Source organism: Streptomyces sp. NPDC090119, assembly GCF_044747085.1.
In the GTDB taxonomy this organism is placed as follows: Bacteria; Actinomycetota; Actinomycetes; order Streptomycetales; family Streptomycetaceae; genus Streptomyces.
Map to the genome: position 1 here is coordinate 227648 of NZ_JBIVDK010000003.1, position 55544 is coordinate 283191.

Annotated in this window: 54 protein-coding genes (2 of these 54 running past the window's edge); 23 read left to right on the forward strand and 31 right to left on the reverse strand. The window is 71.6% G+C overall.

All coding sequences use genetic code 11. From position 1 onward, the window contains the following. Window positions 1–266: the start of an MFS transporter gene (locus ACIPPM_RS13675; protein WP_401446942.1), read on the reverse strand. The gene continues 1480 nt to the left of window position 1, outside the view; 266 of the gene's 1746 nt are visible here — the first part of the coding sequence; its start codon is at window positions 264–266; the stop codon falls past the left edge of the window. 140 nt (window positions 267–406) lie between these two features. On the opposite strand from ACIPPM_RS13675, the gene ACIPPM_RS13680 reads away from it, so the two are divergent. Then, a complete protein-coding gene (locus tag ACIPPM_RS13680) occupies window positions 407–1024 on the forward strand; it encodes a TetR/AcrR family transcriptional regulator (protein WP_401446944.1) in 618 nt (205 codons plus the stop codon). 119 nt (window positions 1025–1143) lie between these two features. Here ACIPPM_RS13680 and ACIPPM_RS13685 read toward each other — a convergent pair whose 3' ends face one another. Continuing rightward, the gene (locus ACIPPM_RS13685; protein ID WP_401448455.1) at window positions 1144–2556 is read right to left on the reverse strand and encodes a cation:dicarboxylate symporter family transporter; all 1413 of its coding nucleotides are present in this window, start codon (window positions 2554–2556) and stop codon (window positions 1144–1146) included. A 123-nt stretch (window positions 2557–2679) separates the two neighbouring features. Here ACIPPM_RS13685 and ACIPPM_RS13690 point away from each other — a divergent pair, with 123 nt between their 5' ends. Both ACIPPM_RS13690 and ACIPPM_RS13695 read left to right on the forward strand, forming a co-directional pair. Beyond that, on the forward strand, window positions 2680–4317 hold the full coding sequence (locus ACIPPM_RS13690; RefSeq protein ID WP_401446947.1) for an ATP-binding protein: 1638 nt from the start codon (window positions 2680–2682) through the stop codon (window positions 4315–4317). Then, window positions 4314–5003: a response regulator gene (locus tag ACIPPM_RS13695; protein ID WP_401446949.1), complete on the forward strand. Its 690-nt coding sequence runs from the start codon at window positions 4314–4316 to the stop codon at window positions 5001–5003. The genes ACIPPM_RS13690 and ACIPPM_RS13695 overlap by 4 nt, the downstream gene beginning before the upstream one ends. Before the next feature lie 26 nt (window positions 5004–5029). On the opposite strand, the gene ACIPPM_RS13700 is transcribed toward ACIPPM_RS13695, so the two are convergent. After that, a complete protein-coding gene (locus tag ACIPPM_RS13700) occupies window positions 5030–6055 on the reverse strand; it encodes an ATP-dependent 6-phosphofructokinase (protein WP_388995275.1) in 1026 nt (341 codons plus the stop codon). Window positions 6056–6298: 243 nt separating this feature from the next. On the opposite strand from ACIPPM_RS13700, the gene pta reads away from it, so the two are divergent. From pta to pyk, 3 genes are all read left to right on the forward strand, one after another. Continuing rightward, entirely contained in the window at window positions 6299–8389 is a 2091-nt protein-coding gene (pta, locus tag ACIPPM_RS13705) for a phosphate acetyltransferase (protein ID WP_401446951.1), read from the forward strand. Continuing rightward, window positions 8386–9594 (forward strand): acetate kinase, encoded by a 1209-nt coding sequence (locus ACIPPM_RS13710; protein ID WP_401446953.1) that lies wholly within the window; start codon window positions 8386–8388, stop codon window positions 9592–9594. Before pta ends, ACIPPM_RS13710 begins: the two co-directional genes overlap by 4 nt. A 98-nt stretch (window positions 9595–9692) precedes the next feature. Further along, window positions 9693–11123 (forward strand): pyruvate kinase, encoded by a 1431-nt coding sequence (gene pyk, locus ACIPPM_RS13715; protein WP_401446956.1) that lies wholly within the window; start codon window positions 9693–9695, stop codon window positions 11121–11123. Window positions 11124–11217: 94 nt separating this feature from the next. Here pyk and ACIPPM_RS13720 read toward each other — a convergent pair whose 3' ends face one another. The 4 genes from ACIPPM_RS13720 to ACIPPM_RS13735 form a co-directional block, all read right to left on the reverse strand. Beyond that, window positions 11218–12576 (reverse strand): hypothetical protein, encoded by a 1359-nt coding sequence (locus tag ACIPPM_RS13720; protein ID WP_401446958.1) that lies wholly within the window; start codon window positions 12574–12576, stop codon window positions 11218–11220. Continuing rightward, entirely contained in the window at window positions 12566–13117 is a 552-nt protein-coding gene (locus tag ACIPPM_RS13725; protein WP_401446960.1) for a DUF6114 domain-containing protein, read from the reverse strand. The genes ACIPPM_RS13720 and ACIPPM_RS13725 overlap by 11 nt, the downstream gene beginning before the upstream one ends. A gap of 205 nt (window positions 13118–13322) precedes the next feature. Then, complete coding sequence (locus ACIPPM_RS13730) at window positions 13323–13964, reverse strand: DUF6230 family protein (protein ID WP_401446962.1); 642 nt, start codon at window positions 13962–13964, stop codon at window positions 13323–13325. A gap of 623 nt (window positions 13965–14587) precedes the next feature. Beyond that, window positions 14588–15559, reverse strand: a complete 972-nt coding sequence (locus tag ACIPPM_RS13735) for a tetratricopeptide repeat protein (RefSeq protein WP_401446965.1) — start codon at window positions 15557–15559, stop codon at window positions 14588–14590. A 226-nt stretch (window positions 15560–15785) separates the two neighbouring features. Between ACIPPM_RS13735 and ACIPPM_RS13740 the strand changes: the two genes are divergently transcribed. Continuing rightward, window positions 15786–16427 carry a TetR/AcrR family transcriptional regulator gene (locus tag ACIPPM_RS13740; RefSeq protein WP_401446968.1) on the forward strand — a complete coding sequence of 214 codons (642 nt, stop codon included), beginning with the start codon at window positions 15786–15788 and terminating at the stop codon, window positions 16425–16427. Between the two features lie 31 nt (window positions 16428–16458). Here ACIPPM_RS13740 and ACIPPM_RS13745 read toward each other — a convergent pair whose 3' ends face one another. From ACIPPM_RS13745 to ACIPPM_RS13760, 4 genes are all read right to left on the reverse strand, one after another. After that, the gene (locus tag ACIPPM_RS13745) at window positions 16459–18159 is read right to left on the reverse strand and encodes a methylmalonyl-CoA mutase (RefSeq protein ID WP_401446970.1); all 1701 of its coding nucleotides are present in this window, start codon (window positions 18157–18159) and stop codon (window positions 16459–16461) included. A gap of 74 nt (window positions 18160–18233) precedes the next feature. Then, the gene (locus ACIPPM_RS13750) at window positions 18234–18572 is read right to left on the reverse strand and encodes a DUF3817 domain-containing protein (protein WP_401446973.1); all 339 of its coding nucleotides are present in this window, start codon (window positions 18570–18572) and stop codon (window positions 18234–18236) included. 67 nt (window positions 18573–18639) lie between these two features. Beyond that, the gene (locus ACIPPM_RS13755) at window positions 18640–19149 is read right to left on the reverse strand and encodes a MarR family winged helix-turn-helix transcriptional regulator (protein ID WP_401446975.1); all 510 of its coding nucleotides are present in this window, start codon (window positions 19147–19149) and stop codon (window positions 18640–18642) included. Between the two features lie 11 nt (window positions 19150–19160). Further along, window positions 19161–20405 carry an MFS transporter gene (locus ACIPPM_RS13760; RefSeq protein ID WP_401446977.1) on the reverse strand — a complete coding sequence of 415 codons (1245 nt, stop codon included), beginning with the start codon at window positions 20403–20405 and terminating at the stop codon, window positions 19161–19163. Window positions 20406–20480: 75 nt separating this feature from the next. On the opposite strand from ACIPPM_RS13760, the gene ACIPPM_RS13765 reads away from it, so the two are divergent. Further along, window positions 20481–21458 (forward strand): DUF5937 family protein, encoded by a 978-nt coding sequence (locus ACIPPM_RS13765; RefSeq protein ID WP_401446979.1) that lies wholly within the window; start codon window positions 20481–20483, stop codon window positions 21456–21458. A 22-nt stretch (window positions 21459–21480) separates the two neighbouring features. On the opposite strand, the gene ACIPPM_RS13770 is transcribed toward ACIPPM_RS13765, so the two are convergent. The 3 genes from ACIPPM_RS13770 to ACIPPM_RS13780 all read right to left on the reverse strand — a co-directional run bounded on the left by ACIPPM_RS13770 (window position 21481) and on the right by ACIPPM_RS13780 (window position 22661). Next, on the reverse strand, window positions 21481–21951 hold the full coding sequence (locus ACIPPM_RS13770) for a pyridoxamine 5'-phosphate oxidase family protein (protein ID WP_401446982.1): 471 nt from the start codon (window positions 21949–21951) through the stop codon (window positions 21481–21483). Window positions 21952–22026: 75 nt separating this feature from the next. Then, on the reverse strand, window positions 22027–22320 hold the full coding sequence (locus ACIPPM_RS13775; protein ID WP_130332404.1) for an MTH1187 family thiamine-binding protein: 294 nt from the start codon (window positions 22318–22320) through the stop codon (window positions 22027–22029). Further along, on the reverse strand, window positions 22317–22661 hold the full coding sequence (locus ACIPPM_RS13780; RefSeq protein ID WP_401446985.1) for a DUF3817 domain-containing protein: 345 nt from the start codon (window positions 22659–22661) through the stop codon (window positions 22317–22319). Before ACIPPM_RS13780 ends, ACIPPM_RS13775 begins: the two co-directional genes overlap by 4 nt. A gap of 205 nt (window positions 22662–22866) precedes the next feature. Here ACIPPM_RS13780 and ACIPPM_RS13785 point away from each other — a divergent pair, with 205 nt between their 5' ends. From ACIPPM_RS13785 to ACIPPM_RS13800, 4 genes are all read left to right on the forward strand, one after another. Next, window positions 22867–23499, forward strand: a complete 633-nt coding sequence (locus tag ACIPPM_RS13785; RefSeq protein ID WP_388995323.1) for an AIM24 family protein — start codon at window positions 22867–22869, stop codon at window positions 23497–23499. A gap of 1 nt (window position 23500) precedes the next feature. Beyond that, entirely contained in the window at window positions 23501–24151 is a 651-nt protein-coding gene (locus ACIPPM_RS13790) for an AIM24 family protein (protein WP_401446988.1), read from the forward strand. After that, window positions 24148–24966 carry an AIM24 family protein gene (locus ACIPPM_RS13795; protein WP_401446990.1) on the forward strand — a complete coding sequence of 273 codons (819 nt, stop codon included), beginning with the start codon at window positions 24148–24150 and terminating at the stop codon, window positions 24964–24966. Before ACIPPM_RS13790 ends, ACIPPM_RS13795 begins: the two co-directional genes overlap by 4 nt. 92 nt (window positions 24967–25058) lie before the next feature. Next, window positions 25059–25535 carry a MarR family winged helix-turn-helix transcriptional regulator gene (locus tag ACIPPM_RS13800; RefSeq protein ID WP_031181246.1) on the forward strand — a complete coding sequence of 159 codons (477 nt, stop codon included), beginning with the start codon at window positions 25059–25061 and terminating at the stop codon, window positions 25533–25535. 153 nt (window positions 25536–25688) lie between these two features. Here ACIPPM_RS13800 and meaB read toward each other — a convergent pair whose 3' ends face one another. Further along, entirely contained in the window at window positions 25689–26645 is a 957-nt protein-coding gene (gene meaB / locus ACIPPM_RS13805) for a methylmalonyl Co-A mutase-associated GTPase MeaB (RefSeq protein ID WP_393606269.1), read from the reverse strand. Between the two features lie 45 nt (window positions 26646–26690). Further along, on the reverse strand, window positions 26691–27890 hold the full coding sequence (locus ACIPPM_RS13810; RefSeq protein ID WP_401446994.1) for an acetyl-CoA C-acetyltransferase: 1200 nt from the start codon (window positions 27888–27890) through the stop codon (window positions 26691–26693). A gap of 149 nt (window positions 27891–28039) precedes the next feature. Here ACIPPM_RS13810 and mce point away from each other — a divergent pair, with 149 nt between their 5' ends. The 5 genes from mce (at window position 28040) to ACIPPM_RS13835 (ending at window position 35817) form a co-directional block, all read left to right on the forward strand. Beyond that, on the forward strand, window positions 28040–28480 hold the full coding sequence (mce, locus tag ACIPPM_RS13815) for a methylmalonyl-CoA epimerase (protein ID WP_388995341.1): 441 nt from the start codon (window positions 28040–28042) through the stop codon (window positions 28478–28480). Window positions 28481–28688: 208 nt separating this feature from the next. After that, complete coding sequence (gene scy, locus ACIPPM_RS13820) at window positions 28689–32534, forward strand: polarized growth protein Scy (protein ID WP_401446996.1); 3846 nt, start codon at window positions 28689–28691, stop codon at window positions 32532–32534. Window positions 32535–32679: 145 nt separating this feature from the next. Continuing rightward, window positions 32680–33615 carry a cellulose-binding protein gene (locus ACIPPM_RS13825; RefSeq protein ID WP_401446998.1) on the forward strand — a complete coding sequence of 312 codons (936 nt, stop codon included), beginning with the start codon at window positions 32680–32682 and terminating at the stop codon, window positions 33613–33615. Window positions 33616–33835: 220 nt separating this feature from the next. Continuing rightward, entirely contained in the window at window positions 33836–34963 is a 1128-nt protein-coding gene (locus ACIPPM_RS13830; protein ID WP_401447001.1) for an ABC transporter ATP-binding protein, read from the forward strand. Next, the gene (locus ACIPPM_RS13835) at window positions 34960–35817 is read left to right on the forward strand and encodes an ABC transporter permease (protein WP_401447004.1); all 858 of its coding nucleotides are present in this window, start codon (window positions 34960–34962) and stop codon (window positions 35815–35817) included. Before ACIPPM_RS13830 ends, ACIPPM_RS13835 begins: the two co-directional genes overlap by 4 nt. Window positions 35818–35830: 13 nt before the next feature. On the opposite strand, the gene ACIPPM_RS13840 is transcribed toward ACIPPM_RS13835, so the two are convergent. Then, window positions 35831–36163: an ATP/GTP-binding protein gene (locus ACIPPM_RS13840; RefSeq protein ID WP_401447006.1), complete on the reverse strand. Its 333-nt coding sequence runs from the start codon at window positions 36161–36163 to the stop codon at window positions 35831–35833. Window positions 36164–36406: 243 nt separating this feature from the next. Between ACIPPM_RS13840 and ACIPPM_RS13845 the strand changes: the two genes are divergently transcribed. Beyond that, entirely contained in the window at window positions 36407–37435 is a 1029-nt protein-coding gene (locus ACIPPM_RS13845; RefSeq protein ID WP_401447008.1) for an LLM class flavin-dependent oxidoreductase, read from the forward strand. 68 nt (window positions 37436–37503) lie between these two features. Here the strand turns inward: ACIPPM_RS13845 and ACIPPM_RS13850 are convergent, their stop codons facing one another. Then, the gene (locus ACIPPM_RS13850; RefSeq protein ID WP_393596129.1) at window positions 37504–37896 is read right to left on the reverse strand and encodes an SCO5389 family protein; all 393 of its coding nucleotides are present in this window, start codon (window positions 37894–37896) and stop codon (window positions 37504–37506) included. A 299-nt stretch (window positions 37897–38195) separates the two neighbouring features. Between ACIPPM_RS13850 and nucS the strand changes: the two genes are divergently transcribed. Next, window positions 38196–38867, forward strand: a complete 672-nt coding sequence (gene nucS / locus ACIPPM_RS13855) for an endonuclease NucS (protein WP_031181234.1) — start codon at window positions 38196–38198, stop codon at window positions 38865–38867. A gap of 19 nt (window positions 38868–38886) precedes the next feature. Here nucS and ACIPPM_RS13860 read toward each other — a convergent pair whose 3' ends face one another. The 3 genes from ACIPPM_RS13860 to ACIPPM_RS13870 form a co-directional block, all read right to left on the reverse strand. Beyond that, window positions 38887–41361 (reverse strand): ATP-binding protein, encoded by a 2475-nt coding sequence (locus ACIPPM_RS13860; RefSeq protein ID WP_401447012.1) that lies wholly within the window; start codon window positions 41359–41361, stop codon window positions 38887–38889. Between the two features lie 256 nt (window positions 41362–41617). Continuing rightward, window positions 41618–41941 (reverse strand): STAS domain-containing protein, encoded by a 324-nt coding sequence (locus tag ACIPPM_RS13865; RefSeq protein ID WP_401447014.1) that lies wholly within the window; start codon window positions 41939–41941, stop codon window positions 41618–41620. Window positions 41942–42121: 180 nt separating this feature from the next. After that, window positions 42122–42970, reverse strand: coding sequence for a 3-hydroxyacyl-CoA dehydrogenase family protein (locus ACIPPM_RS13870; protein ID WP_393596132.1), 849 nt, complete (start codon window positions 42968–42970; stop codon window positions 42122–42124). Window positions 42971–43159: 189 nt separating this feature from the next. Here ACIPPM_RS13870 and ACIPPM_RS13875 point away from each other — a divergent pair, with 189 nt between their 5' ends. After that, the gene (locus tag ACIPPM_RS13875; RefSeq protein WP_401447016.1) at window positions 43160–43732 is read left to right on the forward strand and encodes a cob(I)yrinic acid a,c-diamide adenosyltransferase; all 573 of its coding nucleotides are present in this window, start codon (window positions 43160–43162) and stop codon (window positions 43730–43732) included. On the opposite strand, the gene ACIPPM_RS13880 is transcribed toward ACIPPM_RS13875, so the two are convergent. Further along, entirely contained in the window at window positions 43729–44280 is a 552-nt protein-coding gene (locus ACIPPM_RS13880) for a hypothetical protein (RefSeq protein WP_401447019.1), read from the reverse strand. The genes ACIPPM_RS13875 and ACIPPM_RS13880 overlap by 4 nt on opposite strands. Window positions 44281–44442: 162 nt before the next feature. Between ACIPPM_RS13880 and ACIPPM_RS13885 the strand changes: the two genes are divergently transcribed. Then, a complete protein-coding gene (locus ACIPPM_RS13885; protein ID WP_401447021.1) occupies window positions 44443–45615 on the forward strand; it encodes a sensor histidine kinase in 1173 nt (390 codons plus the stop codon). After that, window positions 45612–46247: a response regulator gene (locus ACIPPM_RS13890; RefSeq protein ID WP_401447023.1), complete on the forward strand. Its 636-nt coding sequence runs from the start codon at window positions 45612–45614 to the stop codon at window positions 46245–46247. The genes ACIPPM_RS13885 and ACIPPM_RS13890 overlap by 4 nt, the downstream gene beginning before the upstream one ends. A gap of 32 nt (window positions 46248–46279) precedes the next feature. Here ACIPPM_RS13890 and ACIPPM_RS13895 read toward each other — a convergent pair whose 3' ends face one another. From ACIPPM_RS13895 to ACIPPM_RS13910, 4 genes are read right to left on the reverse strand one after another with little or no spacing between them, the layout of a single operon-like run. After that, window positions 46280–46480: a hypothetical protein gene (locus ACIPPM_RS13895; protein WP_393596134.1), complete on the reverse strand. Its 201-nt coding sequence runs from the start codon at window positions 46478–46480 to the stop codon at window positions 46280–46282. Then, window positions 46477–46908 (reverse strand): hypothetical protein, encoded by a 432-nt coding sequence (locus tag ACIPPM_RS13900; protein WP_401447026.1) that lies wholly within the window; start codon window positions 46906–46908, stop codon window positions 46477–46479. Before ACIPPM_RS13900 ends, ACIPPM_RS13895 begins: the two co-directional genes overlap by 4 nt. Window positions 46909–46964: 56 nt before the next feature. Next, complete coding sequence (locus ACIPPM_RS13905) at window positions 46965–48434, reverse strand: sensor histidine kinase (protein ID WP_401447028.1); 1470 nt, start codon at window positions 48432–48434, stop codon at window positions 46965–46967. After that, window positions 48431–49126, reverse strand: coding sequence for a response regulator transcription factor (locus ACIPPM_RS13910; RefSeq protein WP_401447030.1), 696 nt, complete (start codon window positions 49124–49126; stop codon window positions 48431–48433). The genes ACIPPM_RS13905 and ACIPPM_RS13910 overlap by 4 nt, the downstream gene beginning before the upstream one ends. Before the next feature lie 239 nt (window positions 49127–49365). Between ACIPPM_RS13910 and ACIPPM_RS13915 the strand changes: the two genes are divergently transcribed. Next, complete coding sequence (locus ACIPPM_RS13915; protein WP_401447032.1) at window positions 49366–51192, forward strand: glycosyl hydrolase family 18 protein; 1827 nt, start codon at window positions 49366–49368, stop codon at window positions 51190–51192. A gap of 22 nt (window positions 51193–51214) precedes the next feature. On the opposite strand, the gene ACIPPM_RS13920 is transcribed toward ACIPPM_RS13915, so the two are convergent. The 5 genes from ACIPPM_RS13920 to atpA form a co-directional block, all read right to left on the reverse strand. Next, window positions 51215–51661, reverse strand: coding sequence for a DUF2550 domain-containing protein (locus ACIPPM_RS13920; protein WP_401447035.1), 447 nt, complete (start codon window positions 51659–51661; stop codon window positions 51215–51217). 171 nt (window positions 51662–51832) lie between these two features. Further along, the gene (locus ACIPPM_RS13925; RefSeq protein ID WP_401447037.1) at window positions 51833–52210 is read right to left on the reverse strand and encodes a F0F1 ATP synthase subunit epsilon; all 378 of its coding nucleotides are present in this window, start codon (window positions 52208–52210) and stop codon (window positions 51833–51835) included. Between the two features lie 114 nt (window positions 52211–52324). Further along, window positions 52325–53761 (reverse strand): F0F1 ATP synthase subunit beta, encoded by a 1437-nt coding sequence (gene atpD / locus ACIPPM_RS13930; protein WP_401447039.1) that lies wholly within the window; start codon window positions 53759–53761, stop codon window positions 52325–52327. Continuing rightward, window positions 53762–54679 (reverse strand): F0F1 ATP synthase subunit gamma, encoded by a 918-nt coding sequence (locus ACIPPM_RS13935; protein WP_401447042.1) that lies wholly within the window; start codon window positions 54677–54679, stop codon window positions 53762–53764. A 21-nt stretch (window positions 54680–54700) separates the two neighbouring features. Further along, on the reverse strand, window positions 54701–55544 hold the 3' portion of the coding sequence (gene atpA / locus ACIPPM_RS13940) for a F0F1 ATP synthase subunit alpha (protein ID WP_401447044.1). It continues 749 nt past the right edge of the window; only the last 844 of its 1593 coding nucleotides appear in the window; its start codon lies off the right edge, out of view — the gene reads right to left on this strand; the stop codon is at window positions 54701–54703.

Consider the following 55544-nt stretch of genomic DNA (forward strand, 5'->3'; position numbering starts at 1 on the left):
AGCGCCCCGCGGCGGCTGTACTTGTCGCCGATCGCGCCGAGCAGCAGCATCAGCGCCGCGTACGGGACGGTGTAGCCGTCGATGACCCACTGGAGGTCGGCGCTGGACAGCCCGAGGTCGCGGGTCATGTCGGGCGCGGCGACCGTGAGGGCGGTGTTGGCCATCACGATGATCAGCAGGCTGAGGCAGAGCACGAGCAGCGCCCACCAGCGCCGGGCGTAGGGGCGCTCAATCCTCTCGACCGGTTCGTTCATGACGAGTCGCATGACAGCGGCTGACCTTCCTCGACTACGAAGACTGCGGGCAGTACATAAACTTGCACAGTGGCGTGCAATTGCACAACCATGTGCAATGTACGACCTTGCACAGTGCCGTGCAAGTCGAGAAGGTGTGCACAATGACTGCCATGACCACGGGTAACACCAGCCGCGCCGACACCAACCGCCGCCGCATCCTCGACGTCGCCCTCGCCGAGCTGCTGCGCGACCCGGACGCCTCGATGGACCAGATCGCGCGCGCCGCCGGTGTCGTACGGCGCACGGTGTACGGGCATTTCCCGAGCCGGGAGGCGCTGATCGGCACGCTCGTCGACGAGGCGGTGCAGGTGCTGACCGACGCCGACCTGTGTGCCCTCGACGGCGAGGCCGGACCGGCCGAGTCGGTGGCCCGCTCGGTGCTCGCGGTCTGGGAGATCGCCGACCGCTACCGCCTGCTGATCGCCCTGGCCCAGCGCACGGTCACGGTCCAGGGCATCCGCGACCGCCTCGCCCCCCTGCGCGAGGAGAAGACGCGGATTCTCCAACGCGGCCTGGACGAAGGCGTGTTCAGTACGCCGTTGTCCGCCGCCGCGCTGGCCTTCGTGCACGAGCAACTGCTGTTCGCCGTCATGGAGTCGGTGAACGAGGGCCTGCTCCCGCCCGAGGACGCGGGCCACGCGGCGGCGGTCACGGCACTCACGGCGGCGGGCGTACCGGTCGGCAGGGCGACGGAGCTGGTGGCGCGGGCGGGCCGCGAGAAGACGTGAAAGAGCCGCGAGAAGCGTGAAAGACCGGCCGCCCGGCCCCGGTTCAGGCGGGGTCGGGCGGTCGGCGGCAATGGGCCCCGGTGGCGGGCCGGTCCCTCAGGCGGGCGTCGGGGAATCCCTCACGCCTTGGCGAGTTCCTTCCCGCCCTCCTCCTCGGGCTCCGGGCGCCTGTCGGCACCGCCCTCGTCCAGCAGCGTCGTCTCGTCGAACGGCAGCTCACCGGCGAGGACCCGCCTGACCCGGTCCCGGTCGATCTCCTTGGTCCAGGTGCCGATCAGCACGGTGGCGACGGAGTTGCCCGCGAAGTTGGTCAGGGCGCGCGCCTCGCTCATGAAGCGGTCGATGCCGACGATCAGGCCGATGCCGTCCACCAGCGCGGGCTTGTGCGACTGGAGACCGCCCGCGAGGGTGGCGAGCCCGGCGCCGCTGACGCCCGCCGCGCCCTTGGAGGCCAGCAGCAGGAAGAGCAGCAGCGGGATCTGCTCGCCGATCGACATGGGGGTGCCGAGCGCGTCCGCGATGTAGAGGGACGCCATGGTCATGTAGATCATGGTGCCGTCGAGGTTGAAGGAGTACCCGGTCGGCACGGTGATGCCCACGACCGCCTTGCTGACGCCGAGATGCTCCAGCTTGGCGATGAGCCTCGGCAGCGCGGACTCCGAGGACGAGGTCGACAGGATCAGCAGGAACTCGCGGGCGAGGTACTTCAGCAGCAGGAAGATGTTCAGCCCGGAGACGATCCGCAGCAGCGCGCCGAGCACCACGAAGACGAACAGCACGCAGGTGACGTAGAAGCCGAACATCAGCACGGCGAGGCTCTTGAGCGCGTCCAGACCCGCCGAGCCGACCACGGCCGCGATGGCACCGAAGGCGCCGATCGGCGCGGCCCACATGACCATGGCGAGGATGCGGAAGACCAGGCGCTGGATGTGCTCGATGCCGCGCAGCACCGGCTGCCCGGCCGCGCCCATCGCCTGCAGCGCGAACCCGGCGAGCAGCGCGATCAGCAGGGTCTGCAGGACCTGGCCCTCGGTGAAGGCGGACACGAAGGTGACCGGGATGATCGACAGCACGAAGTCGACCGGGGGCAGCGCGTCGTCGGCGACCTGCGCGTGCCCGGTCTGGCGGAGCGCGTCGGTCAGGTGCAGGCCCTCGCCCGGGTGCAGGACGTTGCCGACGACGAGACCGATGGCGAGCGCCACCAGCGACATCACGGTGAAGTAGCCGAGCGCGATACCGCCGACCGCGCCCACCTTCGCGGCCTTCCGTACGGAGCCGATCCCGAGCACGATCGTGCAGAAGATGATCGGCGAGATCATCATCTTGATCAGGTTCACGAACCCGGTGCCGAGCGGCTTCAGCTCCACCGCGACGTCGGGCCAGATGAGGCCGACGGCGATGCCGAGCGCGACCGCCACGATGACGGCGATGTACAGGTAATGGGTCCGGTCCCGCTTCACGGCGGGTGCGGCTGGTGCCGTACCGGGGGTGCTGGCGGCCACGACTGCTCTCCTTGACGTCTTCGTCGGCATGACCGGCGTGCGGCTCACGTCCGGGCGTTGCAGGGGATCGCGGTGACTATCTCCCGCCGTGTGAGGGCGGTCACCCTTCCGTTCATTTAGTTCACGCCCGAACGGGCAGGCACACTGCTAGGCATGCGCGCCCCCGCCCTCCCCCGACCCCGCAGCCTGGCGGGCCAGCTCTTCGCCATGCAGGCGGTGCTGGTCGCGGTGGTGGTGGCCGGGTACGCGCTCTTCACCTACGTCAGTGACCAGCGCCAGGCGCGCGACGCGGCGGAACGCCAGGTCACGGCGGTGGCCCGGTCCATCGCGGACGCGCCCTCCGTGCGGGCGGCGATCGGTACGCCGGACCCCTCCGCCGAACTGGAGCCGTACGCCCTGCAGGTGATGCGGGACGCCGACGTCGACTTCGTCACGATCATGGACCCGCGGGGCATCCGCTGGACCCATCCGACGCGGGACGAGATAGGCCGCCGCTTCCTCGGCCGGACCGGGCCCGCCCTGCGGGGGCACACCTTCACCGAGACGTACACCGGCACGCTGGGCCCGTCCGTGCGCGCGGTGACCCCGGTGCTGGACGGGGGCCGGGTGGTGGGGCTGGTCAGTGCCGGGATCAAGGTGGAGGCGATCAGCGCGCGGGTCCAGGACCAGGTGACGGCGCTGCTCGGGGTGGCGGGGGCGGCGCTGCTGCTGGGCGCGGTGGGTACGTACGTGATCAACGCGCGGCTGCGGCGGCACACCCACGGGATGAACGCGGCCGAGCTGAGCCGGATGCACGACTACCACCAGGCGGCGCTGCACGCGGTGCGCGAGGGGCTGCTGATGCTGGACGGACGGTACCGGGTGGCGCTGATCAACGACGGCGGGCGCGAGCTGCTCGGGGTCGGCGGCGAGGTCGTCGGCCGCTCGGTCGCGGAGCTGGGACTGCCGGGGCCGCTCACCGGGGCCCTGCTGTCGTCGGAGCCCCGGGTGGACGAGGTGCATCTCACCGCGTCCCGCGTGCTGGTGGTGAACACCTCGCCGGTGTCCGGCGGGGAGCACCGGGGCACGGTCGCCACGCTCCGGGACGTGACCGAACTCCAGTCACTGACGGGAGAGTTGGACTCCGAGCGCGGGTTCAGTCAGGCGCTGCGGTCGCAGGCGCACGAGGCGGCGAACCGGCTGCACACCGTGGTCTCGCTGATCGAGCTGGGGCGGGCGGAGGAGGCGGTGGAGTTCGCCACGGCCGAGCTGGAGCTGGCCCAGACGCTCACCGACCAGGTGGTGGCGGCGGTCGGCGAACCGGTGCTGGCCGCGCTGCTGCTGGGCAAGACCGCGCAGGCGCACGAGCGGGGCGTGGAGCTGGTCGTCTCGCCCGAGAGCCGGATCGACGACGGCGTCCTCCCGCCGGACCTCGCGGTGCGCGACCTGGTCACCATCCTGGGCAACCTGATCGACAACGCGGTGGACGCGGCGCAGGGCAGCGCGGGGGCGCGGGTCACGGTGACGGCGTACGCGGCCGGGGAGGCGCTGCTGCTGCGGGTGGCGGACACCGGTCCGGGCGTCGACCCGGCCCACGCGGACCTGGTGTTCCGGCGCGGCTTCACCACCAAGCCCGCGGGTCCCGGCGGCCGGGGTCTCGGGCTGGCCCTGGCCCGGCAGACGGTCACCCGCCTCACCGGCACCCTGACGGTGGCCGAGGCGGCGGGCGGCGGCGCGGTGTTCGAGGCCCGGCTGCCGTTGGGACAGTCGTCCGAGGAGACCGCGCGCGTGGCACCGGGAGGCGTCGCATGACCCCCGAGCAGCCACCCCTCCGCGTGCTGGTCGTCGAGGACGACCCGGTGGCCGCGGACGCGCATGTCCTCTACGTCGGCCGGGTGCCGGGCTTCGTCGCCGTGGGCCAGGCGGGGACCGGGGCCGCCGCCCGCCGCGTCCTGGAGCGCACCCCGGTCGACCTCCTCCTGCTCGACCTGCACCTCCCCGACGTGCACGGCCTCCAGTTCGCCCGCTCCCTGCGCGCGGCGGGCCACCAGGCGGACGTCATCGCGGTCACCTCGGCCCGCGACCTGGCGGTGGTCCGGGAGGGCGTCTCCCTGGGCGTCGTGCAGTACGTCCTGAAGCCCTTCACCTTCGCCACCCTCCGCGACCGCCTGCTGCGCTACGCCGAGTACCACGCGGCGGCGGGCGAGGCGAGCGGCCAGGACGAGGTGGACCGCGCGCTGGCCGCCCTGCGCGCCCCGGCTCCGGCCGCCCTGCCGAAGGGCCTGAGCGCGCCCACGCTGGAACGGGTCACGGGCGTCCTGCGCGAGACCCCCGAGGGCCGCACGGCGGCGGAGGTGGCGGAGGAGGTCGGCATCTCCCGCATCACGGCCCGCCGCTACCTGGAGTACCTGGTGGACGCGGCCCGAGCGGCGAGGCGCCCGCAGTACGGGCAGGTGGGCCGTCCGGAGCTGCGGTACCACTGGCTGCGGGAGCGGTGAGCGCCCCCGCGCGCGGCGGCTGGAGGCTAGAAGACCGACTCCGCCTCGTCCATCCGGGACACCGGGACCGTCTTCAGCTCGGTGACCGCCTCCGCCAGCGGGACCATCGCGATGTCCGTGCCGCGCAGGGCGGTCATGCCGCCGAACTCGCCGCGGTGGGCGGCTTCCACGGCGTGCCAGCCGAAGCGGGTGGCGAGGACGCGGTCGTACGCGGTGGGGGTGCCGCCGCGCTGGATGTGGCCGAGGATGACCGGGCGGGCCTCCTTGCCGAGGCGGCGCTCCATGTCGTAGGCGAGGGCGGTGCCGATGCCCTGGAAGCGCTCGTGACCGAACTGGTCGATGTCGCCCTTGCCGTAGTCCATGGTGCCGTCGAGCGGGTGGGCGCCCTCGGCGACGCAGATCACGGCGAACTTCTTGCCGCGCGCGAACCGCTCCTCGACCATCTTGACCAGGTCGGCCGGGTCGAAGGGCCGCTCGGGCAGGCAGATGCCGTGGGCACCGGCGGCCATGCCGGACTCCAGCGCGATCCAGCCCGCGTGGCGGCCCATGACCTCGACGACCATGACCCGCTGGTGGGACTCGGCGGTGGTCTTGAGGCGGTCCATCGCCTCGGTGGCCACGCCCACGGCGGTGTCGAAGCCGAAGGTGCGGTCGGTGCCGGAGATGTCGTTGTCGATGGTCTTCGGCACACCGACGACCGGCAGACCCGCGTCGGACAGCATGCGGGCGGCCGTCAGGGTGCCCTCGCCGCCGATCGGGATCAGCGCGTCGATGCCGAACTCCTCGGCCATGTCGGTGGCCCGCTCGCACGCCTCGCGCAGCCGGTCGCGCTCCAGGCGGGAGGAGCCGAGGATGGTGCCGCCGAGCGCCAGGATGCCGCTGACGGCGTCCAGGTCCAGGGAGCGGTAGTGGCTGTCGAGCAGACCCCGGTAGCCGTCCTCGAAGCCGATGACCTCGTCGCCGTAGTGCGCCACGGCGCGGTGCACGACCGACCGGATCACGGCGTTCAGGCCGGGGCAGTCGCCGCCTGCGGTGAGAACTCCGATGCGCATCGTGCTGTGTCTCCTGCTCGCTGTGTGGGTACCGGTGAGCCGCTCCGATTCTTTCACGGCCGCCGAACAGGCGACGACCACCGCCCCCACCAGCGCGTACCGGCCCCCACCGAGCTGACGGGCGCCTTATCCAGGCCCGGAGGTATTGTCAAGAGGGTTCCGCTCACCTCGGGTGGGCGATTTTTGTGACAGGCGACGCCCAGGACCGGCGGACGGCGTACGAGCAAGGATCGGAGAGCACGCGTGACACGCAGCGTGTACGTGACCGGGATCGACCGGGGGGACGGCCGTCAGGTCGTCGACCTGGGGGTCATGGAGCTGCTGACGCGGCAGGTCGACCGGGTCGGGGTGTTCCGCCCCCTGGTGCACGACGGCCCCGACCGCCTCTTCGAGCTGCTGCGCTCCCGGTACCGGCTGAGCCAGGACCCCGCCACCGGCTACGGCATGGGCTACCAGGAGGCGTCCACGCTCCAGGCCGAGCGCGGCACCGACGAACTCGTCTCCGCCCTGGTCGACCGCTTCCACCTGGTCGCCCGCGACTACGACGTGGTCCTCGTCCTCGGCACCGACTTCGCCGCCACCCAGCTCCCCGACGAGCTGGCGCTCAACGCCCGGCTGGCCAACGAGTTCGGCGCGTCCGTGATCCCGGTGGTCGGCGCCCGCGAGCAGTCCGCGGAGTCGGTGCTCGCCGAGACCCGCAACGCCTACCGCGCCTACGCCGGCCTCGGCTGCGACGTGCTCGCCATGGTCGCCAACCGGGCCGCCCGCGAGGACCGCGACGAGATCGCCGACCGGCTCACCGACCGCATGCCGGTGCCCTGCTACGTGCTGCCCGACGAGCCCGCCCTGTCGGCGCCGACCGTCTCGCAGATCGCGCACGCGCTGGGCGCCAAGGTGCTGCTCGGCGACGACTCCGGCCTCTCCCGCGACGCGCTGGACTTCGTCTTCGGCGGCGCCATGCTGCCCAACTTCCTCGCCGCCCTGACCCCGGGCTGCCTGGTCGTGACGCCGGGCGACCGCGCGGACCTGGTCGTCGGCGCGCTGGCCGCGCACAGCGCGGGCACCCCGCCCATCGCCGGGGTGCTGCTCACCCTGAACGAGGTGCCCAGCGAGGAGATCCTCACCCTGGCCGCCCGGCTCGCCCCCGGCACCCCGGTGCTCTCGGTGGCGGGCACCAGCTTCCCCACCGCCGGGCAGCTCTTCTCGCTGGAGGGCCGGATGACGGCCGCCACCCCGCGCAAGGCGGAGACCGCGCTCGGCCTGTTCGAGCGGTACGTCGACACCGCCGACCTCGCCCGCCGGGTCTCCGCGCCCAGCGGCGGCCGGGTCACCCCGATGATGTTCGAGCACAAGCTGCTGGAGCAGGCCCGCTCCGACAAGCGCCGGGTCGTCATGCCCGAGGGCACCGAGGAGCGCGTCCTGCACGCGGCGGAGGTGCTGCTGCGCCGCGGCGTGTGCGACCTGACCCTGCTCGGCCCGGTGGACCAGATCCGCAAGAAGGCCGCCGACCTGGGCATCGACCTGGGCGACTGCCAGTTGATCGACCCGGCCACCTCCGAGCTGCGCGACTCCTTCGCCGAGAAGTACGCGGCCCTGCGCGCCCACAAGGGCGTCACGGTGGAGCTGGCCTACGACGTGGTCTCCGACGTGAACTACTTCGGCACCCTGATGGTGCAGGAGGGCCTGGCCGACGGCATGGTGTCGGGCTCGGTGCACTCCACGGCGGCCACCATCCGCCCGGCCTTCGAGATCATCAAGACCAAGCCGGACTCCGCGATCGTCTCCTCGGTCTTCTTCATGTGCCTGGCCGACAAGGTGCTGGTGTACGGCGACTGCGCGGTCAACCCGGACCCGAACGCCGAGCAGCTCGCGGACATCGCGGTGGAGTCGGCGGCGACGGCGGCGCAGTTCGGCGTGGAGCCGAGGATCGCCATGCTGTCGTACTCCACCGGCACCTCCGGCTCCGGCGCCGACGTGGACAAGGTGCGCGAGGCCACCGAGCTGGCCCGCGAGCACCGGCCCGACCTGAAGATCGAGGGCCCGATCCAGTACGACGCGGCCGTGGACGCCGCCGTGGCCGCGACCAAGCTGCCCGGCTCGGAGGTGGCCGGCCAGGCCAGCGTGCTGATCTTCCCGGACCTCAACACGGGCAACAACACCTACAAGGCCGTGCAGCGCTCGGCCGGGGCGATCGCGGTCGGCCCGGTGCTCCAGGGGCTGCGCAAGCCGGTCAACGACCTCTCGCGCGGCGCTCTCGTACCGGACATCGTCACCACCGTCGCGATCACCGCGATCCAGGCGCAGGCGCCCACCGGAAAGGCTTCCCAGCAGTGACCCCCACCCGTGTACTCGTCCTCAACTCCGGCTCCTCGTCGCTGAAGTACCAGCTCCTGGACATGCGGGACAGCAGCCGTCTCGCGGTGGGCCTGGTGGAGCGCATCGGCGAGCAGACCTCCCGGTTGCGCCACACCCCGCTCGCCACCGGCGAGAGCCGTGAGCAGAGCGGGCCGATCGCCGACCACGAGACCGCGCTGAAGGCGGTCGCCGAGGAACTGGCCCGCGACGGCCTGGGCCTGGACTCGCCGGAACTGGCCGCGATCGGGCACCGGGTGGTGCACGGCGGCATGTTCTTCACCGAGCCCACCGTCATCGACGACTCGGTCCTCACCGAGATCGAGCGGCTGATCCCGGTCGCCCCGCTGCACAACCCGGCCAACCTGACGGGCATCCGCACCGCCATGGCACTGCGCCCGGACCTCCCCCAGGTCGCCGTCTTCGACACCGCGTTCCACACCTCGATGCCGGAGTCCTCCGCGCGCTACGCGATCGACCCGAAGCTCGCCGACCGCTACCGCATCCGCCGCTACGGCTTCCACGGCACCTCGCACGCCTATGTGTCGCGGGAGACCGCGCGGCTGCTGGGCAAGGCGCCGGAGGAGGTGAACGTGATCGTGCTGCACCTGGGCAATGGCGCGTCCGCCTCGGCGGTGGAGCGCGGCCGGTGCGTGGACACCTCGATGGGGCTGACCCCGCTGGAGGGGCTGGTCATGGGTACCCGGTCCGGTGATCTGGACCCGGCCGTCATCTTCCATTTGGCCCGTGTCGGGGATATGTCCATGGACGAGATCGACACTCTTCTGAACAAGAGGAGCGGTCTGTTCGGTCTGTGCGGGGACAATGACATGCGGGAGATCCGGCGCCGTGTCGACGAGGGCGACGAAGCGGCCGCCCTCGCCTTCGACATTTACATTCATCGCATCAAGAAGTACATCGGCGCCTATTACGCCGTACTCGGCGAGGTGGACGCGGTCGCGTTCACGGCCGGGGTCGGGGAGAACGCGGCGGCGGTGCGTTCGGCGGCGGTCGCGGGCCTGACCGGCCTGGGCCTGGCCGTGGACGAGGAGCTGAACGCCGTACGCAGCGGCGAGCCGCGGATCGTCTCGCCCGCGGACGCCCGCGTGGCGGTCGCCGTGGTGCCGACCGACGAGGAACTGGAGATCGCGACGCAGACCTATGCGCTGGTCGGAAAGAAGAGCTGAACATTACACGGCAGTAACACGCCTGAGCGCCTGTCCGCCCATTTGTAACTCCGCCGGCCGGAATATTCCGCAGTGAAACAAACCGATAGGATCGCCTCATGCGCCGTTCGAAAATCGTCTGTACTCTCGGCCCCGCGGTCGACTCCCACGACAAGCTCGTCGCCATGATCGAGGCGGGCATGAATGTGGCCCGCTTCAACTTCAGTCACGGCACCCAGGACGAGCACCAGGCGCGGTACGACCGCGTCCGGGCCGCCGCCAAGGAGACCGGGCGCGCCATCGGCGTGCTGGCCGACCTCCAGGGCCCGAAGATCCGGCTGGAGACCTTCGCCGAGGGTCCGGTGGAGCTGGAGCGCGGCGACGAGTTCGTCATCACCACCGAGGACGTGCCGGGCGACAAGCAGATCTGCGGCACCACGTACAAGGGCCTGCCGGGCGACGTCTCGCGCGGCGACCAGATCCTGATCAACGACGGCAACGTCGAGCTGAAGGTCGTGGACGTCGAGGGTCCGCGGGTGAAGACGATCGTCATCGAGGGCGGTGTCGTCTCCGACCACAAGGGCATCAACCTGCCCGGCGCGGCCGTCAACGTGCCCGCGCTGTCCGAGAAGGACATCGAGGACCTGCGGTTCGCCCTGCGCATGGGCTGCGACATGGTCGCGCTCTCCTTCGTCCGCGACGCGGGGGACGTGCAGGACGTCCACAAGGTGATGGACGAGGAGGGCCGCCGGGTCCCGGTCATCGCCAAGGTGGAGAAGCCGCAGGCGGTCGAGAACATGGAGGACGTCGTGATGGCGTTCGACGGCGTGATGGTCGCCCGTGGTGACCTCGCCGTCGAGTACCCGCTCGAGAAGGTCCCGATGGTGCAGAAGCGCCTCATCGAGCTGTGCCGCCGCAACGCCAAGCCGGTGATCGTGGCGACCCAGATGATGGAGTCGATGATCACCAACTCCCGGCCGACCCGCGCCGAGGCGTCCGACGTGGCCAACGCGATCCTGGACGGCGCGGACGCGGTCATGCTGTCGGCCGAGTCCAGCGTGGGCGCGTACCCGGTGGAGACCGTCAAGACGATGTCGAAGATCGTCAAGGCGGCCGAGGAGGAGCTGCTCTCCAAGGGCCTCCAGCCGCTGGTGCCGGGCAAGAAGCCGCGTACGCAGGGTGGTTCGGTGGCCCGCGCGGCCGCCGAGATCGCCGACTTCCTGGGCGGCAAGGGCCTGATCGCGTTCACCAAGTCCGGTGACACCGCGCGTCGGCTGTCCCGCTACCGCGCGGCCCAGCCGATCCTGGCCTTCACCACGGACGAGGGCACCCGCAACCAGCTCACGCTGAGCTGGGGCGTGGAGTCGCACGTGGTGCCGTTCGTGAACACGACGGACGAGATGGTCGACATGGTCGACCAGGAGCTGGCCAAGCTGGGCCGCTTCAACGACGGCGACACGGTCGTCATCACCGCGGGTTCGCCCCCCGGTGTCCCCGGCACCACCAACATGGTCCGGGTGCACCACGTGGGCGGCGGCGAACGTAACTGACGCCCCTGGACGTGACCGTGGCCCGGTCCCCCTCGATCGGAGGGGGACCGGGCCACGGCTCTGTGCGGCTCCCGGAAGGGTTCCTGGTACCGGCTCAGTCGATGTACTGGTGCAGGTGCGGGACGGTCAGCGTGCCGCCGAACTGGCCTGCCTGACGTACCGTCACATCGGTGAAGTAGATCTGGGGAAGGTTCAGCGGCGGCGGGCTGTCCGGGCTGAAGGTCAGCGGGATCAGACCGAGCAGCTTGCCCGAGATGCTCTCGGTGTACATCACGGTCTGGCCACCGGTGATCGTGGACGTCGTGCCCTTGCCCGCCTGCACGTGGTACGTCTTGCCGCTGGCCTTGTCCTTGACCGTCTGGTGCAGGTCGCCGATCTCGGTGCCGCCGGAGATGACGTACTTCAGCACCTTCTTGGTCTTGCCGCTGGAGGTCCGCACCTCCACGATCCCCTTGTAGTCGGCGCCCTTGAGCCACAGGGAGCTGGCGTTGAGGAACCAGGGGTCGTCCGGGAGCAGCACCTTGTTGTCCACCCCGCCGACGGCGTCGGTGGCCTTCTCGCAGTCCGCCGCGTCGTCGGAGGCACTGGCGGAGGGGCTGGGCGTGGCGGACGCGGAGGCGGGCGCCTCGGGGCTCTCCGTGGCCTTCTCCGCGCCCTGGGACGCGCCGGGTTCGGGGGTTTCCGCGGCCTTGGCGCCGGGCTTGGCGGCCGGTTCGGCGGCGGGCTTCTCCTTCTCCCCCGCGGTGGCGGAGGCGGAGGGCGCCGGGGATGCCGAGGACGCAGAGGCGGAGGGCGCGGGCGCGGAGGGCGTCGAACTCGCCGACGGCGTGGCGGACTTCTTCCCGCCGGTCAGCACATCGCCGATCGTGTCCCCGATCGTCCCCAGCAGACCGCCTCCGGCCTCCTTCGCGTCCGCGTCGGCCGAGGGCTCGGCGGAGGACGCGGCCGCGGGCTTGGAGGAGGCGGGCTCGGGCGCGGCCTTGTCGTCGGAACCTGAATCCGACGAAGAGGGCGCCGAGGAGGCAGCGGAGGAAGAGGGAGGGGTGGTCCCGCCGTCGCCCTTGGAGTCGCCGTCCTTGGAGTCGCCGCCCGTGGAGCCCTTGGATTCCTCGCCCTTGGCGCCGTCGTCCTTGGCGTTGTCGTCCTTGGCGTCCTCGGACTCGCTCGCGGACGCGGAGGGGGTGGCCTTGTCGCCGTCGAGGGCGGCCACGCAGTCCTTGTACTCGTCCGCCATCTTCGCGTTGGGCGGCTGGTCACGGGCGACGGCCAGCGTCGGCGTGAACCCCATGCCCATGAGCACGGCCGTCGGCATCGCGGCCATCGCTATCGCCTTGCCGGCCGGCATGTGCAGCCGGGTCATCAGCGGTTTGCGCTGGGCGGCGTGGCGCGGCCCGGTTCTCTCCTGCTCCGGCGTCGTCGCCGCGTTCTGACCGCGGGCCTCGTCAGCCGACACGGTACCCCCCGTTGGAGTCGTCGGTCCGGGCGGACTGCGCGGGTGCGCCCTCGGACAGCGGGGCGTCCGCGTCGCCCGCGCGCGGAGCCGGAACGTACCCCGTGGTGCCGTCGGCCGGGGCCTCCCCGGTGACCGGGGCCGCCTTCCCGGCGGGCACCCAGGCGATGGACAACGCACCGCCGAGCAGCGCGAGTACGAAGCCGACGATGAAGCCACCGATGTTGGAGACCACCAGGGACACCAGCGCCAGCAGGATCGCCGCGACACCCGCGAAGATCCGGGTGGCCTGCTGGAACCACATGGTCAGACCGAGGGTGACCAGGAGAATCCCGATGATGAGCGAACCCGCGCCGGCGGTCGTCGCCATGGAGACCGCCATGGTGCCCAGCTTGAGCGTGGCGTAGGGGAAGTAGGCGATCGGCAGTCCGCCGAGCAAGGTGAACAGACCCGCCCAGAACGGCCGGCCGCCCCGCCAGTCACGGAATCGCAGGCGCAGCCGGGTGAAAGTCCCGACGCTCTGGACCGGAGTCTCGGCACTCATGGAAAAACAGCTCCCTGGGTCCGGTGGTAGTTCATACCGGCTAGGCCGTATGCGTGGAGAAGCCGGAGGTCTGAGTCTGCGGGGTCCGGTGCGCGGCACCGGACCGGGACGGAGGGCTGGGACGGAGGGCGGGGAAGCTCGCGCTCCCCCGCCCCCCTCCCGGTCACGGCTCAGCCGGCCGGGAGTGACCCGAGGGCCGGAGCCGTCAGTAGCACTCCATCTTGGGGTCCACACCGAGGCGCATCTTCAGGCCGCTGAGCTTGAAGGTGCCCGCCGTGGTCGCCCACGCCGTCTGCTTGACCTTGTAGAGGTCGGCCGACTGCGCCTGCTGGGCGAAGCCGCCCGGCAGGGTGGACTGGTCCTTGACCGCCGGGCCACGGGTCTTGTCCTTGACCGCGACGCCGATGTCGATGTTGTTGAACGTCGCGTCGGCGTCGAGCTGGGCGACGTCGATGTAGAGGTTCTTCGCCTCGACCTTGTGGTCGTCGTCCGGACCGGCGTCCAGACGGAGGTAGATCGTCTTCCCTATGAGGGGAATCTCCGTCTTGACGGACTGGCACATCTTGGTGATCTCGGCGGTGTCGAACGAGGAGATCGCGACCGGACGAACGGTCTTGTCCTTGCCCTCGGTCGTCGTGTAACCGCTGTCGATACCGCCGTACTGGGCGAAGCCCTCACCGTGCAGATGCTCGGCGCCGACCTTGAACTCCTGGCCGGAGACGCTGAAGGACGCCGCGAGGGCACCCTGCGCGAGACCCACACCCACACACGCTGCGGCAGCGACGCTGGGCACCATGACCACAGCGAAGCGCTTCCATCTGGTCCCGCCACGCACCTGGGACTCCATATTTCCTCCTTCTCGGACGTACATCTCCTGTCCCGGGATCGCCCCGACGGGCGGCTCGGCCGGGCAGGGATGGGAGAAGTGCTACGTCCTCGGGAAGGGGAGCGTCGGCGTCCGACGGCGCGAATCCGCGCCCGCACGACCGGCGTTCACCCCCGAGCGACAACCACTGGTCATGCCTGACGCACATCACGCACAACCTTCGGGACAGGCTTCGCCGGGAGGGCGAAGACCCCCCTGCCCCAGAGCCGACGCCACTGCCGCCGGCTCTGCTCGGTGGGGACCCAGAGTCTCCCGCTTCCCGACCGGCTGTCGGGGTGCGGAAATGGACCGAGCGTGGCCGATCGTGGTGCATTCTCGCCGCCCGCACAAGGGGCGCCGTTACCGGCTAGTAACGGCGCGATAACCGAACAACGACCCAGTGGTCTCGGAGGGCGACAGACCGTGCCATCACTGGGCAGAGCAAAGCCGTTGATCCCCGGACCAAGCCGGACAGACCAACGGCTCTGACTTACTCGCAGTAACAGCAGGCGGGTTTACCAAGTTTTGGTAAAGCGTGATCGCTCAGGCATCAGATCGGCCATTCGGCGAGCCCGGCATCACGCGCCCCGTCGTCCGACACGGAATCAGAAGAGCGCCCGCGCAAGCGCCCTGCGCGCGGCCACCACCCTCGGGTCGTCGGCACCCACGACCTCGAACAGCTCCAGCAGCCGACGGCGCACCGCGTCCCGGTCGTCACCGGCCGTACGGCGCACGGTGTCGGTGAGCCGGCCGAAGGCGTCCTCGACATGACCGCCCACCAGATCCAGGTCGGCGGCGGCGATCTGGGCGTCCGCGTCGCCGGGCTTCTCGGCCGCGTCCTTGCGCACCGCCTGCGGGTCGAGGTTCTGCACCCGCTGGAGCAACTCGGCCTGCGCGAGACCGAGTTTGGCCTCGATGTTGGCCGGGTCGTCGTTGAGCACGTTCTTGTACGCCTGCACGGCACCGCCCAGGTCACCCGCGTCCAGCGCCTGGACCGCGGCAGCCAGCAGGGCGTCGTACGGCCCCTCCGGCACCTCGGCCGCGGGGGCGGCACCCGGAGCCGCGTCCGGGTCGACGGTCAGACCCGTCAGGCCGAAGCGCTGCTCGGCGACCTGGATCAACTGGTCGAGGGTCTCCCGGATCTGCTGCTCGTCGGCCGCGCCCTGGAAGAGGGGCAGCGCCTGTCCCGCGACGACCGCGAAGACGGCGGGAATCCCCTGGACCCCGAACTGCTGCATCAGCATCTGGTTGGCGTCGACATCGACCTTGGCGAGCAGGAAGCGCCCGCCGTACTCGACGGCCAGCCGCTCCAGCAGCGGGCTGAGCTGCTTGCAGGGCTGACACCATTCGGCCCAGAAGTCGATGACGACCGGGACTTCGGCGGAGCGCTGGAGGACTTCGCGCTCGAAGCCCGCCTCATCGACGTCGATGACGAGGTCGGCCGGCGACACCGCACCGGCGCCGCCATGGCGGGCGGCTTCGGCACGCGCCTGCTCCGCCTTGGCCTTGGCCTCCTGGGCCGCCTTCACCGCGGCGAGGTCGACGACGCCGCTCATGGACATGTTCCGTGGCTGCATGCGTCTATCCTCCCCCGTTCCGGCGTATGAAGGAAAAAAGCGATCGTGGTCGGCGATCGCGGGTCGGCGCCGGGTCCCCACCCCACGCCAGTGGTCGTCGCCCGTGTACGTCCGTCACGAGCTTTCGCTACGAGTCGTAGCGTAATAGCAGTGACCGCTTCCGCGACAGCGGTTTCCGGTGATCTCCCTCACGACGGGGACGGCGTCGCCCATTAGGGTCGTGTCCATGCAGAGCCGCACCCCCGCCAGCCGTACCGGGCGCCCGCGCAGCGCCGCCGCGGACACCGCGATCCTGGCCGCCACGCGGGAGGCGCTGGTGGAACTGGGCTGGTCCGGGCTCACCTTGTCGGACGTGGCCGCGCGGGCCGGGGTGGCGAAGACGACGCTCTACCGCCGCTGGTCGGGCAAGCACGAGCTGGTGGTGGACGCGGTCGCGGAACTGTTCGACGAGTTGGTGCTGCCCGACCGGGGTTCACTGGCGGCCGACATCGAGGGCGTGGTGCTCCAGTTCGCGGCCATCCTGAACCGGCCGGAGGCCAAGTGCGGGCTGATGGGCGTGGTCGCGGAGTCCACGCGGGACGACGCGCTGCGCGAGCGGGTGCGCACCTCGATCGTGGAGCGGCAGAAGCGCCTGGTGCTGGCCGGGCGGGCGCGGGCCCAGGAGCGCGGCGAACTCCCCCCGGAGGCCGACCCGGAGGAGTCCGCGCGCACGGTCGACCTGATCTTCGACATGGCGGCGGGCGCGGTGGTCCACCGCACCCTGGTCAGCGGCAAACCGGCGGACGAGGAGTGGGCGCGGGGCTTCACCCACATCCTGCTGCTGGGCCTCGCCGCCCCCCTCCCGTCACCGGGGGAACCGGCGAGTTGACGCGGGCCAGAGGGTGGCTCGATCCTCCGGGTCAGAACCCGGCGGGCTCGGTGTACACCCCCCACTCGTCGCGCAGCACCCCGCAGATCTCGCCGAGCGTGGCCTCCGCGCGGACCGCTTCCAGCATCGGCTCGATCATGTTGGCCCCGGAGCGGGCGGCGCCCAGCATGGCGTCCAGCGCCTTGCGTACGGCCGTGTCGTCGCGGGCGGCCTTGCGGTCGGCCAGGGCGCGGACCTGCTCGCGCTCGACCTCGTGGCTGACCCGGAGGATCTCCAGGTCGCCGGTGACGGAGCCAGTGGCGACGTTGACGCCGACGACCCGCTTCTCCCCCTTCTCCAGCGACTGCTGGTAGCGGAAGGCGGACTCGGCGATCTCGCCGGTGAACCAGCCGTCCTCGATGCCGCGCAGGATGCCGGAGGTGATGGGGCCGATGGGGTGCTGCCCGTCGGGGTGGGCCCGCAGGCCCCGCTCCTTGATCTGCTCGAAGATCTTCTCGGCGTCCGCCTCGATCCGGTCGGTGAGCTGCTCGACGTACCAGGAACCGCCCAGCGGGTCCGCGACGTTGGCGACGCCGGTCTCCTCCATCAGCACCTGCTGCGTGCGCAGCGCGATCTCCGCCGCCTGCTCGCTGGGCAGCGCGAGGGTCTCGTCCAGGGCGTTGGTGTGCAGCGAGTTGGTGCCGCCGAGGACGGCCGCGAGCGCCTCCACGGCGGTGCGGACGACGTTGTTGTACGGCTGCTGCGCGGTCAGCGAGACCCCGGCGGTCTGGGTGTGGAAGCGCAGCCACTGCGCCTTGTCGGTCTGCGCCCCGTACACGTCCCGCATCCAGCGGGCCCAGATGCGGCGGGCGGCGCGGAACTTGGCGATCTCCTCGAAGAAGTCCAGGTGGGCGTCGAAGAAGAAACTGAGGCCGGGGGCGAAGACGTCCACGTCGAGACCGCGGGAGAGGCCCAGCTCGACGTACCCGAAGCCGTCCGCGAGGGTGTACGCCAGCTCCTGCGCGGCCGTCGAACCGGCCTCGCGGATGTGGTAGCCGGAGACGGAGAGCGGCTTGTAGGCGGGGATGCCCGCCGCGCAGTGCTCCATGAGGTCGCCGATGAGGCGCAGGTGCGGCTCGGGCTGGAAGAGCCACTCCTTCTGGGCGATGTACTCCTTGAAGATGTCGGTCTGCAGCGTGCCGTTCAGCACCGCCGGATCGACGCCCTGGCGCTCGGCGGCGACCAGGTACATGCAGAAGACGGGGACGGCGGGGCCGCTGATCGTCATCGAGGTGGTGACGTCACCGAGCGGGATGTCCCCGAACAGGACCTCCATGTCGGCGGCCGAGTCGATGGCCACCCCGCAGTGCCCGACCTCGCCGAGCGAGCGCGGGTCGTCGGAGTCGCGGCCCATCAGCGTCGGCATGTCGAACGCCACGGACAGACCGCCGCCGCCCGCGGCGAGGATCATCTTGTACCGCTCGTTGGTCTGCTCCGCGTTGCCGAACCCGGCGAACTGGCGGATGGTCCAGGTACGCCCCCGGTACCCGGTCGCGTGCAACCCGCGCGTGTACGGGTACTCCCCCGGCCACCCGATCCGCTCGAACCCCTCGTACACGTCCCCCGGCCGGGGCCCGTACACCGGCTCCACGGCATCCCCGGACAACGTACTGAAATCGGCGTCGCGCTTGCGCGCCCCGTCATACCGGTCCTGCCACCGCCGACGGCCTTCTTCGATCGCGTGAGCGTCCATACCATCGAATTTACTTGGACGTCCTAGTAAATGTCGATGGGAAACCGCCGTACGAGTACGTACGGCGGTTCCGGCTACGCCTTGACGGGCGCCGGGGACGGCTCGGCGACCTTGGCCTCCAGCTCGCGGCTGATCTTCCGCTCCACGAAGAACGCGGCGGTCGGGATGGTGCCCGCGATCAGGACCCAGAGCTGCTTGCCCACCGGCCACTTCGCCTTGGAGCCCAGGTCGAAGGCGAAGACCAGGTAGACGACGTACAGCCAGCCGTGGGCGATGCCGATGATCCGCGTGAAGTCACCGGCGCCGTCCAGGTGGAGCAGGTACTTGGCGATCACGCCCAGGGTCAGCAGGACCAGCAGCACACCGGTGACGTAGGCCATCACCCGGTAGCGGGTCAGCACGCTCTTCTTCATGCGTACGAGCGTAACCACGCGTTCCGGGAGATCTTGCCCCAGGGTGGCCCCAGCGAGGACCCGCAGGTCAGGCGTCCTCGAAGTCCCCCGCCGCCACCCGCAGCGGACGTAGCACGGTGAAGATGTCGGCGCAGCTCTCCGCGTCGTAGGCGCTGAGGCCGAAGTCCATGGACATCAGGTCGGCGGTGGCGGCGTCGACGACCTCGCGGCCCTTGTCGGTGATGACGGCGAGGGTGCCGCGACCGTCCTTGGGGTTGGGGCGCTTGGCGACCAGACCGGCCTTGACCAGGCGGTCCACCGTGTTGGTCACCGAGGTGGGGTGGACCATCAACCGCTCGCCGATCTTGGACATGGGCAGCTCCCCCTCTTTGGAGAAGGTGAGCAGCACCAGCGCCTCGTAGCGCGCGAAGGTCAGCCCGTACGGTTTGACCACGGCGTCGACCTCGGCCAGCAGGATCTGCTGGGCCCGCATGATCGAGGTGATCGCGGCCATCGAGGGCACGCTTCCCCAGCGCTGCTTCCAGAGCTCGTCGGCACGGGCGATGGGGTCGAAGGGGAGACTGAGAGGCTTGGGCACGTCATCAGACCCTACCGGCCGGTCATATCGCGGGCAGCCCCGTCTCGGCTTTCGGTCACCCGGCACGCCACGGCGAGCGCCGCGCAGCACACCGTGCCCGCCACTCCGGCCGCCACCACGGCCGTCCGCACCCCGATGACCTCGGCCACCACGCCCGCCAGCGCCATGCCCACCCCCTGGATCGTCATCAGCCCGGCGCTCAGCAGCGTCATCGCCCGCCCTCGCAGCTCCTCCGGCACCGCCCGTACGAACCACTGGTCGAGCCCGAGGGTGTACGCCGAGCACGCCCCGGCGAGCACCAGGAGCAGCAGGGACGGCCAGAGTCCGGGGCGCAGGGCGTAGCCGACGTACGGCAGGACGGCGAGGCAGAGCAGCGGCAGCACGATCCGCTCGCGGCCGGCCTGCCCGAGCCGCGCGCCCGCGAACAGTTCCCCGGCGACCGTGCCGACGGGCAGCGCGCACATCAGCAGCCCGAGTCCGGTGGAACCCGCGCCGAGCGTGTGCGAGTAGGGCGCGGCGAGCGCCTCGGGGAAGACGAGGAACATCGCGGGCACCCAGAAGACGAGGAGCAGCACCAGCACGCGCCGGTTCCGCAGGAGCGCGAGGGTGCCGCCGCCTCCCTTCCCCCGCTCCGGCCGCCGCCGGGCCGGACGGCGCCGGGTGCCGAAGCGGAGCAGGACGGCCGAGGCGAGGAAGGTGCCGACGGTGATCAGCAGGGCGTGCCGGGGGCTGACGGCGGTCAGCAGCAGGCCGCCGAGCCCGTACCCGGCCAGCAGCGCGCTCTGCGAGACGATCCGGATCAGGGACCGCCCGAGCACGAAGGCGTCGCCGTCGCCGAGGACGTCCGCGAGAGTCGCCATCCGGGTGCCGGAGAACACCGGGGAGACCACGGCGACGCAGCAGCGCAGCGCCAGCAGCACGCCGACGCCCGCGCCCGGCGCCACCATCGCCGCCACGCACGCCGCGCACACCAGGTCGCAGACCACCAGCACCCGCCGGGCCGGGAAACGGTCGGCGACGGGGGCGAGCAGGGTGCCGCCGAGCGCGTACGGGAGGAAACCGGCCGCGAAGGCGAGCGCGCTCATCAGGGGCGAGCCGGTGAGGTCGTAGACGAGGACGGACAGCGCGATCTCGCTGACGACCGTCCCGAGCAGCGACAGCACATGGGCGGCGAAGAGGGCGCGGAACTCGGGGACGGCGAGGACGTGGCGGTAGCCCGTGCGGGCGGGTGCCGGGGCCGTGGGCGGTGCGGACATGCCCGGCAGCCTGCCGGGGGCCGGGCCGGGCGACGTAGAGTTTCGGCTCCAGCCGAATGTCCGGGAGGAGACGCAGTGGCCTCGCAGATGCACTTCGGTGAGGACGACTTCCTGAACTGCCGCTTCGCGGTGTCCCCGCTGTGGGAGACGCAGGACGCGGTGCGCACACTGCGCCGCCCGGACCGGCAGGGCTATCACGTCCCGTGGCTGCGCCGTATCCGTGACGCGGCGGCCGGTCTGGACCTCGCTCCGCTCTGGCTGCTGATGCCCCGCCGGGGCCACTCCCCGGACTGGCTCGGGGCGCCGCCGATCGGTCCGGCGGCCACCTTCGAGGAGGAGATCGCGGCGGTACGGGCGGCCGATCCGGCGGCGGCCCGCGAGGACACCGCCCGCTCGCTGGCCTGCACGCCGGGCGCGCTCGCCTCGGAGCGGGGCCGGGCGTGGCTGGCGGACCCGGTGCGGATGGTGCGGGAGCTGGCGGACGCCCTTGAGGTGGCCTGGCGGGTCCTGGTGGAGCCGGAGTGGCCCCGGCTGCGGGCGCTGCTGGAGGCGGACGTGGCCTTCCACTCGCGCCGCCTCGCCGAGGTGGGGCTCGGCACGCTGCTGCCCGAGCTGGACGCGCGGCTGAGCTGGGACGGCCGCACGCTGACCCTGCCGGGCGGGGTGTACGAGCGGCGGCTCGGCGGGCGGGGCCTGGTGCTGATGCCGAGCGTGTTCTGCTGGCCGGACGTGGTCACCGGCTTCGACCCGCCGTGGCAGCCCACGCTCGTCTATCCGGCGCGCGGGGTCGGCGGCCTGTGGGCCGAGCCGGGCGCCCGGACCCCGGATGCGCTGGTACGCCTGCTGGGCCGGGGCCGCGCGGCGGTACTGGCCGCCCTGGACGACCCGGCCTCCACCACGGCCCTGGCCCACCGCCTGGACCTCGCCCCGTCCTCCGTCTCGTCCCACCTGACGGTCCTGCGCGCGAGCGGCCTGCTGACGTCCCGTCGGTACGGGCACCAAGTGCTGTACGAGCGCACGCCGTTGGGGATGGCCCTGGCGTCGGGGGGCTGACGGAGGACCGTCCGGCGACCGCCTAGACCAGCCACTCCCCGTCGCGCATCAGCGTCCGCCCGGGCATCTCGGAGACCGTTCCCCACGCCTGCAGCACGTGCGGGGTGACCTGGAAGAAGACGTACGAGGGGTGGTCCTCGCGGGGGTCCCAGCCGTCCTTGGCGGCGAAGGCGTCCCCGACCTCGGCGGGAAGCTCCTCGCGGGTCAGCGTGCGCGTGGTGCCGTGCATCAGGACCACGTCCCGGGTGTGGCCGAAGCTGAGCCGGACCCGGCCCGAGGAGCGCAGGTTGCGGCCGGTGGGGTTGGTGTCGCGGGTGGCCAGCCACACCGCCGCGCCGTCCCACCAGAAGGCCAGCGGAACGAGGCACGGCTCGCCGGTGGCGTCGGCCGTGGCGACCCATACGTCGTGGTCGCGCACGAGCCGTTCGAGCGCCTCATGCTTGCGCCGCTCGCGACTGCGGGGGCCCTTGGGACGAGAATCAACTGCCGTCATGCGGGGAGGTTATGGCGCGCGGCACTCCCGCCACATCGGGCGGCGGACCTACGTCGTGCGGCGGAGGTCCACCCCCTAGGAACCGAGGTGGCGTTCCACGGTCTCGACCTTCGAGGTGAGGCCGTCGGTGACGCCGGGGCGGATGTCGGCCTTGAGGACGAGCGAGACGCGGGGCGCGCGGGCCTCGACGGCGGCCACGGCGCGCTTGACGACGTCCATGACCTCGTCCCACTCGCCCTCGACGGAGGTGAACATGGCGTCGGTGCGGTTCGGCAGCCCGGACTCGCGGACCACGCGGACGGCGTCGGCGACGTACTCCCCCACGTCCTCGCCGACGCCGAGGGGCGTCACGGAGAAGGCGACGATCATGCGTTCACGGTTCCTTCCTCGCGGGCGCGGGCCGCGATCACGGCGCTCTCGGACTCCCGGCGCAGCTTGCGGTCGGCGAAGAAGCCGCCGGTGGGCAGGACCGAGAGGATGAAGTAGAGGGCGGCGGTGCCGAAGCTCCACTTGGTCCGGATCCAGGCGAACAGCCAGAAGAACAGGTACAGGACGAACAGCACGCCGTGGATCGAGCCCATCACGGGGACCCCGTTGAAGTCCGTGGTCCGCTTCAGCACCGAGCACAGCAGCAGGAGCAGGAAGGACACGGCCTCCGGCGCCGAGACCAGGCGGAGGCGGCGGAGGGCGGATGCGGTCTTGAGGTCCACGGGTCACCTTCGGGGGAACTTGGGCGGAGTGCGGGGGTGCGGGGGTGCGGCCGCTTCGCGACCGGCTCATGATCCGCTTTGTGAACGAAAGCACAAGCGTCCTCATTGTGGCAAACAATGCCCCTAGGGGTGTGCTCAGGGTCGTTCTCCACCCATGGGCCCTGTTCCCTCCACCCGGCCGGGGGCTACTTTTCACGGTGTGGCGATGTTCCGACTGCAGGGAAGCAAGGTCCTCGCCGTCGACGTGACCGGGGACGCCGTGAAGGCGAAGAACGGCTCGATGGTCGCGTACGACGGACAGATGGCCTTCAAGAAGCTGAGCGGCGGCGGTGAGGGGCTGCGCGGGATGGTGACGCGGCGCATCACCGGCGAGCAGATGACGGTGATGGAGGTGAGGGGACAGGGGACCTGCTGGTTCGCGGACCGGGCGTCCGAGATCAATCTCGTCGGCCTGCGCGGCGACACCTTGTACGTGGAGTCGAGCAACCTGCTGGCGACCGACGGCGGGCTGCGCACGGGCACCAGCTTCACCGGGCTGCGCGGCGCCTCGCAGGGCAACGGCCTGTTCACCACGACCGTGGAGGGCACCGGCCAAGCGGCGATCCTCTCCGACGGTCCCGCGGTGGTGCTCCGGGTCAGCCCGCAGTACCCGCTGACCGTCGATCCTGGCGCCTACATCGCGCACCAGGGGAACGTCCGGCAGTCCTTCCAGTCCGGCGTCACCTTCCGCACCCTCATGGGCGAGGGCGGCGGGGAGGCGTTCCAGATCCGCTTCGAGGGCGACGGGCTGGTCTATGTGCAGCCCAGCGAGCGGAACACGATCGCGGGGGATCTGTGAGATGAGCCTCAGGGAGATCAACTCCAAGATGGTCGAGGCCCGGGTGGCGCCGGGGCAGCGGCTGTTCAGCCAGCGCGGGGCGATGCTGGCGTACACCGGCGAGGTGTCCTTCACCCCGAACATGCAGAGCGGCCAGGGCGGGGTCATGTCGATGCTCGGGCGCCGGGTCGCCGGGGAGGCGGCTCCGCTGATGACGGTGGAGGGCAGCGGCACGGTCCTGTTCGGGCACGGCGGCCATCACGTCCATGTCATCACCCTCACCGGCGACACCCTGTACGTGGAGGCGGACCGGCTGCTCGCCTTCGAGGGCTCGCTCCGGCAGGGCACCATGTTCCTCGGCTCGCAGGGCGGGGTGATGGGCCTGGTGCGCGGCCAGGCGACCGGGCAGGGCCTGTTCACCACCACCCTCCAGGGACACGGCGCGGTCGCGGTGATGGCGCACGGCGGGGTCTTCGAGCTGCCGATCACCCCGCAGCGCCCGGTCCATGTGGACCCCCAGGCGTACGTCGCCCATCACGGCGAGGTGCGCAACAAGCTGTCCACCGCGCTGGGCTGGCGCGACATGATGGGCCGCGGCTCCGGCGAGGCGTTCCAGCTGGAGCTGAGCGGCAGCGGCACGGTGTACGTCCAGGCGTCGGAGGAGAAGCTGTGAGCGGTTACCCGAGCGCGGGCGGCCCGGCGGCCGGGCCGGTGGTCTTCGACCCGACGACGCTCCCCGTCGACGACAACGTGAACCCGTACACCTTCTGCGTGGAGCTGAAGGGCTCCCAGTGGTTCCTGCAGAAGGGGAAGATGATCGCCTACTACGGGTCGATCGACTTCAACGGCATCGGGCACGGCCGGCTGGACCGGCTGGTGCGGACCTCGTTCCATTCGCCACTGCACGCGAGCGACTGGGTGGTGGCGGAGGGCTCGGGCAAGATGCTCCTCGCCGACCGGGCCTTCGACGTGAATTCGTACGATCTGGATCAGGGCAACCTGACCGTTCGCGCGGGCAACTTGATCGCTTTTCAGCCAAGCTTGGCACTCAAACAGTCGATCGTGCCGGGGTTTCTGACGCTCATCGGAACCGGAAAGTTCGTCGCCGCCTCGAACGGCCCGGTGGTCTTCATGGAGCCGCCGATCCGGGTGGACCCCCAGGCCCTGGTCGGCTGGGCCGACTGCCCCTCCCCCTGCCATCACTACGACCACTCCTATCTCACCGGCGTGCTGGGCGGTCTACGTGCGATGACAGGGATCGGCGGGGCTTCCGGGGAGGAGCACCAGTTCGAGTTCACGGGTGCGGGGACGGTGCTGCTCCAGTCCAGCGAGACGCTGATGGCCGAGCAGCCGACGGGGGCTGTTCCGTCCGAGCCGGGGGTACCCGGAGGGGGCGCAGCAGGGCCGATGGGGCCCGGAACGGGGGCTTCCGGGGTACCGCGCCTTCCCGGACAGCTGGGAGACCTCCAGCGTCGCTTCGGGCTGTGAGCGGTAGTCTGCGGAGTGTGACGTCGAACGCGTGCGCACAGTCACATCACCCAGAGTAGTTCGCCATTCAACTTCTTAGGTAGACTTCATTCATGGAGACCGAGACGGCCACGCACTGGCTGACCGATGCGGAGCAGTGCGCCTGGCGCACCCACCTGGAGGTCAACAGGCTGTTGACGTACCAGCTCGAAAAGGATCTACAGCCGTTCGGCCTGACGATGAACGACTACGAGATCCTCGTCAATCTGTCCGAGTCGGACGACATGCGGATGCGGATGAGCGACCTGGCGGGCGCCACCATGCAGTCCAAGAGTCGCCTCTCGCACCAGATCACGCGCATGGAGAACGCGGACCTGGTCCGCCGGGAGAACTGCGAGTCGGACCGGCGCGGACTCTTCGCCGTCCTGACCGAGCACGGGCTGGAGACGATGCGGAAGGTCGCCCCGCACCACGTGGCGTCCGTCCGCCGCCACTTCATCGACCTCCTCTCCCCCGACGCCCTCCAGGACCTCGACAAGTCCCTCAAGCCCATCGCGGAGCACCTCCGCGACCAACGCGGCCGCCCGTAGCCGCCCTGCGGGCCCGCGGCGATCCCGCGCGCCCGCTCATCCGGTCACAGGAAAGCGCCCCGTCCACCCGACGCGCCGTATCCGGCGCGCGGGAGGGCGGGGCGCTCCGCTGTCCTGCGCGGGCCGCGCAGCGGCGGGCCTCGGCCAGCGTCCTCAGCCCTGGGTGAGCCCCTCGACCAGTTCGTCCGCCGCGCGGTACGGGTCCAGGTCGCCGGTGACGATGCGGTCGGCCAGGGCGGAGAGGCGGCGGTCGCCGTGCAGGTCGCCGATGCGTTCGCGGAGGGTGGTGACCGCGATGGTCTCGACCTCGCGGGCCGCGCGGGCGCGGCGGCGTTCGGCGAGGACGGCGTGCTCCTCCATCCAGGCGCGGTGCTTCTCCAGGGCCTCCACGACCTCGTCGATGCCCTCGGCGCGGGCGGCGACCGTCTTGACGATCGGGGGGCGCCAGTCGCCGGGACCTCGGGCCTCGCCGAGGCCCAGCATGTGGTTCAGCTCGCGGGCGGTGGCGTCGGCGCCGTCCCGGTCCGCCTTGTTGACGACGTAGACGTCGCCGATCTCCAGGATTCCGGCCTTCGCCGCCTGGATGCCGTCGCCCATGCCCGGCGCCAGCAGCACCACGCTGGTGTCGGCCTGGGAGGCGATCTCCACCTCCGACTGGCCGACGCCGACCGTCTCGACCAGGATCACGTCGCAGCCGGCCGCGTCCAGCACCCGGATCGCCTGCGGGGCGGCCCAGGCGAGCCCGCCCAGGTGGCCGCGGGTGGCCATGGAGCGGATGTAGACGCCGGGGTCGGAGGCGTGGTCGGACATCCGCACCCGGTCGCCGAGCAGCGCGCCCCCGGAGAACGGTGACGACGGGTCGACGGCGAGCACGCCGACCCGCTTGCCCTGCTTGCGGTACGCGGTGACCAGCGCGGAGGTGGAGGTGGACTTGCCGACGCCGGGCGAGCCGGTCAGACCGACCACGTACGCGTTGCCGGTCAGCGGGGCCAGGGCCGCCATCACCTCCCGGAGCTGCGGGGACGCCCCCTCGACCAGGGAGATCAGCCGGGCCACGGCCCGGGGCCGGCCTTCCCTGGCCTCGGCCACCAGAGAGGAGACGTCCCGCATCAAACTGCTCCGTTCACTCGCGCGCACACAGCCGGAAAAGACGATCTAGCCCTTGGGTACCCGCACGATCAGCGCGTCACCCTGGCCGCCGCCACCGCACAGCGCGGCCGCGCCCACACCGCCGCCACGGCGCTTCAGCTCCAGCGCCAGGTGCAGCACCAGCCGGGCGCCGGACATGCCGATCGGGTGACCGAGGGCGATGGCGCCGCCGTTGACGTTCACCTTTTCCGTGGACACCCCGAGGTCGCTCATTGACTGCACGGCGACCGCCGCGAACGCCTCGTTGATCTCGATGAGATCGAGGTCGGAGACGGTCAGCCCCTCCTTGCCCAGCGCGTGCTGGATGGCGTTGGAGGGCTGCGACTGCAGCGAGTTGTCGGGACCGGCGACATTGCCGTGCGCGCCGATCTCCGCCAGCCACTCCAGACCGAGCTCCTCGGCCTTCGCCTTGCTCATCACGACCACCGCGGCGGCGCCGTCGGAGATCTGCGAGGCGGACCCGGCGGTGATGGTGCCGTCCTTGGCGAAGGCGGGACGCAGGCGGCCGAGCGACTCGGCGGTGGTGTCCCCGCGGATGCCCTCGTCCTTGCTGAACAGCACCGGGTCGCCCTTGCGCTGCGGGATCTCCACCGGGGTGATCTCGGCCTCGAACAGGCCGTTCTTCTGCGCGGCGGCGGCCCGCTGGTGGGACAGCGCGGCGATCTCGTCCTGCGCGGCCCGGCCGATGCCGAGGCGGGTGTTGTGCTTCTCGGTGGACTCGCCCATGGCGATGTTCTCGAAGGAGTCGGTCAGCCCGTCGTGGGCCATCGAGTCCAGCATCTCGATCGCGCCGTACTTGAAGCCCTCGCGGGACTTCGGCAGCAGGTGCGGGGCGTTGGTCATGGACTCCTGGCCGCCCGCGACCACGATGTCGAACTCACCCGCGCGGATGAGCTGGTCGGCCAGCGCGATCGCGTCCAGGCCGGAGAGGCAGACCTTGTTGACGGTGAGCGCCGGGACGTTCATCGGGATACCGGCCTTGACCGCCGCCTGGCGGGCCGGGATCTGACCGGCACCCGCCTGGAGCACCTGGCCCATGATCACGTACTGGACCTGGTCGCCGCTGATCCCGGCGCGGTCGAGGGCCGCCTTGATGGCGAAACCGCCCAGGTCGGCACCCGAGAAGGACTTCAGCGAACCGAGCAACCGTCCCATGGGCGTCCGAGCGCCCGCGACGATCACTGAGGTGGTCGTTCCAGAAGACATGAGCTGCGATCCCCTTACCGGCCTGCACAGCCGAGGAGTGAACGAGGGTTTACTTCGAATGTACTGACCGTCACCGGAGCCCGTCACCGCTCTTACGGTGTGATCGCGCGCACGTTGCGTAACCACCTCCGGGGCGCTGCACTGAAACCATGCTGACGCGAATCGACCACATCGGGATCGCCTGCCACGACCTCGACACCACCGTCGAGTTCTACCGGACGACCTACGGCTTCGAGGTGTTCCACACCGAGGTCAACGAGGAGCAGGGCGTGCGCGAGGCCATGCTCAAGATCAACGAGACCTCGGACGGCGGCGCCTCCTACCTCCAGCTGCTGGAGCCGACGCGGGAGGACTCCGCGGTCGGCAAGTGGCTGGCCAAGAACGGCGAGGGCGTCCACCACATCGCCTTCGGCACGGCGGACGTGGACGCGGACGCCGCGGACATCCGCGACAAGGGCGTACGCGTGCTGTACGACGAGCCCCGCATCGGTTCCATGGGGTCCCGGATCACCTTCCTGCACCCCAAGGATTGCCATGGAGTCCTGACAGAACTGGTCACATCGGCGGCAGTTGAGTCACCTGAGCACTGACTCTCGTACATAAGGGCCGGTAGGGTTGGGGGCGGTCGTCCCCGAACACGGGGGACGACCGATGCCGGGGTCCGGGTTTCGGGGGACGAGCGTCGGGGCACCAGCCCGTGCTCCGCCGTTGATCTGACACCATTCCCCGGAGGGCCCCGTCCGGCGGATGGACGGTGCTCGTCGGAGAAATTCACCAGGGGACGGATGGGACCGCGCAGTGCGGGGCTACGAGAGCCAGGAGCGAGAGCCGGCGGCTGACGTCGACCACCTCTCTCGGTTCGAGGCCGAGATGAAGCGGCTGAAGACCGAGCGGGAAAAGGCGATCCAGCACGCCGAGGACCTCGGCTACCAGGTCGAGGTGCTGCGCGCCAAGCTGCACGAGGCGCGCCGCACCCTGATGACCCGTCCCGCCTACGACGGCGGCGACATCGGCTATCAGGCCGAGCAGTTGCTCCGCAACGCCCAGGTGCAGGCCGACCAGTTGCGGCAGGACGCCGAACGTGAGCTGAGCCAGGCCCGCGCGCAGACCCAGCGCATCCTCCAGGAGCACGCCGAGCACTCCGCCCGGCTCCAGGCGGAGCTGCACCAGGAGGCGGTCACCCGCCGCCAGCAGCTCGACCAGGAGCTGGCCGAGCGCCGCCAGACCGTCGAGTCCCACGTCAACGAGAACGTGGCCTGGGCCGAGCAGCTGCGTGCCCGCACCGAACAGCAGGCCCGTCGGCTGCTGGACGAGTCGCGCGCCGAGGCCGAGCAGGCCATGGCCGCCGCCCGTACCGAGGCCGAGCGGCTGACCCATGAGGCCCGCGAGCGGCTGCGCACCGACGCGGAGTCGGCCCGCGGCGAGGCCGAGCAGATCCTGCGCCGCGCCCGCACCGACGCCGAGCGGCTGCTGAACGCCGCCTCCTCCCAGGCCCAGGAGGCAACCGACCACGCCGAGCAGCTCCGTACGTCCACCGCCAGCGAGTCGGACGCCGCGCGCCGCCAGGCCGCCGAGCTGAGCCGGAGCGCCGAGGAGCGGATGGCGGAGGCCGAGCGCTCGCTGCGCGGTGCCCGGTCCGAGGCGGAGAAGCTGGTCGCCGAGGCCAAGGAGGCCGCCGCCAAGGCGCTGTCCAACGCCGAGGCCGCCAACGAGACCCGGACCCGGACCGCCAAGGAGCAGGTCGCCCGGCTGGTCAGCGAGGCCACCAAGGAGGCCGAGGCCACCAAGGCGGACGCCGAGCAGCAGGTCGCGGACGCCCGCGCGGAGGCGGAGAAGATCCTCGCGGAGGCCGGGGAGAACGCCCGCAGCGCCACCGCCGAGGAGACGGCCAGCCAGCTGTCGAAGGCGGCGCGGACCGCCGAGGAGGTCCTGAACAAGGCCGCCGAGGACGCCCGCAAGACCACCAAGGCCGCCACCGAGGAGGCCGAGCGCATCCGCTCGGAGGCCGAGGCGGAGGCGGACCGGCTGCGCGCCGAGGCCCACGACATCGCCGAGGGGCTCAAGGGCACGGCGAAGGACGACACCAAGGAGTACCGCGCCAAGACGGTCGAGCTGCAGGAGGAGGCCCGTCGGCTGCGCGGCGAGGCCGAGCAGCTGCGCGCCGACGCGGTCACCGAGGGCGACTCCATCCGCGCCGAGGCCCGCCGGGAGGCGGTCACCCAGATCGAGGAGGCGGCGAAGTCCGCCGAGGAACTCCTCGCCAAGGCCAAGGCGGACGCGGACGAGCTGCGCAAGACCGCCACCACCGACAGCGAGAAGGTCCGCACCGAGGCCATCGAGCGGGCGACCTCGCTGCGCAGGCAGGCCGAGGAGACCCTGGAGCGCACCCGCAAGGAGGCCGAGCGGCTCAAGGCCGAGGCCGAGGAGCGGGCCGAGACGGTCGGGGCGGACGCCGAGAAGGCCGCCCGCGAGCTGCGCGAGGAGGCCGAGAAGGCCGCCGAGGCGCGCCGCGAGGAGGCCGCCGGTGAGCTGACCCGGCTGCAGACCGAGACGCAGGAGCGGCTGGACTCGGCGGAGCAGTCGCTCACCGAGGCCCGCGAGGAGGCGTCCCGTATCCGGCGCGAGGCCGGTGAGGAGTCCGAGCGGCTGCGCGCGGAGGCCGCCGAGCGCATCCGTACGCTCCAGCAGCAGGCCGAGACCGAGGCCGAGCGGCTGCGGGACGAGGCCGCCGCGGACGCGTCCGCCTCGCGTGCCGAGGGCGAGTCGGTGGCCGTACGGCTGCGGTCCGAGGCCGCGGCCGAGGCCGAGCGGCTCAAGGCCGAGGCGCAGGACACCGCCGACCGGGTGCGCGCGGAGGCGCAGGCCGCCGCCGAGCGGCTCGGCACGGAGGCGTCCGAGACGCTGGCCGCCGCCCAGGAGGAGGCCGCCCGGCGCCGCCGCGAGGCGGAGGAACTGCTCGGTGCCGCCCGCGAGGAGGCGGACCAGGAGCGCGAGCGGGCCCGCGAGCAGAGCGAGGAGCTGCTGGCCTCGGCGCGCACCCGGGTGGAGGAGGCGCAGGCCGAGGCGGTCCGGCTGGTCGAGGAGGCGGACCGGCGGGCCACCGAGATGGTGTCCGCCGCCGAGACGCACGCGGCGCAGGTGCGGGACTCCGTCAGCGGGCTGCAGGAGCAGGCGCAGGAGGAGATCGCCGGCTTGCGTTCGGCCGCCGAGCACGCGGCGGACCGTACCCGTCGGGAGGCCGAGGAGGAGGCGGACCGGGTCCGCACCGACGCCTACGCGGAGCGGGAGCGGGCGAGCGAGGACGCGGCGCGGCTGCGCCGGGAGGCGAACGAGGAGTCGGAGGCGGCGCGGGGGCTCGCGGAGCACACGGTCGCCGAGGCGGCCGAGGAGTCGGAGCGGCTCCGCTCGGACGCGTCCGAGTACGCGCAGCGGGTGCGTACCGAGGCGTCGGACAAGCTGGCGGAGGCCGATCAGGCCGCGTCGCGGACCCGGGCGGACGCCCGCGAGGACGCCAACCGCATCCGGTCGGACGCGGCGACGCAGGCCGACACCCTGATCACCGAGGCGCGTTCCGAGGCGGAGCGGCTGCAGACCGAGACGGTCGCGGAGGCGGACCGGGTCCGCGCCGAAGCGGTGGCGAACGCCGAGCAGTTGATCGCGGACGCGACCGACGACGCGGAGCGGCTGCGGGCCGAGGCGGCGGAGACGGTCGGTTCGGCGCAGCGGCACGCGGAGCGGATGCGCGCCGAGGCCGACCAGGCCAGGTCGGAGGCGGAGGCGGAGGCCGAGCGGCTCACCAACTCCGCGCGTGAGGAGTCCGAGCGGACGCTGGACGAGGCGCGCGGCGAGGCCAACAAGCGGCGTTCGGAGGCGGCCGAGCAGGTCGACACCCTCATCTCGGAGACGGCCGCCGAGGCGGACAAGCTGCTCGCGGAGGCGCGGCAGCAGGCGCAGCAGGCCACCGCGGACGCGGAGGGCCAGGCCGACTCGATGGTGGGCGCGGCCCGCACCGAGGCCGAGCGGATCGTGTCCGCGGCGACGGTGGAGGGCAACTCCCGTGTGGAGAAGGCCCGTACGGACGCCGACGAGCTGCTGGTCGGGGCGCGCCGGGACGCGACCGCGATCCGGGAGCGGGCGGAGGAGCTGCGCGAGCGGGTCACCTCGGAGATCGAGGAGCTGCACGAGCGGGCCCGCCGGGAGGCGGCCGAGACGATGAAGTCGACCGGCGACCGCTGCGACACGCTGATCAAGGCGGCCGAGGAGCAGCTGTCCACGGCGCAGACGAAGGCGAAGGAGCTGGTGTCGGAGGCCAGTTCCGAGGCGGGCAAGGTGCGGATCGCCGCCGTGAAGAAGGCGGAGGGTCTGCTCAAGGAGGCCGAGCAGAAGAAGACCAGGCTCGTGAAGGAGGCCGAGGACCTGAAGGCCGAGGCGATCCACGAGGCCCGGCGCACGGTCGAGGAGGGCAAGCGGGAGCTGGAGATCCTGGTGCGCCGCCGCGAGGACATCAACACCGAGATCTCGCGGGTCCAGGACGTGTTGGAGGCGCTGGAGTCCTTCGAGGGCCCGGCGGGCAAGGACGGCGGTGTCAAGGCGGGGGCCACGGTAGGGCCGCCCCGGTCGGGTGGCAAGAGCACCGACGGTTAGGACGGAGCATGGCAAGTTTTCGGGGGGTCAGCCACCCGAAAGAGGTGTCATTCTCCAGACCAAACACGTATCCGCTCGATGACACACCGCTTCGGCGCCTAGGATTCCCTCTATCACCTCACCGGTCTCATTCGACAGGAACCCCATGAGCGACACTTCCCCCTACGGCTTCGAGCTAGTGCGGCGTGGATACGACCGCGCTCAGGTGGACGAACGCATCTCCAAGCTCGTCTCCGACCGTGACAGCGCGCTCTCCCGGATCACCGCTCTGGAGAAGCGCATCGAGGAGCTCCACCTCGAGACGCAGAACGCCCAGGCCCAGATCACCGACGCCGAGCCGTCGTACGCGGGTCTCGGCGCGCGGGTCGAGAAGATCCTGCGCCTTGCCGAGGAGGAGGCGAAGGATCTGCGCGAGGAGGCGCGGCGCGCTTCCGAACAGCACCGCGATCTGGCCGAGTCGGCCGCCCAGCAGGTCCGCAACGACGCCGAGGCGTTCGCCGCCGAGCGCAAGGCGAAGTCCGAGGACGAGGGCGTCCGGATCGTCGAGAAGGCCAAGGGCGAGGCGTCCCAGCTGCGGGCCGACGCGCAGAAGGACGCGCAGTCCAAGCGTGAGGAGGCCGCCGCCGAGTTCGAGACGACCCGCGCCAAGGCCGCGCAGGCCGCCGCCGACTTCGAGACGAACCTCGCCAAGCGGCGCGAGCAGTCCGAGCGGGACCTGGCGTCGCGTCAGCAGAAGGCGGAGAAGCGGCTCGCGGAGATCGAGCACCGCGCCGAGCAGCTGCGCCTGGAGGCGGAGAAGCTGCGCACCGACGCCGACCGCCGTGCGCGGCAGACGGTGGAGACGGCGCAGCGTCAGGCCGAGGACATCGTGGCGGACGCCAACGCCAAGGCGGACCGCATCCGTTCGGAGTCGGAGCGGGAGCTGGCGGCGCTGACCAACCGCCGCGACAGCATCAACGCCCAGCTGACCAACGTCCGCGAGATGCTCGCCACCCTGACGGGTGCCGCGGTCGCCGCCGCCAGCTCTCCGGTGGAGGACGAGTCGGTCGCGCGCGGTGTGCCGGCGCAGCAGACCCGGTAACGCTCGGGCGCGAACCCGCTGAGCGCGGGCGAAGCCCTCTGCCGCCGGTGCGGCAGGGGGCTTCGGCCGCTCTCGACGGTTGCTCGACAGTGATCGGACACGCACTGTGAGCCTTTGGCTTTACTTTCTCTTGAGCGGAACCGGGTCGGCCCCGATATCCTCCTAACCCTTACGGGGGGCACGCGCCCCGCTGTCCTGAATCGTCCGATGGGTGCGGAGCATGATCGAGGCTGTTGGCCTGACCAAGCGGTACGGCGACAAGACCGCCGTGCACGACCTCTCCTTCCAGGTGCGTCCCGGCGCGGTGACCGGCTTCCTCGGGCCCAACGGCTCCGGCAAGTCGACGACCATGCGGATGATCCTCGGGCTGGACAACCCCACCTCCGGCTCGGTGACCATCGGCGGCTTCCCGTACCGCAAGCTGCCCAACGCCCCGCGTCAGGTCGGCGCGCTGCTGGACGCCAAGGCGGTGCACGGCGGCCGGTCGGCCCGTAACCATCTGCTGAGTCTCGCCCAGCTCTCCGGCATCCCGGCCCGCCGGGTGGACGAGGTGCTCGGTGTCGTGGGTCTCCAGGAGGTGGCGCGGAGGCGTTCCAAGGGCTTCTCCCTCGGCATGGGCCAGCGCCTCGGCATCGCCGCCGCCCTGCTGGGCGACCCGCAGGTGCTGCTGTTCGACGAGCCGGTCAACGGCCTCGACCCGGAGGGCATCCTCTGGGTCCGCAATCTGATGAAGGCGCTCGCGGCGGAGGGCCGTACGGTCTTCGTCTCCTCGCATCTGATGAGCGAGATGGCGCTGACCGCCGACCACCTCATCGTGATCGGGCGCGGTCAGCTGCTCGCCGACATGAGCGTGACCGACTTCATCTCGGCCAACTCCGCCGACTTCGCGCGTGTGCGCACCCCGGACACCGAGCCGCAGCAGCGGGAGAAGCTGACCTCGGCGCTGACCGAGGCGGGCGGCCATGTGCTGCCCGAGCTGGACGGCGCGCTCCGGGTGACCGGGCTGCCCCTCCCCCGTATCAGCGACCTCGCGCACGAGGCGGACGTACGGCTGTGGGAGCTGTCGCCGCACCAGGCGTCGCTGGAGGAGGCGTACATGCGGATGACGCAGGGCGCCGTCGACTACCGCTCCACCGTGGACCAGCGCTCGGGGCTCCAGCAGCCGCTGCCGCCCGGGGTGCAGCCGCCGATGCCGGTGCCGGGCCAGGGCCAGCCGGGCTGGTACGCCCCGCCGCCGCCCCAGCCGGGCTCCCCGTACGCGCCGCCCGAGCCCGCCGCTCCCGGCCCGGAGACGCCGAACCCGTACGCCGCGCCCGCCGAACCGACGAAGCCCGAGGACTCCCGATGAGCACCCAGCAGCCCCCGATGCCCGAGGCGTCCGCCGTCGCGTCCGGTGGTTCCCACTCCGGCTACAGCTCACCGATCCCGGTCACGCCCACGCATCTGGGGCACGCGCTGGCCTCGGAGTGGACGAAGATGAAGTCGGTGCGCTCCACGGTGTGGACGCTGGGCGTGTTCGTGCTGCTGGTGGTCGGCATCGGCCTGCTGGCCGCGGTCGCGGTCCGGGGCGCCGGCGAGCTGGACCGCCAGAACCCGCTGACCCTCGGCTTCTTCGGGCTGCTGCTCGGCATGATGTGCGTGATGACGCTGGGCGTGCTGACCACGGCGTCCGAGTACGGCACGGGCATGATCCGTACGACGATGACGGCGTGCCCGAGCCGGGGCCGGGTGCTGGCGGCCAAGTCGATCGTGTTCTTCGTGGTCGCCTTCGTGGTGACGCTGGCGACGGTGTCCCTGGTGGCGCTGATCCAGACCTCGATGCTCCAGAGCAGCGGCACCCGGACCCCGACCGGCGGGGAATGGCTGAAGGCGACGCTCGGCATCAGCCTCTACATCGCGCTGCTCGGCCTGCTGTCCCTGCTGGTCGGCTCGATGATCCGGCACTCGGCGGGCGCCATCACCATCATGATCGGCGCGGTGCTGGCCCCGCTGGTGATCGCGCTGTTCATGAACGCGAACTCGCTGGAGAAGGTGCAGCAGGCGCTGCTGGAGTACTCGATCCCGAGCCAGATGGGCGTGTTCTACGACAACACCCTCAGCCACTCCGGGCCCTCGGGCTGGGAGCCGCTGTGGATCATGCTGGGGGTGACGGCGGCGGCGTTCGCCGGGGCGTACGCGCTGCTGCAGAGCCGGGACGTGTGACCCCGCGCCCCTTCTAGAACCTGGGCCAGTTTCCGGACCGTCGTACCCGTGTGGTGCGGCGGTCCCGTGCGTTCCAGCACGCCTTGTGCCAGTGCCGCCGGTCGTCGACGCCCATGTGGTCCGGCCAGGCCACCACGTGCGGGACGCCGGAGGGGATCACCTGGTCGCAGCCGGGGCAGCGGTAGGTCTTGCCGTCGGCGCTCGCCCCGGCGACATGGCGGACGTTCCACTCCTCGCCCTGCCAGCTCTCGGTGGACTGCCAGCCGCCGTACCGGCCCGACCGGTCGTCCTCGGCACCTCGGCCGGACGAGTCTGCCGCCTTCGGTCGGTTGCGACGCGGGGACACAGGACACCTCTCGGGGCTATACAGGAAGCACGGGCCGCGTCCAGCCTACGCGGCACCGGCCGGGGGTACGCGTAGGTCACCAACCCGTACAAGTCCCCTTACAGGCCGATCCATTCCAGCAGAGAAGCGACCATTCTGCAGACAATCCGCAAATCCCTCCACCAAGCCGTGTCCTGGGCACGTGTCATGTGGTTATGCCGGTCGGGGCAGCTCCCGGTCGGAGCCAAGGAAGCGGGAAATGCGATGCGCGTAGGAAGTTTTGTGCTGGCGGGGCGGTATCCGGGCCAGGGCGACGGCGAGGCCCTGCACCGGGCGGTGCGCTCGGCGGAGGTGGCCGACGAGGCCGGTCTGGACACGGTGTGGCTCGCCGAGCACCACTTCGTGCCGTACGGCACCTGCCCGTCGGCCGTCACCCTGGCCGCCCTCCTGCTGGGCCGCACCCGCCGCGTCCGGGTGGGCACCGCCGTCAGCGTGCTGCCCGGCGTCCACCCGGTGGCCCTCGGCGAGCAGGCCGCGCTGCTGCACATCACGAGCGGCGGCCGGTTCACCCTGGGCGTGGGCCGGGGCGGCCCCTGGGTGGACCTGGAGGTGTTCGGCGCCGGACTCGGGGCGTACGAGCACGGCTTCCCGGAGTCGCTGGACCTGCTGCTGCGCTGGCTGCGCGAGCCGTCGGTCGGCGCCTCGGGCGAGCGGTACGCCTTCCGCGAGGTGCCGGTGGTGCCGCGCCCGGCAGACGCGCTGACCGAGGCGCCGGGGCCCGAGGTGGTGGTGGCGTGCACCTCACCGGGCAGCGTGCGTCTGGCGGCGGAGCGCGGGCTGCCGATGCTGCTGGGCATGCACTCCGGGGACGAGGAGAAGGCCGAGATGGTCGCCCTGTGGCGGCGCCACGCGCGCGCGTCGGGCCGTACGCCCGAGGAGATCGCGGCCGCGGGACATGTCTCGGCCGGGGTCTGCCAGCTCGCGGACAGCCGCTCCGACGCCGTCGAGACGCTGCTGAAGGCGATGCCAGGCTGGCTGAAACAGGGCCTGGAGGCCCATGTGACGGTGGACGGCCGGGCGCGCGCGATGCGCGACCCGTACGCCTACACCGAACTGCTCTGCGGGCTGCACCCGGTGGGCACGCCCCGGCTGGCCGCCGACCGGCTCGCGGCCACCGCGGAACGCACCGGGATCTCCCGCTTCGCCCTGCTGGTCGAGGGCTCGGGCGATCTGGACGCGACCGAGCAGAACGTGCGGCGCCTGGGCGCCGAGGTACTGCCGCGGCTGCGCTGACCGCCACCGGCTCCCGGCCGCCGGGAGAGCTTGTCGGCGGCTCATGGAGCCGGTGTCGCGCGTGTACGTCAGCAGTCCCGCAGCTCCGGGGACTGGTTGAGCAGCTGGGCGCGCACCGAGGTGAAGCGGGCCAGCCTCTCGTCCACCGCGGAGTCCAGCGGGAACACCGCCACCCGGTGGCAGTTCTGGAAGGCCAGGCGTACGCCGAAGTGGCGCTGGAGCGCACCGCGTATGGCGTCACTGGCGAGCGCGCGCAGCAGCTGGCCGCGCGCCTGCTCGTCCGGCGGGGGCGTCTGGTTGTCGGCGAAGGGTCCGCCGTCCACCTTCAGCTGGGCCACCAGGGAGCTGATCATCTCCCACGCAAAGGGCAGGGAGGTCCGGACGCAGTCGACGAATTCTGCTTCGTCGACCTCGCCTCGCTCGGCCTGTTCGAGTAGGGCCGGTGAGACGTCGAGCGACATGGGTTCTCCTCTCGCACCCCCGACGGACAGGGGTTGCCGGACAGAAAGAGAAGCACGCGACACCGGACACGCTCCGCACCCCCACCGCGGCCTCCCTTGTCCTACGGTAGGCAACCGTCGGTGACCACACCAGCAGAATGCGTATATGGAACGGTCGTCCTGCGGTCACAATCGGCCAGGGATGAACAAGAGTTTCCAGGGACAATTGGGGTGGCCCACTGGACGGCAGTGGCGGCGGGCATGGGGTGAGGTGCGGGCGAATCGCGCGCACGGGTGCGCGTCGAGTAGCGTTGCCGACCATGCGTCTCGTCATTGCCCGGTGCTCGGTCGACTACGCCGGCCGGCTCACCGCCCACCTGCCCTCGGCTCCCCGCCTGATCCTGGTCAAGGCGGACGGCAGCGTCTCCATCCACGCGGACGACCGGGCCTACAAGCCCCTCAACTGGATGTCGCCGCCCTGCACCCTGAAGGAGGGCACGGGTGACGAGGCGGGGGTGTGGACCGTCATCAACAAAGCGGGCGAGAAACTGATCATCACGATGGAGGAAGTCCTCCACGACTCGTCCCACGAGCTGGGTGTGGACCCCGGTCTGATCAAGGACGGCGTGGAAGCGCACCTCCAGGAGCTGCTCGCCGACCGCATCGAGACGCTGGGCGAGGGCTACACGCTCATCCGCCGCGAGTACATGACGGCGATCGGCCCCGTCGACATCCTGTGCCGGGACGCGAACGGCGGCACCGTCGCCGTCGAGATCAAGCGGCGCGGTGAGATCGACGGCGTGGAGCAGCTCACCCGTTATCTGGAGCTGCTCAACCGCGATCCGCATCTCGCCCCGGTGCGCGGGGTGTTCGCGGCCCAGGAGATCAAGCCGCAGGCCCGCGTGCTGGCCACGGACCGGGGCATCGGCTGCCAGGTCCTCGACTACAACGCCATGCGCGGCATCGAGGACGACAAGCTCCGCCTGTTCTGAGCCCCGGCCCGCCGGGCCGTCACATCACCGGGGGCTCGGTGCTCGCGCTCTCCGTGGCCTCGCCGGACGCGGACGCGGTGGCGCTCTCGGCGGGACCGCTGGCCGAGGTCGAGGTCGTCGGGGGCGTGGTGGGATCGTCCGGGGGCGTCGTCTCCGGGCCGGTCGGCTCCTCCGTGGTCGGCTGGTCGGTGGGGTCGCTGGTGGACGGCGTGGGCTCGCCGGTCGTGGTCGGCCTGCCCGTCGGCCGGGTGGGCCTGCCGTGCGTCGGCTCGGGGCTCGTCTCGCCGCCGGGGTCGGGCGTGCCCGTCGGGTCGGCGCCCGGGGTCCCGTCGGTGGCGGACGGCTCGGGGCCGTCCGAGGCGCCGGGGCTGCCGCTCGCGCCGGGGATGACGGGGTGGCTGGTGGCGGCGCGGGCGGGTGCCGGTTCGTCCTTCTTCGGTACGGCGCCCAGCGTGCCGTCGTCCAGGTCCTGGGTCGCCGACGGGTTGGAGCCGACGTTGGTCGCCGGGTCGCGTCCGGCGCCCTCGTCGGAGGTCATGCCGAGGGTGACGACGGTGCCGAGCACGGCGACCAGCAGCGCGCCGGACCCGGCGGCCACCAGGTTGCGCCGGGCCATGGCCCGCACCCCGCTCCGCTCCCCCGCCGCCGCTGGCCGGGGGGTGACGACGGGCTCCTGCCCGTAGCCGTACGACGGGGTGAACGCGGCCGGGGCCGGGGCGAGCGGTGCCGTCCGGGTCGCCGGGGGCTCCTCGGCCATCAGCGCGGCGAGGCCCGGCAGGTCGCCGGTGCGGTCCGCGACCAGGGCGAGGGCGCGACGGCCCGCGACGGTGCCCCGCTTGTCCGAGAGCGCGGTCCGCAGCCCGTGCGACGCCTCCAGTTCGGAGCGCGCCCGGTCCAGCTGGCCGTCGACGAGGGCGAGGATGCCCAGCTCGTGGTGGAAGTAGGCGCGTTCGGCGACGTCCTGGGCGAGGCGGGCGGCCTCCGACCCGGCGTGCAGGGCCTGTTCCCACGCCGTCCAGTGCAGTCCGGCGGCGAACGCGGCCGAGGCGGCGTGGGCGAGCAGCACGGCGCACGCCTCCTCGCCCTCGGCGGCCGGTTCGGTGCCGGGGACGACGGTCTCGAGCGCGGCCAGTACCGCGGCGGCCTCGGCGCACACCCGCTCGGGGGCGACGGAGGGGTGGGCGGCCCACCAGGCGTAGTGCCGGGCGGCGGTGAGGGCCTGGGCGGGGGCGTCCTCGTCGTATCCGGCGGCCTCCAGCTGGGCGCGGACCCCGGCCGCGAGGCGGTAGCGGGGTCCGGCCGGGGAGACCAGTCCGCAGCCGAGGAGTTCGCCGAGCGCGGCGTCGGCGTGGGTGTCGCCGACCAGGGCGGGCAGGTGCGCGGGGTGCGGCAGCTCGCCGTCGAGGGCGACCGCGACGCGCAGGGCGGCGCGGGCGGAGACGCTGAGCCGGGAGGCGAGCAGCGGGGCGGGTGCGGCGGCCTCCGCGAGCGAGGGCAGCGGCACCTCCTCGGCCTCCTCGTCCCGCAGCGGCAGGTCGAGCACGGCGTCGGCGGGGGCGCGTACGTCCTCGAAGACGCCGTACTCGTCCACCACGCCGCCGCTGGCGCGGAGTTGCTCGCGCTGGCGGAGCAGGGCACCGGCCTGGACGAAGCGCAGCGGCAGGCCCTCGGACTCGAACCAGAGGTCTCCGGCCCAGACGGCCTCCTCCTCGGTGAGGTCGCGGCCCACCGAGCGCTCCAGGATCCGCACCCCGGCCGCGCGGTCGAGTCCGGGGAGGTCCACGTCCTCGACGTCACTGGCGGCGGCGGGGGCGGCGACGTCCGGGGTGGCGGCGAGGAGGAAGGCGCATTCGGGGGCGGCTTCGAGCAGTCCGGTGAGGGCGGCGCCGCCGAACTCCAGGTCGTCCACGAGGACGACGGCACCGATCTCCTTCGCCGCGTCCCGCAGTTCGTCCGGCTGGAGGCGGTGGCGGGGGGCGTCGTGGACGGTGTGGAAGAGGTCGCGCAGCAGGTCGTCGGGGGTGCGGTGGAGGCCGTCGAGCCGGACCACGCCGTCGGGGGCGAGGTCGGCGCAGTCCTCGGCGACGAGGTCGAGCAGGGCGGTGCGGCCGGAGCCGCCGGGGCCGGTGAGGCGGACGGTGCGGCCGCGGGTGAGCAGCCGGACCAGCCGCTCGCGTATCTCCTGACGCTCCAGCAGTTCGGCCTCGGGCAGCCGGGTTCCGGGCGGGGCGGGCGGCAGGGCGGCCCGCTCGTACTCGGCGCGGGCGGTGGGGGTGCGCTTGGCGGGGGCGTCCGGCCGCTGGTGCGGCGGGCAGGGCTCTATCTCGCTGCCGTCGACGGGGTTGACGGTCAGCAGGAAGTCACCGCAGACGAGCCGGGTGGTGCGGGCGGGCACGGGACCGCCCGGGGCGAAGTCGGCGGTGAGGGGGTCCCGCGGCGGACGGCGGCTCGGTGCCTGACCGTGGTCCTCGGTTCCCGGAAGTATCGGGTCCATGGGTTCAAAGCCCCCAAAAGCGTCGTGTGCCGATCTCGGCCCCTCCCGGCCTGCCGCACATCGCGCTGTCGCTTCTGGTCCGGGCCCGCTCGCGGATTCACGAGGCGGCGGGCGACCGAACCCTAAACCGTCGGCCGGTGTCCCCGACAGAGCGGGGTGCCGGACGGCCCGAGAGATCCGGGAGATCACCTTCCGGTGCGGAATGTGTGCGACGGGCGGTTCAGGACGACTTGGAGCCTGCCCCGCCGCCGGGCCCTCACACGCGCGGCAGCGACTCCACGCCGACGCCGCCCTCGATGGCGAGGATACGGTGCAGCCGGGTGGCGACCAGCAGCCGCTGCATCTGCGCGGGCACCCGCCGCAGCACCAGGCGGCGGCCACAGCGGCCCGCGCGCCGGTGGGCGCCCATGATGACCCCGAGTCCGGTGGCGTCCCAGGAGTCCAGCTCGGACAGGTCCAGCACCAGATCGCCGATCCCCGCGTCGAGCGCCGCGTGCAGGGCCGTACGGGCGTCCGCAGCGCTGCGGACGTCAAGGCGCCCCCCGACGACCAGCTCGGTGTGGTCGCCCCTGATGTGCATATGCGCTCCCCGTTGAGTGCGAGTGGCGTTCTTTCGTGACGGTGCTGTGCAACGTCTGACTGTGCGAGTGTCGATCCGGTTGCTGGTTGTAAGCGAACCGATACCGAATTCACCCTCGGGGGTGATCCCCCTGGGCGGCTGTGCGGACGCGTACGGGATCGGCGGGTGACCCGGACGCGGTCAGTACGTGTAGAAGCCCTGCCCGCTCTTGCGGCCGATGTCACCGGCGTCCACCATCCGGCGCATCAGCTCCGGCGGGGCGAACTTCTCGTCCTGGCTCTCGGTGTAGATGTTGCCGGTGGCGTGCAGCAGGATGTCGACGCCGGTCAGGTCGGCGGTGGCCAGCGGGCCCATCGCGTGCCCGAAGCCCAGCTTGCAGGCGAGGTCGATGTCCTCGGCGGTGGCCACGCCCGACTCGTAGAGCTTGGTGGCCTCGACCACGAGGGCGGAGATGAGACGGGTGGTGACGAACCCGGCGACGTCGCGGTTGACGACGATGCAGGTCTTGCCGACCGACTCGGCGAACTCCCGTGCGGTGGCGAGGGCTTCGTCGCTCGTCTTGTAGCCCCGGACCAGCTCGACGAGCTTCATCATCGGCACCGGCGAGAAGAAGTGCACGCCGACCACGCGCTCGGGATGCTCGGTCGCGGCCGCGATCTTGGTGATCGGGATGGCGGAGGTGTTGGAGGCGAGCACGGCGTCCGGGCGCACGATCTTGTCGAGCGCGCGGAAGATCTCGTGCTTGACCTCCAGCTTCTCGAAGACGGCCTCGATCACGATGTCCGCGTCGGCGACGTCGTCCAGGTCGGTGGTCGGGGTGATCCGGGCGAGGGCCGCCTCGGCGTCCGCCGCGTCCAGCTTGCCCTTGGCCACGAACTTCTCGTAGGAGGCCCGGATGCCGTCGGTGCCGCGCTTCAGCGCCTCGTCGGTGACATCGCGCAGAACCACGTCCCAGCCTGCCTGAGCGGCGACCTGGGCGATGCCGGACCCCATGAGACCGGCCCCGATGACGGCGAGCTTCCCTGCCACTCCGACTCCCCTTACGCGCTGTTTATGGTTCCTCTCGGCGGACATTAGCGCTCGGGCGTGGCGTTGAGGACCGTAAGTAACGCGTGTCACGGTCTCAGGGCGTGAGACACCCGTCACGTTCCGGTTCCGTCCCGCCGAGGCGTCAAATCCGCACCGCTTCGCGCCCTTTGGGGCAACTAGGCTGGCCGTATGGTCAATCTGACGCGCATCTACACCAGGACCGGCGACCAGGGCACCACCGCCCTCGGGGACATGAGCCGGACCGCCAAGACCGACCTCAGGATCTCCGCGTACGCGGACGCCAACGAGGCGAACGCGGTGATCGGTACCGCCATCGCGCTGGGCGGGCTGGAGGAGGAGGTCGTCACGGTCCTCACCCGGGTGCAGAACGACCTGTTCGACGTGGGCGCCGACCTCTCCACGCCGGTGGTCGAGAACCCGGAGTACCCGCCGCTCAGGGTCGAGCAGTTCTACGTGGACCGGCTGGAGGAGGACTGCGACCGGTTCAACGAACGTCTGGAGAAGCTGCGCTCGTTCATCCTGCCCGGCGGCACCCCCGGCGCGGCCCTGCTGCACCAGGCGTGCACGGTGGTCCGCCGCGCCGAGCGCTCCACCTGGGCGGCGCTGGAGGCCCACGGCGACACCATGAACCCCCTCACCGCGACCTACCTCAACCGCCTCTCCGACCTCCTCTTCATCCTGGCCCGCACAGCCAACAAGGAGACCGGCGACGTGCTGTGGGTACCGGGCGGGGAGCGCTAGAACCGGGTACGGCGGGCAGCGGGCTCCTTCTTCGGGAACAGGGTGTAGCTCATGGCGATCACCAGGTTGATCCCGATCAGCCACACCATCCGCAGTTGCCAGTCCCGCAGCGATCCGGTGCTCCCGTCGCCGACGTACCAGACGGCCGTCTGGAGCAGGGCGGTGGCGACCACGGAGGCCAGCACCCAGCGGCCCGCGACCTTCCACTCGTGGACGGCGCGGGCCCGGCCGTACTTCGGGGGCCTCACCGGCGGTGGACCGCCCGCGAAGCGGTGTGCGATCCGGGCGTCGGCCCACTTGACGGCGGAGTGGCCGAGGCCGACCGTGAAGCCGATGTAGACGGCGGCGAGACCGTGGTGCCAGTCGGGCTCGACGCCGTTCCTGAGGTCGATCGCGGTGACCGCGAACAGCACCAGCTCCAGCAGGGGTTCGCACAGCAGCAGGGCGAGCCCGGTGCGCGGCATCCGGAGCCCGTACCGGAAGCCCAGTCCGGCCGCCAGCAGCACCCAGAACGCCACCTCGCAGGCGATGATCAGTCCGACGATCACGGCTCGCTCCTCTCCCGCACCCCTTGGAGCACCCCTCGATCCTCCCGGCCGGGGGCCCTGGCGGCGTCGTCGGCGGTGACGAGACGGGCGTAAGCGAAAGAGGCACCCCGGACCCTCCCCGGGATGGGGGCGCCGGCGCCAGGGGCCGTGTTGGATGGGCGCATGTCCCTCGCAGCACCGCGCCCCCACCGCGACGACGTGCGGATCGCCGTCGGCGGGCTGCTGGGCGGGGTGCTGCTGTGGACGCTCGGGATGCGTCCGCGCGGGACCGCGGAAGTGTCCGTGCTGTGGCCCGCGTCCTGGGCGCCGCTGGTGCCGCTCGCGGTGACCGCCGCGTGCGAGCTGCTGCGCCGGACCCGTCCCCGTACCGGCCTGCTCGTCGGCACGGTCGCGCTGGCGCTGGACACGGTGACCGCCGGCAGCGTGGTCACCGTCGTGCTGTACACCGACCTGATGTACGCGGCCGTCCTGTACGGCGGCCCCGTGACCGCCCGCAGGCTGCCCTGGATCACCGGGATGCTGACCGTGCTCGGCGGGGTGGTGCCCGCCGCCGTGGGGCGCGACCCCCGGTGGCTGCTGCTCGGGGTGGGGGTGGGTGTGGTCGCGTTCGCGCCCGCCGCCACCGGCTGGGTGGTGCGCGACCACCGGGACGCCGCCGAGGCGGCGCGGCTGCGGGCCGAGCAGACCGCGCTGCTGGCGGAGGTGGACCGCACGCAGGCGGTGACGGCCGAGCGGGCCCGGATGGCGCGGGAGCTGCACGACCTGGTCGCGGGCCATCTCTCCGCCATCGCCATCCACGCCACGGCCGCGCTCTCCCTGGACGACCCGAGGACCACGAAGGAGGCCCTGGCGGTGATCCGGGAGAACAGCGTCGAGGGGCTGGCCGAGATGCGGCGGCTGATCGGCGTCCTGCGGGCCGACTCGGCCGACCGGAAGCCCGCCGCGATCCCCACGCTGGACGGGCTGGCCGCACTGGTCGAGCGCGCCCGCGCGGGCGGCCTGGACGTCCGCCTCGACGCCGGGCAGGGCGACGTGCCGACGCCGATCGGCCTGGCCGCCTACCGGATCGTGCAGGAGTCGCTGACCAACGCGCTCAAGCACGCGGCCGAGGGGCCCGTGGAGGTCCGGCTGCACCGGCGGGACGGCTCGCTCGACATCCGGGTGACGAGCCCCTATCGGCCCGGCTGCACCCCGCGCGTCCCCGGTTCCGGCACCGGGCTCGCCGGGATGCGGGAGCGGGCGGCGCTGCTGGGCGGGGAGTTCGAGGCCGGTCCGGACGGCGCCCGCTGGAGCGTGCGCACCGCGCTTCCGTTCACCGAGGGAGATCCGGCGTGATCCGGGTCCTGGTCGCCGAGGACCAGTCGGCCGTACGGGCCGGTCTCGTGCTCATCCTGGGCAGCGCGCCCGGTATCGAGGTGGCCGGGGAGGCGGCGGACGGGAAGCGCGCGGTGGAGCTGGCGCGGAAGCTGCGGCCGGACGTGGTGCTGATGGACGTACAGATGCCTCTGCTGGACGGGGTGTCCGCGACCCGGCTGATCACGGCGGAGGACCTGGCGGACGTGCTGGTGCTGACCACCTTCGACCTGGACGAATACGTCTTCGGGGCGCTAAGGGCCGGGGCGGCGGGGTTCCTGCTGAAGAACGCCGAGGCGCAGGAACTGCTGGCGGCGGTACGGGCCGTGGCGCGTGGGGAGGGCGTGGTGGCGCCGGCGGTGACCCGACGGCTCATCGCCGAGTTCGCCGGGCAGCCGCCCCGCACGGGCGACCGGGCCGTGCTGGACGCGCTGACCCCGCGCGAGCGCGAGGTGCTGACCGGGGTCGGAGAGGGGCTGTCCAACGCCGAGATCGGGGCCCGTCTGGAGATGGCGGAGGGCACGGTGAAGACCCACGTCAGTCGGATGCTGGCCAAGCTGGGGCTGCGCAGCCGGGTCCAGGCGGCCGTGCTGGCTCGGGAGTTGGGGATGTAGGGGCGCCTCCACCGGGCGCCCCTTCCCCTCCGCTACCGGTCCGCGTCGCTCGTGGCGTCGCGGTCGGCCGCGGCGGCCGCCGACTCCGCCGCGTCCACCTTCTGCTTCATGTCCGCGTAGCCCGAAGGGGTGCTGGACGGGGTCGCGGCGTCGTCGTGGCCGCAGGCCGTGGTGAGGGCGGCGAGGGCGGCCAGGGTGACGGCCGCCGCCGCGCGCCGGGAGCCGCGCCTCACTTGTCCGCCTTGCCGCTGCTCTTCTTGCCGTCGTCGCTCTTCTCGCACCAGGTCTTGACCCCGGCGAGGTCCGTCTTCCGCTGCTCCAGGTCCTTCTTCAGCGACTCGCGGGTGTCGAGGCGGCCCTGCAGGAAGGTGGCGATCTCGGTGTGGCCGGCCTTCTTGGCGTTGTCGACCCGCTCCTGGAGCCGGGCCACCGAGCCGCGCCGGGCCTTGCCCGCGTCCAGCCGCTTCAGGGCGCGGTCGATGCGCTTGTCGATCTTCGGCGCACGCTTGCACAGGGCTCGCGCCCCGTCACCGGCCGCCTTGGCGGCGGGCTTGGCGCTGGGAGAGGCGTCGGCGGCGGACGCGGCACCGGCCGAGCCCGCCAGCAGCGCCGCGGTGGCCAGGCCCGCGAGGAGGGTACGGGTGCTTCGTCGTGCGTCCATGGGCGTCTCCGTTCACGTCCGGGACGGGCTGTGGTGCCCGTCCGTCGCCCCGGAGGCTAGGAGGTCTCTTTGGGGAAACCTTGTGACCGGTTCGCCCCGGCCGTGGACCCGCCCGGCGCCGCCGTGCCGATCAGCCAGTCCCGCCGTCCCGGCGCCCCGGTGCCGTCCAGCGGCAGCCGCACCTCGAAGCGGGCGCCGGTGCCCTGCGGGCCGTCGGTGACGCCGACGCTGCCCCGGTGCAGCGCGGTCTGCTGGGCGACGAGGGTGAGTCCGAGGCCGGAGCCGGTGCTGTGCGGGCCCCGCTGGAACCGCTCGAAGAGCCGCTCCCGGTACTCGTGCGGTATGCCGGGCCCCTGGTCGGCCACGACGACGACCGCCTGCTCCCCGGCCCGCCGCACGTCCACCCGTATCCGCGCGACGCCCGCCGGGTCGCGGCCGTGGGCGAGGGCGTTGGCCAGCAGGTTGTCCAGCAGCAGCCGCAGGCCCGGCTCCCAGCCGGGCACGGTGAGCCCCGGTTCCGCGTCCAGGGTGATGTCGGCGCCCCGGTCCCGGCGCCGCACCTCGGCCACGGCGGCGTCGGCGAGGTCGGCCAGTTCCACGGCGTCGAAGGTCTCGGCCTCCACCAGGTCGCCCCGGCCCAGTTCGCGGAGCATCACCAACAGGTGGAGCAGCCGGGCGTGTTCGAGGCGCAGGTCGGTCAGTGCCTCGTCCCGGTCCGGCTCGGGCAGGCCGGGGAGGGCGAGGACGTCGAGGTTGGTGCCCATGCTCATCAGCGGGGTGCGCAGTTCGTGCGCGGCGGCCGAGGAGAAGGAGCGGGCGGTGTCGAGCGCCTCGGCGGTACGGGCGGCCTGCTCGTCGTAGCGGGCGAGGACGGTGCGCAGGGTGGCGCCGAGTTCGTCGACCTCGGTGACCCCGGTCCGCTCCGGTTCGGGGCGTACGCCGCTGGTGCGCGGGTCGAGACCGGCGGTGCGGCGGGTCAGGCGGCGCAGCGGGGCGCTCGCGCCGCTCGCCAGCAGCCAGGCGAGCAGGCCGGAGGCGGGTGCGGCGAGCAGCGCGGTGAACACGACCCGGCGCCGGACCAGCAGCACCTGGGCCCGGTCGGCGGTGTCGGGGGCGAACACCCACAGGGTGCCGCCGGGCACCGGCCGGGCCAGCCCGCGCCAGCTCCGGGCGCCGTCCCGGATCGTGACCGGTCCGGTGGCCCGCCGGGGCAGTCGGGCCGACGGGCCGGGCTGGGGGCCGCCGCTGAAGACACCGTCCGGTCCCTGGACGCGTACGCCGACGTCGAGGGCGGCGCTGAACAGTCGCCGTTCGCGCTGGTCGGCGATCTTGGGGCGGTGGCCCGCCGAGGCGCGCAGCAGGGCGCGGGCGTCCGGGGCGATGGCGGCGGCGCGCTGCCGCAGATGCTGGTCCCCGGCCCGGTGGAGGTCGCGGGCGACCAGGTGGGTCAGCAGCCAGCCGGAGGCGAGCACCAGCAGCGGGACGGTGCAGCCGACGGCGAGGCCGACGCGGGTGGAGAGCTTCATGACGCGTCCCGGAACACGAAGCCGACCCCGCGCACGGTGTGCACCAGCCGGGGGGCGCCACCGGCCTCCAGTTTCCGGCGCAGATAGCTGACGAAGGTGTCGACGGCGTCGGTGCGGACCTCGAAGTCGTAGCCCCAGACGCGTTCGAGGAGCTGGTCGCGGGTGAGGACGAGTCCGGCGTTGCGCATCAGCACCTCCAGCAGCTGGAACTCGCGCCGGGTGAGGTCCAGTACACGTCCGTCGCGCTGGGCGGTGCGGGCGCCGAGGTCGATCTCGATCCCGGCCTCGCGCAGCACCTCGCGGCCGGTGGGCGGGCTGCGGCGCAGCAGGGCGCGCAGCCGCAGTACGAGTTCCTGGAGGGCGAAGGGCTTGACGAGGTAGTCGTCGCCGCCCGCCTGGAGCCCGGCGATCCGGTCGGCGGTCTCGTCCAGCGCGGACAGCATCAGCACGGGCAGTTCGCGGCCCTCGTCGCGCAGCCGGGCGCACACCTGGATTCCGCTGAGGCCGGGCATCGACACGTCCAGCACCAGCACGTCCGGCGGCTCCTGCCCGATGGCTGCGAGCGCCCCGGTGCCGTCGGCGGCGGTGCGCACCGTGAAGCCGTGCAGCCGGAGGCCGCGCTCCAGGGAGCGCCGGATCGCCGCGTCGTCGTCCACCACCAGGACGGTGCCGGAGCTTGGTGAGTCACCCATGAGCAGCCAGCGTACGGGGCGGCGCGGAGCCGTCGGCAGGCGCCCATCAAGCCCTCTCCAGCCTCTCAAACCCCTTCAGCCTCACCAGAGTTGAGGTTAAGTCGAATTGCGGAACAAATGGTCCAGACCTATTGACCGCTGGTCCAGACCTTTCCTATTGTCGCGGCAGCATGGGCGTGAAGGCTCAGTCATGCCCCCCATGCCTCGTGAAGTTCCCCCCGACATCGAGGGAGGCGCACATGCGCTTCAGACACAGAGTCGCGGCGGGTGCCGTGACCCTGCTGCTCCCCCTGGCCGGCCTCGTCGGCCTCGCCGCCCCCGCCGAGGCGGCCACCAACGTCACCGCGAGCTATGTGAAGTCCCAGGACTGGGGCAGCGGTTTCGAAGGCAAGTGGACCGTCAAGAACACCGGCACCACGGCCATCAACTCCTGGACGATCGAGTGGGACTTCCCCTCGGGCACGTCCGTCTCCTCCGCCTGGGACGCCGACGTCACCTCCTCCGGCACCCACTGGACGGCGAAGAACAAGTCGTACAACGGCTCGGTCGCCCCCGGCTCCTCCATCTCCTTCGCCTTCAACGGCGCGGGCTCCGGCTCCCCGAGCAACTGCCGTCTCAACGGCGACAGTTGTGACGGCACCACCGTCCCCGGCGACGCGGCCCCCTCCGCCCCCGGCAAGCCCACCGCCTCCGCCGTGACCGACACCTCGGTCAAGCTGAGCTGGTCGGCCGCCACCGACGACAAGGGCGTCAAGAACTACGACGTGCTGCGCGACGGCGCGAAGGTCGCCACCGTCACCACCACCTCGTACACGGACAGCGGCCTCACCGCGGGCACCGACTACTCGTACAGCGTGCGCGCCCGGGACACCGCCGACCAGACCGGTCCGGCGAGCGGCTCCACCGCCGTGCGCACCACCGGCGGCGGCACCAACCCGCCGCCCGCGACCGGTGACAAGGTCAAGCTCGGCTACTTCACCGAGTGGGGCATCTACGGCCGGAACTACAACGTCAAGAACATCGTGACGTCCGGCTCCGCCGCCAAGATCACGCACATCAACTACGCCTTCGGCAACGTCACCGGCGGCAAGTGCGCGATCGGCGACTCCTACGCCGACTACGACAAGGCGTTCACCGCCGACCAGTCCGTCAGCGGCGCCGCCGACACCTGGGACCAGCCGCTGCGCGGCAACTTCAACCAGCTCCGCCAGCTCAAGGCCAAGTACCCGAACATCAAGGTGCTGTGGTCCTTCGGCGGCTGGACCTGGTCCGGCGGCTTCGGCGAGGCGGCGAAGAACCCGGCCGCGTTCGCCCAGTCCTGCTACGACCTGGTCGAGGACCCCCGCTGGGCCGATGTCTTCGACGGCATCGACATCGACTGGGAGTACCCCAACGCCTGCGGTCTGTCCTGCGACACCAGCGGCGCCGCGGCCTTCAAGAACGTGGCCTCCGCGCTGCGTGCCAAGTTCGGCGCCAACTACCTGGTCACCGCCGCGGTCACCGCGGACGGCTCCAGCGGCGGCAAGATCGAGGCTGCCGACTACGCGGGCGCCGCGCAGTCCATGAACTGGTTCAACGTCATGTCCTACGACTTCTTCGGCGCGTTCGACGCCAAGGGTCCGACGGCCCCGCACTCCCCGCTCACCTCGTACAGCGGCATCCCGAAGGCGGGCTTCACCACCGCCGACGCGATGGCCAAGTACAAGGCGGTCGGCGTCCCGGCGAACAAGCTGCTCATCGGCATCGGCTTCTACGGCCGCGGCTGGACCGGCGTCACCCAGGACGCCCCCGGCGGCACCGCCACCGGCGCCGCTCCGGGCACCTACGAGGCGGGCATCGAGGACTACAAGGTGCTCAAGGGCTCCTGCCCGGTCACCGGCACCATCGCGGGCACCGCGTACGCCCACTGCGGCAGCAACTGGTGGTCGTACGACACCCCGTCGACCATCGCGGGCAAGATGAGCTGGGCCAAGAACCAGGGCCTGGGCGGCGCGTTCTTCTGGGACTTCACCGGGGACACCAGCAACGGTGAACTCGTGACGGCCCTCAGCAACGGCCTGTCGTAAGGAAGTTCGGGGGCCGAGCCCCCTAAGCGACGTTGACGCGCTGTCCGGGCGGGGCTGCTTCCAGCCACGCGAGAAATCCGGTCAGCGCGTCTTCGCTCATGGCGAGTTCGAGGCGGACGCCCTGGTGGACGCAGGCGAGGATCACCGCGTCCGACAGCAGCGCCAGCTCCTCCTCGCCCTCGGGCAGCCGACGACCGGCCACCTCGATCCGCGAGCGCTCCAGCGTCCGACGCGGGCGCAGGGCGTACGAGAAGACGCGGAACCACTCGATGCGGTCCCCGTTGTAGCGGGCGACGCCGTAGCTCCAGCCCTTGCCGTTCACATCGGACTGCTCCGCCACGTCCCAGCGCAGCGAACAGTCGAAGGTGCCCCCGGAGCGCTGGATGAGCCTGCGGCGCAGGCCGAACAGGAACAGACCCACCACCACGAGCGCGACCACGATTCCGCACACAGTCAGAGCGAGGACCATCGGCACCGACCTCCTCGTCTTCCAGGTAGGGGAACTGCTCTCGGCTCAGGGTAATGAAACCGCAGAGCAAGGTAATGGAACCGGAAAAACACCCGGATTCACCTCAGCCGCGACCGGCACCGGAATGTTCCGGGCCGGCCGCGGCTGAATGATGGTCACACGGCGCGATGATCAGCGCGCGGAGGTCGCCGCCCGCAGACGGACGTCGGCGCGACGCTGGGCGTCCTCGTCGTCCTCCGCCTTCGCTCGCTCCAGCTCGCGCTCGGCGCGCTGGACGTCGATCTCCTCCGCCAGCTCGGCGATCTCGGCCAGCAGCGACAGCTTGTCGTCGGCGAACGAGATGAAACCGCCGTGCACCGCGGCGACGACGGTCCCGCCGTCGCTGGTACGGATGGTCACCGGGCCCGACTGCAGCACACCGAGCAGCGGCTGGTGACCGGGCATGACGCCGATGTCGCCGGACGTGGTGCGCGCGACGACCAGGGTGGCCTCGCCGGACCAGACCTGGCGGTCGGCGGCGACCAGCTCGACGTGCAGCTCAGCAGCCAAGGTTGGCTCCTCGGATCACCACCCGGCGGTCGTGCCGGGTGTTGGGGTCGATTCTAGGGGGCGTGACCTGGAGGGACGGGGCGGGCCCGCCCCTCCAGGTCAAAGGCGCGGGGGTCAGGAGACGCCCAGCTCCTTCGCGTTCTTCTTGAGGTCCTCGATGCCACCGCACATGAAGAACGCCTGCTCCGGGAAGTGGTCGTACTCACCGTCGCAGATCGCGTTGAACGCGGCGATGGTCTCGTCCACCGGAACGTCCGAACCGTCCACGCCGGTGAACTGCTTGGCGACGTGGGTGTTCTGGGACAGGAAGCGCTCCACGCGACGGGCACGGTGGACGACGAGCTTGTCCTCCTCGCCCAGCTCGTCGATACCGAGGATCGCGATGATGTCCTGGAGGTCCTTGTACTTCTGCAGGATGTTCTTGACGCGCATGGCGCAGTCGTAGTGCTCCTGCGCGATGTACCGCGGGTCCAGGATGCGGGACGTGGAGTCCAGCGGGTCCACGGCCGGGTAGATGCCCTTCTCCGAGATCGGACGGGAGAGCACCGTCGTCGCGTCGAGGTGGGCGAACGTGGTGGCCGGGGCCGGGTCGGTCAGGTCGTCCGCGGGGACGTAGATCGCCTGCATCGAGGTGATCGAGTGACCGCGGGTCGACGTGATGCGCTCCTGGAGGAGACCCATCTCGTCGGCCAGGTTCGGCTGGTAACCCACGGCGGACGGCATGCGGCCGAGCAGCGTGGAGACCTCGGAACCGGCCTGCGTGAAGCGGAAGATGTTGTCGATGAAGAACAGCACGTCCTGCTTCTGGACGTCACGGAAGTACTCGGCCATGGTGAGGCCGGCCAGCGCGACGCGCAGACGGGTGCCCGGCGGCTCGTCCATCTGACCAAAGACCAGGGCGGTCTTGTCGATGACGCCCGACTCGGTCATCTCCGCGATGAGGTCGTTGCCCTCACGCGTGCGCTCACCGACACCGGCGAACACCGAGACACCGTCGTGGTTGTTGGCGACACGGTAGATCATCTCCTGGATGAGCACCGTCTTGCCGACACCGGCACCACCGAACAGGCCGATCTTGCCGCCCTTGACGTACGGGGTGAGCAGGTCGATGACCTTGACGCCCGTCTCGAACATCTCGGTCTTCGACTCGAGCTCGTCGAAGTTCGGCGCCTTGCGGTGGATCGGCCAGCGCTCACCGGTGTGCTTCTCGTCGACGTTCAGCACCTCACCGAGGGTGTTGAACACCTTGCCCTTGGTGAAGTCGCCGACCGGGACGGAGATGGCGTCGCCGCTGTCCGTCACCACGGACTGGCGGACCAGACCGTCGGTGGGCTGCATGGAGATGGCGCGGACCAGGCCGCCGCCCAGGTGCTGGGCGACTTCCAGGGTCAGCGTCTTCTTCTCGCCGTCGTGCGCCGGGTCGGCGACCTCGACGGTCAGAGCGTTGTAGATGTCCGGCATCGCGTCGACGGGGAACTCCACGTCGACAACCGGGCCGATGACGCGGGCGACGCGACCCGTGGCCGCCGCGGTCTCAACAGTGGTGGTCATTTATCGGTCACTCCCCGCGGTCGCGTCGGCCAGGGCGCTGGCGCCACCGACGATCTCGCTGATTTCCTGGGTGATTTCGGCCTGGCGGGCCGCGTTGGCAAGACGGGAGAGCGTGTTGATCAGCTCGCCCGCGTTGTCGGTGGCCGACTTCATCGCGCGCCGCGTGGCAGCGTGCTTCGAAGCGGCCGACTGGAGCATCGCGTTGTAGATGCGGCTCTCCACGTACCGCGGCAGGAGGGCGTCGAGGACGTCCTCCGCCGAGGGCTCGAAGTCGTACAGCGGGAGGATCTCACCGTCGCCGGCGCTCTCCTCCTTGACCTCGTCGAGGCTCAGCGGCAGCAGCCGCTCGGCGACCGCCGTCTGCGTCATCATCGACACGAACTCCGTGAAGACGATGTAGAGCTCGTCCACGCCGCCGTCCGCGTCGGGCGTCTCGATGGCCTCGATCAGGGGCGCCGCGACCTTCTTGGCGTCCGCGTACGTCGGCTCGTCGGTGAAGCCCGTCCACGACTCCGTGATCTTGCGCTCACGGAAGTTGTAGTGGGCGACACCGCGGCGGCCGACGATGAACGTCTCCACCTGCTTGCCCTCGCGCTCGAGGCGCGCGGTCAGCTGCTCGCCCGCCTTGATGGCGTTGGAGTTGAAGGCGCCGGCCAGGCCGCGGTCGCTCGAGAGGAGCAGGACCGCGGCACGGGTCGGGTTCTCGGCCTCCGTGGTGAGCGGGTGCTTGGTGTTCGACCCGGTGGCGACCGCCTTGACCGCGCGGGTCAGCTCGTCCGCGTACGGCTTGGAGGCCGCCACCTTGCGCTGCGCCTTGACGACACGCGAGGCGGCGATCATCTCCATCGCCTTGGTGATCTTCTTGGTCGCGGTGACGGATCGGATGCGACGCTTGTAGACCCGGAGCTGGGCTCCCATGAGTCAGGTCCCTTCCTTACGTCACTTGGCGGGAGCGGCCGGGGTGTCGTCGCCGAGGAGCTTGCCGTCCGAGGTCTCGAACTGCTTCTTGAACTCCGCGATCGCGTCACCGATGGCCTGCAGGGTGTCGTCCGACATCTTGCCGCCCTCCCGGATGGAGGTCATCAGGCCCTGGTGGCTGCGGTGCAGGAACTCCAGCAGCTCCTTGTCGAAGCGGCGGACGTCGTCGACCGGCACGTCGTCCATGCGGCCCGTACCACCGGCCCAGATCGAGACGACCTGGTCCTCGGTGGACATCGGCTGGTACTGGTTCTGCTTCAGCAGCTCGGTCATCCGCTGACCGCGGTCGAGCTGGTTCTTGGACGCCTGGTCCAGGTCGGAACCGAAGGCGGCGAACGCCTCCAGCTCACGGAACTGGGCGAGGTCCACGCGCAGTCGGCCGGAGACCTGCTTCATCGCCTTGTGCTGGGCGGAACCACCGACTCGGGAGACGGAGATACCGACGTTCAGCGCGGGACGCTGACCGGCGTTGAAGAGGTCCGACTCCAGGAAGCACTGGCCGTCGGTGATGGAGATGACGTTGGTCGGGATGAACGCCGAGACGTCGTTGGCCTTCGTCTCGACGATCGGCAGACCGGTCATCGAGCCGGCGCCCATGTCGTCGGAGAGCTTCGCGCAGCGCTCCAGCAGACGGGAGTGCAGGTAGAAGACGTCACCGGGGTACGCCTCGCGGCCCGGCGGGCGGCGCAGCAGCAGGGACACGGCGCGGTAGGCGTCGGCCTGCTTCGACAGGTCGTCGAAGACGATCAGGACGTGCTTGCCCTGGTACATCCAGTGCTGACCGATGGCGGAACCGGTGTACGGC

Excerpts from the sequence above, each read along its gene's own strand:
- ACIPPM_RS13680 (WP_401446944.1), top strand. The coding sequence starts at position 407 with ATGACCACGGGTAACACCAGCCGCGCCGACACCAACCGCCGCCGCATC.
- ACIPPM_RS13685 (WP_401448455.1), bottom strand. The coding sequence starts at position 2,556 with ATGCCGACGAAGACGTCAAGGAGAGCAGTCGTGGCCGCCAGCACCCCC.
- ACIPPM_RS13690 (WP_401446947.1), top strand. The coding sequence starts at position 2,680 with ATGCGCGCCCCCGCCCTCCCCCGACCCCGCAGCCTGGCGGGCCAGCTC.
- ACIPPM_RS13695 (WP_401446949.1), top strand. The coding sequence starts at position 4,314 with ATGACCCCCGAGCAGCCACCCCTCCGCGTGCTGGTCGTCGAGGACGAC.
- ACIPPM_RS13700 (WP_388995275.1), bottom strand. The coding sequence starts at position 6,055 with ATGCGCATCGGAGTTCTCACCGCAGGCGGCGACTGCCCCGGCCTGAAC.
- pyk (WP_401446956.1), top strand. The coding sequence starts at position 9,693 with ATGCGCCGTTCGAAAATCGTCTGTACTCTCGGCCCCGCGGTCGACTCC.
- ACIPPM_RS13725 (WP_401446960.1), bottom strand. The coding sequence starts at position 13,117 with ATGAGTGCCGAGACTCCGGTCCAGAGCGTCGGGACTTTCACCCGGCTG.
- ACIPPM_RS13730 (WP_401446962.1), bottom strand. The coding sequence starts at position 13,964 with ATGGAGTCCCAGGTGCGTGGCGGGACCAGATGGAAGCGCTTCGCTGTG.
- ACIPPM_RS13735 (WP_401446965.1), bottom strand. The coding sequence starts at position 15,559 with ATGCAGCCACGGAACATGTCCATGAGCGGCGTCGTCGACCTCGCCGCG.
- ACIPPM_RS13740 (WP_401446968.1), top strand. The coding sequence starts at position 15,786 with ATGCAGAGCCGCACCCCCGCCAGCCGTACCGGGCGCCCGCGCAGCGCC.
- ACIPPM_RS13745 (WP_401446970.1), bottom strand. The coding sequence starts at position 18,159 with ATGGACGCTCACGCGATCGAAGAAGGCCGTCGGCGGTGGCAGGACCGG.
- ACIPPM_RS13750 (WP_401446973.1), bottom strand. The coding sequence starts at position 18,572 with ATGAAGAAGAGCGTGCTGACCCGCTACCGGGTGATGGCCTACGTCACC.
- ACIPPM_RS13760 (WP_401446977.1), bottom strand. The coding sequence starts at position 20,405 with ATGTCCGCACCGCCCACGGCCCCGGCACCCGCCCGCACGGGCTACCGC.
- ACIPPM_RS13770 (WP_401446982.1), bottom strand. The coding sequence starts at position 21,951 with ATGACGGCAGTTGATTCTCGTCCCAAGGGCCCCCGCAGTCGCGAGCGG.
- ACIPPM_RS13775 (WP_130332404.1), bottom strand. The coding sequence starts at position 22,320 with ATGATCGTCGCCTTCTCCGTGACGCCCCTCGGCGTCGGCGAGGACGTG.
- ACIPPM_RS13785 (WP_388995323.1), top strand. The coding sequence starts at position 22,867 with ATGTTCCGACTGCAGGGAAGCAAGGTCCTCGCCGTCGACGTGACCGGG.
- ACIPPM_RS13790 (WP_401446988.1), top strand. The coding sequence starts at position 23,501 with ATGAGCCTCAGGGAGATCAACTCCAAGATGGTCGAGGCCCGGGTGGCG.
- ACIPPM_RS13800 (WP_031181246.1), top strand. The coding sequence starts at position 25,059 with ATGGAGACCGAGACGGCCACGCACTGGCTGACCGATGCGGAGCAGTGC.
- meaB (WP_393606269.1), bottom strand. The coding sequence starts at position 26,645 with ATGCGGGACGTCTCCTCTCTGGTGGCCGAGGCCAGGGAAGGCCGGCCC.
- ACIPPM_RS13810 (WP_401446994.1), bottom strand. The coding sequence starts at position 27,890 with ATGTCTTCTGGAACGACCACCTCAGTGATCGTCGCGGGCGCTCGGACG.
- mce (WP_388995341.1), top strand. The coding sequence starts at position 28,040 with ATGCTGACGCGAATCGACCACATCGGGATCGCCTGCCACGACCTCGAC.
- ACIPPM_RS13825 (WP_401446998.1), top strand. The coding sequence starts at position 32,680 with ATGAGCGACACTTCCCCCTACGGCTTCGAGCTAGTGCGGCGTGGATAC.
- ACIPPM_RS13830 (WP_401447001.1), top strand. The coding sequence starts at position 33,836 with ATGATCGAGGCTGTTGGCCTGACCAAGCGGTACGGCGACAAGACCGCC.
- ACIPPM_RS13835 (WP_401447004.1), top strand. The coding sequence starts at position 34,960 with ATGAGCACCCAGCAGCCCCCGATGCCCGAGGCGTCCGCCGTCGCGTCC.
- ACIPPM_RS13845 (WP_401447008.1), top strand. The coding sequence starts at position 36,407 with ATGCGCGTAGGAAGTTTTGTGCTGGCGGGGCGGTATCCGGGCCAGGGC.
- ACIPPM_RS13850 (WP_393596129.1), bottom strand. The coding sequence starts at position 37,896 with ATGTCGCTCGACGTCTCACCGGCCCTACTCGAACAGGCCGAGCGAGGC.
- nucS (WP_031181234.1), top strand. The coding sequence starts at position 38,196 with ATGCGTCTCGTCATTGCCCGGTGCTCGGTCGACTACGCCGGCCGGCTC.
- ACIPPM_RS13860 (WP_401447012.1), bottom strand. The coding sequence starts at position 41,361 with ATGGACCCGATACTTCCGGGAACCGAGGACCACGGTCAGGCACCGAGC.
- ACIPPM_RS13865 (WP_401447014.1), bottom strand. The coding sequence starts at position 41,941 with ATGCACATCAGGGGCGACCACACCGAGCTGGTCGTCGGGGGGCGCCTT.
- ACIPPM_RS13875 (WP_401447016.1), top strand. The coding sequence starts at position 43,160 with ATGGTCAATCTGACGCGCATCTACACCAGGACCGGCGACCAGGGCACC.
- ACIPPM_RS13885 (WP_401447021.1), top strand. The coding sequence starts at position 44,443 with ATGTCCCTCGCAGCACCGCGCCCCCACCGCGACGACGTGCGGATCGCC.
- ACIPPM_RS13900 (WP_401447026.1), bottom strand. The coding sequence starts at position 46,908 with ATGGACGCACGACGAAGCACCCGTACCCTCCTCGCGGGCCTGGCCACC.
- ACIPPM_RS13905 (WP_401447028.1), bottom strand. The coding sequence starts at position 48,434 with ATGAAGCTCTCCACCCGCGTCGGCCTCGCCGTCGGCTGCACCGTCCCG.
- ACIPPM_RS13910 (WP_401447030.1), bottom strand. The coding sequence starts at position 49,126 with ATGGGTGACTCACCAAGCTCCGGCACCGTCCTGGTGGTGGACGACGAC.
- ACIPPM_RS13915 (WP_401447032.1), top strand. The coding sequence starts at position 49,366 with ATGCGCTTCAGACACAGAGTCGCGGCGGGTGCCGTGACCCTGCTGCTC.
- ACIPPM_RS13920 (WP_401447035.1), bottom strand. The coding sequence starts at position 51,661 with ATGGTCCTCGCTCTGACTGTGTGCGGAATCGTGGTCGCGCTCGTGGTG.
- atpD (WP_401447039.1), bottom strand. The coding sequence starts at position 53,761 with ATGACCACCACTGTTGAGACCGCGGCGGCCACGGGTCGCGTCGCCCGC.
- ACIPPM_RS13935 (WP_401447042.1), bottom strand. The coding sequence starts at position 54,679 with ATGGGAGCCCAGCTCCGGGTCTACAAGCGTCGCATCCGATCCGTCACC.